41 protein-coding genes (2 of these 41 running past the window's edge) are annotated in these 57,671 nt (G+C 74.3%); 10 read left to right on the top strand and 31 right to left on the bottom strand.

The window, feature by feature from the left end; translation table 11 throughout:
• The 3 genes from ABZ945_RS15210 to ABZ945_RS15220 all read left to right on the top strand — a co-directional run.
• Positions 1-2,134, top strand: the 3' portion of a protein-coding gene (locus ABZ945_RS15210) for a GAF domain-containing SpoIIE family protein phosphatase (RefSeq protein ID WP_361268704.1). Its footprint begins 74 nt before the window's first position; 2,134 of the gene's 2,208 nt are visible here — the last part of the coding sequence; the start codon falls outside the window, past its left edge; its stop codon occupies positions 2,132-2,134.
• A gap of 91 nt (positions 2,135-2,225) precedes the next feature.
• Complete coding sequence (locus ABZ945_RS15215) at positions 2,226-3,737, top strand: DUF4246 domain-containing protein (RefSeq protein WP_361268707.1); 1,512 nt, start codon at positions 2,226-2,228, stop codon at positions 3,735-3,737.
• A 284-nt stretch (positions 3,738-4,021) separates the two neighbouring features.
• Positions 4,022-5,305 (top strand): serine protease, encoded by a 1,284-nt coding sequence (locus ABZ945_RS15220; RefSeq protein WP_361268710.1) that lies wholly within the window; start codon positions 4,022-4,024, stop codon positions 5,303-5,305.
• Between the two features lie 77 nt (positions 5,306-5,382).
• On the opposite strand, the gene ABZ945_RS15225 is transcribed toward ABZ945_RS15220, so the two are convergent.
• The 9 genes from ABZ945_RS15225 to ABZ945_RS15265 all read right to left on the bottom strand — a co-directional run bounded on the left by ABZ945_RS15225 (position 5,383) and on the right by ABZ945_RS15265 (position 24,390).
• Positions 5,383-6,390 carry a LacI family DNA-binding transcriptional regulator gene (locus ABZ945_RS15225; RefSeq protein ID WP_361268713.1) on the bottom strand — a complete coding sequence of 336 codons (1,008 nt, stop codon included), beginning with the start codon at positions 6,388-6,390 and terminating at the stop codon, positions 5,383-5,385.
• Positions 6,391-6,514: 124 nt separating this feature from the next.
• Positions 6,515-7,732, bottom strand: coding sequence for a lytic transglycosylase domain-containing protein (locus tag ABZ945_RS15230; protein ID WP_361268943.1), 1,218 nt, complete (start codon positions 7,730-7,732; stop codon positions 6,515-6,517).
• A 205-nt stretch (positions 7,733-7,937) separates the two neighbouring features.
• Positions 7,938-8,996 carry a class I SAM-dependent methyltransferase gene (locus ABZ945_RS15235; RefSeq protein WP_361268716.1) on the bottom strand — a complete coding sequence of 353 codons (1,059 nt, stop codon included), beginning with the start codon at positions 8,994-8,996 and terminating at the stop codon, positions 7,938-7,940.
• The gene (locus ABZ945_RS15240; RefSeq protein ID WP_361268719.1) at positions 8,980-10,281 is read right to left on the bottom strand and encodes a glycosyltransferase; all 1,302 of its coding nucleotides are present in this window, start codon (positions 10,279-10,281) and stop codon (positions 8,980-8,982) included. The genes ABZ945_RS15235 and ABZ945_RS15240 overlap by 17 nt, the downstream gene beginning before the upstream one ends.
• Positions 10,278-11,264 (bottom strand): alpha/beta fold hydrolase, encoded by a 987-nt coding sequence (locus ABZ945_RS15245; RefSeq protein ID WP_361268721.1) that lies wholly within the window; start codon positions 11,262-11,264, stop codon positions 10,278-10,280. Before ABZ945_RS15245 ends, ABZ945_RS15240 begins: the two co-directional genes overlap by 4 nt.
• Before the next feature lie 3 nt (positions 11,265-11,267).
• Entirely contained in the window at positions 11,268-11,615 is a 348-nt protein-coding gene (locus ABZ945_RS15250) for an acyl carrier protein (protein WP_361268724.1), read from the bottom strand.
• Complete coding sequence (locus tag ABZ945_RS15255; RefSeq protein ID WP_361268727.1) at positions 11,612-16,156, bottom strand: beta-ketoacyl synthase N-terminal-like domain-containing protein; 4,545 nt, start codon at positions 16,154-16,156, stop codon at positions 11,612-11,614. Before ABZ945_RS15255 ends, ABZ945_RS15250 begins: the two co-directional genes overlap by 4 nt.
• Position 16,157: 1 nt before the next feature.
• Entirely contained in the window at positions 16,158-22,880 is a 6,723-nt protein-coding gene (locus ABZ945_RS15260) for an SDR family oxidoreductase (RefSeq protein WP_361268729.1), read from the bottom strand.
• Positions 22,881-23,130: 250 nt separating this feature from the next.
• Entirely contained in the window at positions 23,131-24,390 is a 1,260-nt protein-coding gene (locus ABZ945_RS15265) for a lipase family protein (protein WP_361268732.1), read from the bottom strand.
• A 566-nt stretch (positions 24,391-24,956) separates the two neighbouring features.
• On the opposite strand from ABZ945_RS15265, the gene ABZ945_RS15270 reads away from it, so the two are divergent.
• Positions 24,957-26,114 carry a DUF6801 domain-containing protein gene (locus tag ABZ945_RS15270; RefSeq protein WP_361268735.1) on the top strand — a complete coding sequence of 386 codons (1,158 nt, stop codon included), beginning with the start codon at positions 24,957-24,959 and terminating at the stop codon, positions 26,112-26,114.
• A gap of 99 nt (positions 26,115-26,213) precedes the next feature.
• Positions 26,214-27,218, top strand: a complete 1,005-nt coding sequence (locus ABZ945_RS15275; protein WP_361268737.1) for a DUF916 domain-containing protein — start codon at positions 26,214-26,216, stop codon at positions 27,216-27,218.
• Between the two features lie 173 nt (positions 27,219-27,391).
• Here ABZ945_RS15275 and ABZ945_RS15280 read toward each other — a convergent pair whose 3' ends face one another.
• Both ABZ945_RS15280 and ABZ945_RS15285 read right to left on the bottom strand, forming a co-directional pair.
• Positions 27,392-28,525 carry an adenylate cyclase regulatory domain-containing protein gene (locus tag ABZ945_RS15280; protein ID WP_361268740.1) on the bottom strand — a complete coding sequence of 378 codons (1,134 nt, stop codon included), beginning with the start codon at positions 28,523-28,525 and terminating at the stop codon, positions 27,392-27,394.
• The gene (locus ABZ945_RS15285) at positions 28,522-28,971 is read right to left on the bottom strand and encodes a universal stress protein (protein WP_361268743.1); all 450 of its coding nucleotides are present in this window, start codon (positions 28,969-28,971) and stop codon (positions 28,522-28,524) included. Before ABZ945_RS15285 ends, ABZ945_RS15280 begins: the two co-directional genes overlap by 4 nt.
• A gap of 349 nt (positions 28,972-29,320) precedes the next feature.
• On the opposite strand from ABZ945_RS15285, the gene ABZ945_RS15290 reads away from it, so the two are divergent.
• Together ABZ945_RS15290 and ABZ945_RS15295 are read left to right on the top strand one after the other, a co-directional pair.
• On the top strand, positions 29,321-30,691 hold the full coding sequence (locus tag ABZ945_RS15290) for a DUF6801 domain-containing protein (RefSeq protein WP_361268746.1): 1,371 nt from the start codon (positions 29,321-29,323) through the stop codon (positions 30,689-30,691).
• Between the two features lie 104 nt (positions 30,692-30,795).
• Positions 30,796-31,956: a DUF6801 domain-containing protein gene (locus tag ABZ945_RS15295; protein ID WP_361268749.1), complete on the top strand. Its 1,161-nt coding sequence runs from the start codon at positions 30,796-30,798 to the stop codon at positions 31,954-31,956.
• 74 nt (positions 31,957-32,030) lie between these two features.
• On the opposite strand, the gene ABZ945_RS15300 is transcribed toward ABZ945_RS15295, so the two are convergent.
• From ABZ945_RS15300 to ABZ945_RS15380, 17 genes are all read right to left on the bottom strand, one after another.
• Positions 32,031-33,188 carry an HTTM domain-containing protein gene (locus ABZ945_RS15300; RefSeq protein WP_361268752.1) on the bottom strand — a complete coding sequence of 386 codons (1,158 nt, stop codon included), beginning with the start codon at positions 33,186-33,188 and terminating at the stop codon, positions 32,031-32,033.
• The gene (locus ABZ945_RS15305; RefSeq protein ID WP_361268755.1) at positions 33,185-33,934 is read right to left on the bottom strand and encodes a DUF5819 family protein; all 750 of its coding nucleotides are present in this window, start codon (positions 33,932-33,934) and stop codon (positions 33,185-33,187) included. Before ABZ945_RS15305 ends, ABZ945_RS15300 begins: the two co-directional genes overlap by 4 nt.
• Positions 33,935-33,960: 26 nt before the next feature.
• A complete protein-coding gene (locus tag ABZ945_RS15310) occupies positions 33,961-34,572 on the bottom strand; it encodes a hypothetical protein (protein WP_361268758.1) in 612 nt (203 codons plus the stop codon).
• 6 nt (positions 34,573-34,578) lie between these two features.
• Positions 34,579-35,250 carry a hypothetical protein gene (locus ABZ945_RS15315; protein ID WP_361268761.1) on the bottom strand — a complete coding sequence of 224 codons (672 nt, stop codon included), beginning with the start codon at positions 35,248-35,250 and terminating at the stop codon, positions 34,579-34,581.
• Complete coding sequence (locus tag ABZ945_RS15320; protein WP_361268764.1) at positions 35,250-35,834, bottom strand: hypothetical protein; 585 nt, start codon at positions 35,832-35,834, stop codon at positions 35,250-35,252. The genes ABZ945_RS15315 and ABZ945_RS15320 overlap by 1 nt, the downstream gene beginning before the upstream one ends.
• Positions 35,835-35,846: 12 nt before the next feature.
• Entirely contained in the window at positions 35,847-36,368 is a 522-nt protein-coding gene (locus ABZ945_RS15325; protein ID WP_361268767.1) for a hypothetical protein, read from the bottom strand.
• On the bottom strand, positions 36,362-36,877 hold the full coding sequence (locus ABZ945_RS15330) for a hypothetical protein (protein ID WP_361268769.1): 516 nt from the start codon (positions 36,875-36,877) through the stop codon (positions 36,362-36,364). Before ABZ945_RS15330 ends, ABZ945_RS15325 begins: the two co-directional genes overlap by 7 nt.
• The gene (locus ABZ945_RS15335) at positions 36,874-38,028 is read right to left on the bottom strand and encodes an MlaD family protein (protein ID WP_361268771.1); all 1,155 of its coding nucleotides are present in this window, start codon (positions 38,026-38,028) and stop codon (positions 36,874-36,876) included. Before ABZ945_RS15335 ends, ABZ945_RS15330 begins: the two co-directional genes overlap by 4 nt.
• Positions 38,025-39,167: an MlaD family protein gene (locus tag ABZ945_RS15340; protein WP_361268774.1), complete on the bottom strand. Its 1,143-nt coding sequence runs from the start codon at positions 39,165-39,167 to the stop codon at positions 38,025-38,027. Before ABZ945_RS15340 ends, ABZ945_RS15335 begins: the two co-directional genes overlap by 4 nt.
• The gene (locus ABZ945_RS15345) at positions 39,164-40,201 is read right to left on the bottom strand and encodes an MCE family protein (protein ID WP_361268777.1); all 1,038 of its coding nucleotides are present in this window, start codon (positions 40,199-40,201) and stop codon (positions 39,164-39,166) included. The genes ABZ945_RS15340 and ABZ945_RS15345 overlap by 4 nt, the downstream gene beginning before the upstream one ends.
• A 45-nt stretch (positions 40,202-40,246) precedes the next feature.
• Positions 40,247-41,311 carry an MCE family protein gene (locus tag ABZ945_RS15350; protein ID WP_361268780.1) on the bottom strand — a complete coding sequence of 355 codons (1,065 nt, stop codon included), beginning with the start codon at positions 41,309-41,311 and terminating at the stop codon, positions 40,247-40,249.
• Positions 41,308-42,339, bottom strand: a complete 1,032-nt coding sequence (locus ABZ945_RS15355; RefSeq protein WP_361268782.1) for an MCE family protein — start codon at positions 42,337-42,339, stop codon at positions 41,308-41,310. The genes ABZ945_RS15350 and ABZ945_RS15355 overlap by 4 nt, the downstream gene beginning before the upstream one ends.
• Positions 42,336-43,661: an MCE family protein gene (locus ABZ945_RS15360; RefSeq protein WP_361268784.1), complete on the bottom strand. Its 1,326-nt coding sequence runs from the start codon at positions 43,659-43,661 to the stop codon at positions 42,336-42,338. The genes ABZ945_RS15355 and ABZ945_RS15360 overlap by 4 nt, the downstream gene beginning before the upstream one ends.
• A complete protein-coding gene (locus ABZ945_RS15365; protein WP_361268786.1) occupies positions 43,658-44,488 on the bottom strand; it encodes an ABC transporter permease in 831 nt (276 codons plus the stop codon). The genes ABZ945_RS15360 and ABZ945_RS15365 overlap by 4 nt, the downstream gene beginning before the upstream one ends.
• 3 nt (positions 44,489-44,491) lie before the next feature.
• Positions 44,492-45,316: an ABC transporter permease gene (locus ABZ945_RS15370; protein WP_361268789.1), complete on the bottom strand. Its 825-nt coding sequence runs from the start codon at positions 45,314-45,316 to the stop codon at positions 44,492-44,494.
• On the bottom strand, positions 45,313-46,389 hold the full coding sequence (locus tag ABZ945_RS15375) for an ATP-binding cassette domain-containing protein (RefSeq protein WP_361268791.1): 1,077 nt from the start codon (positions 46,387-46,389) through the stop codon (positions 45,313-45,315). Before ABZ945_RS15375 ends, ABZ945_RS15370 begins: the two co-directional genes overlap by 4 nt.
• Positions 46,390-46,455: 66 nt before the next feature.
• The gene (locus tag ABZ945_RS15380) at positions 46,456-47,934 is read right to left on the bottom strand and encodes a DUF6801 domain-containing protein (protein WP_361268795.1); all 1,479 of its coding nucleotides are present in this window, start codon (positions 47,932-47,934) and stop codon (positions 46,456-46,458) included.
• A 657-nt stretch (positions 47,935-48,591) separates the two neighbouring features.
• Here ABZ945_RS15380 and ABZ945_RS15385 point away from each other — a divergent pair.
• Positions 48,592-49,914 (top strand): helix-turn-helix domain-containing protein, encoded by a 1,323-nt coding sequence (locus ABZ945_RS15385; protein WP_361268797.1) that lies wholly within the window; start codon positions 48,592-48,594, stop codon positions 49,912-49,914.
• On the opposite strand, the gene ABZ945_RS15390 is transcribed toward ABZ945_RS15385, so the two are convergent.
• A complete protein-coding gene (locus tag ABZ945_RS15390; protein ID WP_361268800.1) occupies positions 49,844-52,645 on the bottom strand; it encodes a LuxR family transcriptional regulator in 2,802 nt (933 codons plus the stop codon). The genes ABZ945_RS15385 and ABZ945_RS15390 overlap by 71 nt on opposite strands.
• An 847-nt stretch (positions 52,646-53,492) precedes the next feature.
• Here ABZ945_RS15390 and ABZ945_RS15395 point away from each other — a divergent pair.
• Together ABZ945_RS15395 and ABZ945_RS15400 are read left to right on the top strand one after the other, a co-directional pair.
• The gene (locus tag ABZ945_RS15395; RefSeq protein WP_361268803.1) at positions 53,493-54,710 is read left to right on the top strand and encodes a S1 family peptidase; all 1,218 of its coding nucleotides are present in this window, start codon (positions 53,493-53,495) and stop codon (positions 54,708-54,710) included.
• A gap of 330 nt (positions 54,711-55,040) precedes the next feature.
• Positions 55,041-56,183, top strand: a complete 1,143-nt coding sequence (locus ABZ945_RS15400; protein WP_361268806.1) for a helix-turn-helix domain-containing protein — start codon at positions 55,041-55,043, stop codon at positions 56,181-56,183.
• Positions 56,184-56,288: 105 nt separating this feature from the next.
• Here the strand turns inward: ABZ945_RS15400 and ABZ945_RS15405 are convergent, their stop codons facing one another.
• Both ABZ945_RS15405 and ABZ945_RS15410 read right to left on the bottom strand, forming a co-directional pair.
• Complete coding sequence (locus ABZ945_RS15405) at positions 56,289-57,512, bottom strand: beta-ketoacyl-[acyl-carrier-protein] synthase family protein (RefSeq protein ID WP_361268809.1); 1,224 nt, start codon at positions 57,510-57,512, stop codon at positions 56,289-56,291.
• Positions 57,509-57,671 carry the 3' portion of an acyl carrier protein gene (locus tag ABZ945_RS15410; RefSeq protein WP_361268812.1) on the bottom strand. It continues 98 nt past the right edge of the window, so only the last 163 of its 261 coding nucleotides appear in the window; its start codon lies beyond the right edge, outside the window — the gene reads right to left on this strand; the stop codon is at positions 57,509-57,511. Before ABZ945_RS15410 ends, ABZ945_RS15405 begins: the two co-directional genes overlap by 4 nt.

The following is a 57,671-nucleotide window of genomic DNA, read 5'->3' on the forward strand; positions in this document are numbered from 1 at the left end:
GGACGATCTGCGGGCGCTGTTCGGGCAGTCGACGGCCGTGTTCGCCTCGCTGGCCGGTCCGGCGCACATGCTGGAGACGGCCAACGACGCGTTCTTCGCCGCGATCGGCGGCAGCGAGCGCACCCGTACCGGCGTGCCGCTGGGGCAGTTGATGCCCGAACTGGCCGAGCAGGGGTTCACCGCGCTGCTGGACCGGGTCTACCGCACGGGCAAGCCCTTCACCGGACGCGATGCCCGGGTGGTGCTGGGGCAGGGGGACGCGGCGCGAGAGGCGTTCTTCGACTTCACCTACGAGCCCCGGCTGGACGTCGGCGGCAATGTCGTGGGCGTACGGGTCATCGGGGTGGAGACCACCCAGGTCAAGCACGCCCAGCGGCTGACCGCGGAGCACCGGGTGCTGCTGGAGCAGATCGCCCGCCAGGCTCCGCTGCCCGAGGTGCTGGAGGGGATGGCCCGGGCCATCGAGGAGCTGGCCCCGGAGGAGGTGCTGGTCTCGGTGCTGCTGGCCGACGCCGACGGCCGGCATCTGCGGCACGGCGCGGCACCCAGCCTGCCCGACTTCTACAACCAGGCCATCGACGGCATCGCCACCGGCGAGGGCGTGGGCTCCTGCGGCACCGCGGCCCACCGCCGCCGCCCGGTGATCGTCACCGACATCGCCACCGACCCGTTCTGGGACGACTTCCGCGAACTGGCCGGCCGGGCCGGGGTGGCCGCCTGCTGGTCCACCCCGATCCTGGCCCGGGACGGCTCGCTGCTGGGCACCTTCGCGATGTACCACCGCGTCCCGCGGGCGCCGCGCGCGGCCGACCTCGCCCTGGCCCGGGTCTTCGCCGACACCGCCGCCCTGGCCGTCGAACGCCACCGCGACGAACGGGCGCGGCGGGCGGCCGAGGACCGGGAGAAGGCCGCCCGCGACGACCTCGCCTTCCTGCTGGAGGCCAGCACCACCCTGTCCTCCGATCTGGACGCCGACCAGACCCTCCGGCGGCTGGCCGCCTCCTGCGTACCGAGGCTGGCGCCCCTGTGCGCGGTCGACGTGATCGAGGGCGGGCGGGTGCGCCGTATCGCCACCGCCGCCCCCACTCAGGGCCGGCGGGAGCTGCTGGCCTCCCATATCCCGGTCTACGACGCCGCCGACGACGCCGTGGCCCGGGTGCTGGCCTCCGGTATCAGCGAGGTCGCCCGCCGCACCCCCACCGGCCCGGGCCCCTGGCACGACCTGGGCGTCACCGGCTACCTCTGCGTCCCGCTCACCGACCGGGGCGCCACCTTCGGCACGGTGACCCTGCTGTCCACCGGTGAGCACACCTTCGACGGCCACGCGGTCGCCCTGGCCGAGGAGCTGGCCCGCCGCGCCGCCTCCGCCGCCCGCAACGCCCGCCAGTACACCCACCGCGTCACCCTCGCCCGCGACCTCCAGGCCGGGCTGCTCCTCCCCGAGCTGCCCGAGGTGCCGGGCGCCGACGTCGCCACCTCCTACCACCCGGCCGGCGAAGGGCTCGACATCGGCGGCGACTTCTACGACATCTTCCCCCTCGACGACGGCAGCTGGGCGTTCCTGCTGGGCGATGTATGCGGACGCGGCGCCATCGCGGCCACCACTACCGCGCTGGTCCGGCACACCGCCCGGGCCGTCGCGCCGCTGCTGCCCGGCCCGCAGGACGTCGTCCGGGCCGTCAACCGGGCCCTGACCAACCGGCCCGACAGCCATGGCACCGGCTTCGTCACCCTGGTCCACGGCCGGCTCACCCCCACCCCGGACGGCCTGGACATCGAACTCGTCCGCGCCGGCCACACCCTCCCGCTCCACCTCGACGCCCGGCACACCGCGCACCCCATCGACTCCCCCGGCACGCTGCTCGGCATCTCCGCCGACCCGCGGGTGACCTCCCACCGGCTGCGGCTGCGCCGGTACGAGAGCCTGCTGCTCTACACCGACGGCCTCACCGAGGCCCGGGACGCCCACGGCGAGCAGTTCGGCGACCAGCGCCTCGCCGACGCCCTGACCGCCGCCCCGCACCGCCCCACCGCCCAGCAGGTCATCGACACCCTCACCGGCGCGGTGCACACCTTCACCGGTGGCCGCGACATAGACGACGACCAGGCCGTCCTGGTGCTCACCGCCACCTGAGCGGGGGCGCCCGGAGCCGGGCAGCCGGCGGCAGTGTCAGTGCGCTGACGTAGTCTTCCCGCCGTCACATCGACCGGGAGGATCAAGAGAGTTGACCGGCTTGTCCGCATTTCCGCTGCCCTTTCACGCTTCGCGTTCCCTGGCGTTCGCGGCACCCCGCACGCTGCGGGAACTCCAGATGATGCGGTGCAGCGCCGCCATCCGGGAGAAGCCGGGGTGGTTCGAGAAGACGCACGACGCCGGGATCGTCGCCCGGTGGACTCAGGAGGCGGTCGCCCAGGGCCTCACCGAGGCGCAGGTGCGCTATGTCATCGCCGAACTCGCGCACTACGCGGCGATGCGGGACGAGCGAACCGGCATCGAGGTGTCGGCCGTGGACGGGGTGTGGCAGTCGGACACCCTGATGGACGACGGGCTGAGGTCCCGGCTGCGTGAGGCGGTCCGGGCGCTGGAAGAGGTCCCCGAAGCGGAACGGGACTGGCACCCCGGATCCGGCGGCCAGGTACTGGACCTGGTGCATCCCTCACTGTTCTGCCTGGTGAGAGGGGTGAGCGGGGCGCCCGAGCGGGCCTGGCGGAACCCGACGGACCACTACTCGGCGTACGAGTTCTCGGAGAAGTTCCAGTGGCTGCCCACGGACGTCGAGGTCGCCGCCGACGGTGAGGTCGCCTTCCGTTCGTATGTGAACAACGTCCACCCCGAGACCCACCGCGAACTCGCCGCCGTCCTGCCCGACCTGTTCGCGCGGCTGCGCCCGCTGCTGGAGAACGTACTCACCGATCTGCGCCATCCGCGCCCGCTGCGGATCGAGGCCGACCCCTACGGGTGGTACGACGCGGAGCCGGTGCGGCCGGAGAAGTCCTCCTACGGCGAGGACACGGCGGCCTACTGGGCGGCCCTGAGCGCCTGGAAGGCGGCCCAGAGCGACTGGTGGGAGAACCGCCGCCCCATCGTCCCGGACGCCCCGGCCTTCACCCCGCCCGAGCCGCCCGACGCGGCCGCCCGGGTCGATCTGCGCGGCCGCCGCCTCCAGGTCATCGTCAAGCTCGCCACCATCCACCTCACCCCGGAGCAGCCCGAGTACGCGGGCGGTTCCTGGCATGTCGAGGGGATGCTGAACGAGCGGATCGTCTCGACCGGCATCTACTACTGGGACAGCGAGAACATCACCGAGAGCCGGCTGGGCTTCCGGGCGGCACTCGACGACCCGGCCTATGAGCAGAACGACGAGAACGGTCTGCGCGAGGTCTACGGGCTGGAGGACGAGGACGCGCTGAACCAGCCGCTGGGCTCGGCATCGACCCCGGCCGGCCGCTGCCTGGCCTTCCCGAACGTCCTGCAGCACCGCGTCGGCTCCTTCCGCCTCGCCGACCCCACCCGCCCGGGACACCGCAAGATCCTGGTGTTCTTCCTGGTCGACCCGTCGGAGACCATCGTCTCGACCTCCGATGTGCCACCGCAGCAGCCCTGGTCCGACACGTCCACCATGACGCTGGAGCAGGCCCAGGACTTCCGCGAACAGCTGATGCGGGAGCGCACGTTCTTCGTGGACGAGCACAACGAGCAGCTCTACGAACGGGAGTTCTCGCTCTGCGAGCACTGAGCCATGTCGGCTGCGGAGGGGGGACGGTACGGGGCGGGTGGACCGGTCACGTGGACAAGACGGGTCCACTTCCGGTGGGGCGGGGCGCGAAGGGCCATGTCGGGCCGGGTGCCGCGGTGGACAGGGCGGACAAGTCCCGGTGCGGCCGTTGACCCCGGTTCGGTGCGGTCCCTAGGTTCTGCGTCAGCGCCGGGCCCGCGCGCCGCGCCCCGAGCGGGACACCTTCCGCCGTGCCGTTCGGGGCCCCGCCCTGTCCCCCCACGGCTGAAAGGCACGGCACTCGCATGAAGCGTCTCATACCCGACCTCCCCATCTTCCGCTCCCGCAGACGGCGTTCACGGTGTGCGGGCACCGCCCTCGGCGCGGCGGCGGCCGTGCTGGCGCTCGGGGCGGGGGCCCAGCCCTCAGCCCTGGCGGACACCTCCGGGGGTCCCACTCCCCGTACCGCCGCGCCCGCGGCGCCCGCCGCCTCCGAGGCGCCCGGTCCGGAAGCCGCGGGTACAGAGCGGGCGTTGGAGCGCAGGATCGCCTACGGCGCCTCGGGGCGCTCCTGGCGTACCGAGATCCGGTCCCCCGGCTCCTCGTATGTGAAGGTGCACTTCGCCTCGTTGAAGCTGGCCGGCGACGACTATGTCAGCGTCTCCTCCCCCGACGGGCGGGAGAAGCACACCTACTACGCGGACCCCCGGCGCGGCTCGGACCGCACCGAGCACGGCCACCGGGGCTTCGCCGCCCTGTCCATCGACGGGGACACCGCGGTCGTCACTCTGCACGCCACCGGCGCCCGCCAGGCCCAGCGGCTGGGCCGGGCGGGGTACGGGGTGGCCGTCGACCGGATCTACCGGGGCTTCGACGCCGCGGAGCAGCAGGCGCAGGACCGCAAGGCCAGGAGTGTGTGCGGTCGGGACGCCCGCCGCGACGTGGTGTGCTATCGCGGCAGCCACCCCACCGAGTACGCCCGGGGCGGCGCCGTCGCCCGGCAGCTGCTCAACGGCCGCGGCCACTGCACCGCCTGGCGGGTCGGCACCACCAACCGCATGGTGACCAACAACCACTGCCTGGGCAGCGCCGCCGATCTGCGCGCCAGTGAGTTCCAGTTCGACTACCAGTGCGCCACCTGCGGCGGGAACGACCCCAGGCCGGGCACCAAGGTGAGCGGCGCCGACTTCATCAGGACCAGCTCGTCGCTGGACTACACGCTGTTCAGCGTGAACAGCTTCGACAGCATCCGCTCGTTCGGCACCCTCTACCTCGACGCCCGCACCCCGCAGGCCGGTGAGCGCATCTACATCCCCGGCCACGGTGACGCCAAGGCGAAGCGCCTGTCCATCTACGAGGAGAACGACGGCGGCGCCACCTGCAAGATCGACGTCGCGGTGCGGGGCGAGGACACCGGCTACCGCTGCGACACCTCGGGCGGCAACTCGGGCTCGCCGGTGCTGGCGGCCTCCTCGCACAAGGTGATCGCCCTGCACTGGGGCGGGGGCTGCCCCAGCGGCACCAATATCGGCACCCGCATCCAGCTGGTCTACGACCAGATCAGGGGGGACATCGACAACAACGGCTGAGGCCGGCGAGCGTGGGGCGGGTACGGGCGCATGCTGCCCGTACCCGCCTCGCGCGTCAAACGGTGCGGTCCGGCGGCTCAGCCCTCGGAGTTCCGCGGTCGCTCCTGGTCGGCCTCGGGCCGGCGGCGGCTGGAGGCGCGCACGATCAGCCGGGTCGGGAGGACGAAGGTCTGCGGAGGCGTCCGGTCGCCGCGCAGTCGGGAGAACAGCTGCTGGGCCGCCTTCTGGCCGAGCGCCGCCGGGTCCTGGTGGACGACCGTCATGGACGGTTCGATCAGGTCGGCCAGCTCGATGTCGTCGTAGCCGACGAGGGAGAGCGGGCTGGTGAGGCCTCGCACTGCGTACAGCGCGAGCAGGGTGACCCGGTTGTCGCCCGCGATGACGGCGGTGACGGTGGCGGAAGCGGTGGGGCGGCTCCAGGTCCGGAGGGCGTGCAGCAGCGAGTCGCGGGTGTGCGGACCCATGGACACACGCGGGGTGCCGGGTAAGCCCAGGGCCTGGTGGGTGTGGACGAAGGCGTCACGGCGCTGCCGGGCCGTCCACCGGTGCGGGGCGCCGCCGAGGAACCCGATGTGCCGGTGGCCGTGCGCGACCAGGTGCTCGACCGCACCGCGTACCCCGCCCTGGTTGTCGCTGAGGACCGCGTCCACCGCGCCCCGGGCCGGGCGGCCCAGGTAGACGAGGGGGATACCACTCCCCGCCACCTGGGACTCCGTACGGGCCGCCTCGCCGGCCGGGACGACGATCAGTCCGTCGACGCAGCGGGAGGCCAGGTCGTGCAGCAGCCGGCGGTCCGGAGCGGTCGACCTCTCGGCGGAGACGGTGATCAGGTTGTACCCGTGCAATCGGGTCTCCCGTTCCACCGCGGCGGCGATCTGCGCGGAGAAGGGGCCGGCCAGGGTCTCGACCACCAGGCCGACGGTGTGGACCCGGCTGCGCGCGTCGGGGCCCGTGGCGCGGAACCCGAGCCGTTCGATGGCGGCCCGGACGCGGTCGGCGGTGTCCGGGCGCACCCCGGGGCCGCGGTTCACCACCCGGGACACCGTCTTGATGGAGACATGCGCCTCCGCCGCCACGTCGGCCATGGTCGGCCGGTGTAGGGGCCGGCGTACGGCTCGGAAGCCGGAGAGCGCTGTCATGTCCCGATCAGAACAGAAGCCGGGGGCGGGCACAACTCCCGTCCCGGGCATGGTCGTTCACCGTACCGGCTCACGGTGTTCCGCTCGGGTCGCTGCTCGGGGTGGCGTCGGCTGTCGGAGAGGGGGTGGGCGACGGAGAGAGGGTGGAGGTGGGAAGGGGGGTGCTCGGGGGTGTGGCGGTGGGGGTGCCCGGGTCCGGGGACGGGGTGGTGGAGTCGGTGGGGGACGGGGTGGGGGTGGGTGTGGGAGAGGGGGAGGACGGGGTGGGGGTGGGGGTGCCGGGGGTGGTCGGGGAGCCAGTGGGGCGGGGAGTGGGTGAGGGGGTGGGGCGGGGACTGGTGGTGGGGCGGGGGCTGGGAGCGGGGGTGGGGGTGGGGGAAGGTGCGGGGCGGGGGCCGGGGGGTGGGCCGATGATGATGTCCGGGTCGGTGGGGCGGGTGGCCGGGGTGGTGCCGCCGGCGCCGGGGCTGTGCGGGAGGGTGCCGCTGCCGTCGGGCACACCGTGGGCTCCGGTGCGGTAGAACGCCAGCCAGTAGCGGACGGTCCTGAGGTACGCGGTGGAGTGGTTGTAGCTGAGCACCGCCCGGTCCAGACCGGCCGGGAGGGCCAGGTCCCGGTCGCCGGCGCAGAGGTAGCGGCCGGCCGCGAGGGCGGCGTCGAAGACGTTGTCCGGGTCCGCGCGCCCGTCGCCGCTGCCGTCCGCGCCCCACCTGGCCCAGGTGGAGGGGATGAACTGCATCGGGCCGACGGCGCGGTCGTACTGCGGATGGCCGTCGTACGCCCCATGGTCGGTGTCCGCGATGACGGCGAAGCCGTTGCCGTTCAGGACCGGGCCGAGGATACGGCCCCGGGTGGTGCCGTCGGCCGCCACGGCCCCGCCGCGTGCGTGCCCGGACTCCACCTTGCCGATGGCGGCGAGCAGTTGCCAGGGCAGCCGGCAGCCGGGGTCGCCGCGGCGCACGGACTCCTCGGCCGCGCGGTAGGCGGCGAGCACCGTGGCGGGGATCCCGGACTCGGCCCGTACCAGCGCGGCGGCGGGCGGGGTGAGCGGGCCGGTGACGGCGGCCAGGGGCGGGAGTTCGGTGTGGTACGAGCCGTCGGTCTGGCCCGGGAGGAGGGGGCCGGGGACCGGCAACCCTCCGGGGGCCGCGATGCCCGGGGTGCCGTTGCCACCCGGGGCGGCGAGGGCGGTGGCCTGGTCCCCGCCGCCCTGGGCGCCCTCCTGGACCGGCGCCTGGGAGGCCGTGAGCACGGTGACGGCGGCGGCCGCCAGAGCGGCGCGGCGGATCCGGCGGCACGCCCTGCGGCGGAGCCTGAAGCGCCGGGGCGGGGCCGCGTGCCGGGGCGACCTGCGGGGCGGGGGCGCGGCGGCCGGGTCGGGGTGCGGGTCGTGGGTGGGGGTCACGGTGGCTCCTCGGGTCGGCCCCGGGGGGTGGGGAGCACGGGGCCGACGGTGGGGGTCGGGGGTCGATGGGAGGGCGGGGTACGGGGGGTCAGTCGCGGCGGGCGATGACGCGGTAGGCGTTGGAGAAGCGGCTGCGGCGCAGCAGAGGGCTGAGCAGCAGGTCGATGCCGTACGCGGCGAGCAGGAAGGGGGCCGCCGCCCAGACCAGGGCCCAGCGGGCGGCGTGGGCCGCCGGGGTAGGGCGGGTCGCCGCCCAGGGCACATCGTCGGGCGGCAGCACGCGGCCGAGCAGGAACCACACGGCGCAGACCAGGTCGACCGGGATATGGGCGTCGGTACGTTCGGCGGCCACCACGGTGAAGCCCAGGCCGGTGAGCCGGTCGCAGAGGTTGGCGAGCGGGATGAAGTTGAGGTGCTGAGGCTGGAACCAGGGCATCCAGAGGTCGCCCAGCAGCCGGCCGGTGCGGGACTCGGGGTCCGGCACCTCGATGAGGAGGTGGCCTCCGTGGTCCAACACGGTGCGAGCGGCGGCAAGTTCGGAGTGCGGGTCGAGGGTGTGCTCCAGGTAGTGGAACATGCTGACCGCGTCGTAGCGGCCCGCCATCCCTTCGGCCAGGTCGGTGAGTTGGCCCTGGTGGGCCTCGGCGATACGGCCCTGCCGCTGGGCGAGCAGCACGCTCTCGCCCATGTCCAGCCCGTCGAAGCGGGTGCGGGGCAGCAGCTTTCCAGCGCTGGCGGGGAAGTGGCCGTGCGCGGTGCCGACGTCGAGCCAGCGGCCGGGGCGGGTGTACCGCAGCAGGGCGCGCACACTGCGCTGGAACCGCTTCTCGCTGCCCCTGCCCTCGAACATCCGGGCGGTGGTCTCCGCGCCGAGGCCGTCGTAGAAGTCGCGGTAGTAGAAGTCCAGGCCCTCCTGGCTGAGCCGCGGGTTCTGGAAGATGTGGCCGCAGGAGAGGCACTCGTCCAGCACGAACCGGCCGGGCTTGCGCTGCACATGGTCGACGGTGCGCAGCTTGACCCTCAGATCGGGTCCCAGGCACCAGGGGCAGCCGGTGCGGCGGGGCAGGAAGAAGCGGTCGGTGCCGCCGGCCAGTTCGGCCTGGTAGGCGGTGCGGAGCTTGGCGATCTGCTCAGTAGTGGCTGCCATGGGGAGTTCCTTCCTCCTGGGCGGGTGGGGCCTGGCCCGGTGGGGCCGGGGCTGGTGCGGCCTGGCCGGGTGGGGCCTGGGCTGGTGAGGTGGCCTGGGCCGGGGGGTGCCGGGTGGGGTTCCGGGCGAGCTCTTCGAGGTGTTCGGCGGCGGCGCCGGCTCCTCCGGCGCGGTGGAAGGACGCCCTCAGCCGGCGGGCGGCCCCGTGGTGGCGCGGCTCGGTGAGGACGGTGTCGAGCGCGGCGCCGATCTGGGCCCGGCCGGCGCGGCCGAAGCGCAGCCGTACCCCAGCGCCCGCGTCCACGACCTGCCGGGCGACCACCGGCTGGTCGTCCCGGATGGGTGCGACGACCAGCGGGACCCCGTGCCACAGCGTCTCGGCGACGGTGTTGTGCCCGGCGTGGCAGATCACCGCGGAGACATGGCCGAGCAGGGCGCGCTGCGGGACGAAGGGGCGTACGAGGACGGTGGGGCCGGTGTCGGCGGCCGCCAGGGCGCCGCCCGGGTCGGCGACCACGGCCCGCAGCCGGTCGGAGCGTTCCCGCAGGGCGGCGGCTGTCTCGGTGAGGAAGCGGGCCCCGGCGTCCTGGTTGACGGTGCCGAGGGTCACCAGGACGAGGGCGGCATCGGGCTGCCGGTTCAGCCACTCCCAGGGGAAGTCACCGTAGCCGGGGCGGCCCGGCAGTGCGGGGCCCACGAACCGGAGGCCCTGGCGCGGCTGGTGCGCGGCGCCGAGGAACTCGGGGGTGGTGAAGGCCAGGGTGAGGTACGGGGAGAAGCGCGGGTCACCGGTGGCGGCGGGGTCGCCGAGCCGGGCGCGGGCACCGGCCAGCAGCTCGCTGAGCCAGGCGGCCACCGAGGGCATCTGGCCGAGGGTGTCGGTGAGTTCGGCGGAGGTGGTGGCCGAGGTGGCGTACGGGACGCCGAGCCGTTCGGCGACCAGGGCGCCGGCCAGGGCCTGCTGGTCGCTGACGACCACATCGGGGCGGAAGTGGTCGACGGCGGCGGTGACGCCCTCCGCCATGGCGTCGGCGAGCGGGACGAAGAAGTCCCGCCAGAGGAACTGGAGGGCGGCGACCCCGCGCAGCTCCGGGGGCCGCCCGTGCAGTCCGTCCGGGCCCGCGCAGACATAGACCTCCGCCTCCTCGCCGACCAGGCGGCCGATGATGCCGGGGCGGCCCGCCCAGGCCACGGTGTGGCCCCGGGCGGTGAGTTCGGCGGCGACCTCGGCGGCGGGGTTGATATGGCCGCTGAGCGGCGGCACCACGAAGAGGTAGCGGCTCACCGGGCGGTTCCCGTCACCGGGTGGACCGCGTCCGGGACGGTCGGCGCCGGGCGGGCCGCGTCCGGGGCGGTCGCCAGCGGGCGGGCCGCGTCCAGGGCGGTCACCGCCGGGTGGACCGCGTCCGGGGCGGTCGGCGCCGGGCGGGCACGGGTGTGCTCGTCCAGCCAGGCCAGGGTCAGGCCGGTGACCTCGGTCGGCGCCTCGACCAGTACGGAGTGCTTGTGGCCGGGGACGATGACCCGGCGGCAGCGCGGCAGTACGGCGGTGAGGTGCGCCGACTCGGTGGCCACCAACCCGTGTTCGCCGTTGACCAGCAGCACCGGGCAGCGCAGGGCGGCCAGTTGGTCGGGGGCGGGGCGGCGGCTGTGCGGGATGTCCCGGGTGATGGTGGTCGCCCGGATGAGCCGGCCGGCGTTCCGGCCCAGGCGGGCGATCCGGGCGTCATGGACCGGGTCGCCGGTGCGGGTGGAGGACACGGTGCCGTACTGCTCGGTGAACCAGGCCAGCGCCTGGTCCTCGGGAAGGGTCTCGGTGGCGCGGTGCAGCGCCCCGGCCATGGCCTCGGCCCAGCCGGAGCCGGCCGGGCAGCCCTCCACGGCCGTGAGGCTGGCCACCCGGTCCGGGTGGTGCAGGGCGAAGTCGAAGGCCAGGGTGGCGCCGAAGGAGTTGCCCACCAGATGGACGGGTTCGGTGAGGCCGAGGGCATCCAGCAGGGCGTCCAGGTCGGCGGTGAAGTCCTCCACGCGGTAGCCGGTGGGCGGGCGCTCACTGCGGCCGTGGCCGCGCAGGTCGTACATCACGGTGTCCCAGCCGTGCGCCGCGAACGCCGGGGCGAGGGTGAAGTAGAAGCTGGCCAGGGTGTCGATGAAGGCGCCGTGCAGGAAGACGGCGACGGGCGGGGCCCCGGAGGTGTCCTCGGAGGGGTCCTCGGGACCGAGGCGGGCCACATGGTGCAGCAGGCCGCCGGCGCGGACCATCACCATCGCTCACTCCCCCGCGGCGGGGGCGAGCCGGGCCACGATGTGGTCCACCAGGTCGCCCACGGTCAGGGCGATGATCGCGTCCGGGTCCAGCCCGGCCACGAACCGGGCCAGGTGGACGCTCTCGCCATACCACTCGGTGAGCAGCCCGGAGAGGGTGACCAGGTCGATGCTCTCCAGCTCCAGGTCGTCGCCGAGGCGGGTGTCCCAGGTGATCTCGGGCAGCCCGTCGGCGTACTCGTGCAGGATCAGCTCGATCATCGAGGCGACCTCGGCCAGGACGGCCTCCGGGGGCGGCGGGTAGGCCGCGTCCTTCCTGGCGGAATAGACGCGTACCGGGTCGGTGCTGGTCACAGGGGGTTCTCCTCGGGGGGTGTCACCGTCCAGGCCACGACATGGGCCCGGTCGGAGTCGGTGATGAGGGTGCAGCGCACCAGATGGCGTCGGCCGCCGACCATGACGGTGAGGGCTTCGGCGGCCGCTTCGGTCACCTCGAAGTCCCGGGGTCTGCCGCCGAGCCCGGTCCCCTCGGCCTTGGCGGCGGCCTCCTTGGCCGCCCAGAAGCGGGTGAACCACAGCGAGGGACCGCCCGCGCCGGCGCATCCGGCGAGCAGGGCCACCTCCCGTGCCCCCAGGGCCGCCCGCACGGTGGACAGGGAGCGGTCGGCGACCTCCTCGATGTCGATGCCGACAGCGGCGGCGCTCTCGGCGGGCCGCACCAGGGCGACGGCGGCACGGCCCCGGTGGGCCAGCGAGAGCCGTAGCGGCGGCAGTTCGCGGCCGTACACCCCCTCGGCCCGCGGCCGGCCCTGCTCGTCGTTGCGGATGCGCAGCTCGGCGGGGTAGACATCGCCCGCGCCCTGCCGCCACAGCCAGTGGCGGACCGCGTCCTTGGCGGCGATGCGCCCGAGCAGCCAGGGGCCTCGGGCGCGCGGGGAGCGGCGCTCATAGGCGGCCCGTTCGTCCTGGCCCAGATGGGTGCGCATGACCAGGTCGCGGGAGGCGAGGTCGGGCCAGGTGTCCCGCAGCAGGGTCCAGCCCTCGTCGGACTCCTCGGAGAGGGCGCGGCGCTCCGGGTAGCCGTGCTCGCGGCGGGTGTCGGGGGCGGCGAAGCGGCGGTCCCGCCAGCCGGTAATGTCGGCCCATACCGTGCCGTCGTCCAGGGTGAGTCGGGCGTCGCAGACGACGGTGTCCTCGGTGACGGCGGTGACCGAGATCCGGCAGTGGACCCGGGTGCCGGGTACGGGGTCGGGGCCGTACAGCCGCAGCTCGCGCAGGGCGACCGGGAAGAGCACGGTACGGGTGCGGTGGGTGGCCATCAGCCAGTAGCCGAGCAGCTGCCCCACGTTGTCCAGGAGCGCGCCGGGGGCGGTGGGCACGGTGATCGTGCCGCGCGCACTGACCGGGCCGAGCGCGGTCAGCTCGGTGATGCCCTGGAAGGCCGGGCCGTGGAACATCCAGCGGTCCGCGTACAGCCGGTGCGCGGGCAGGGTGCAGGGTTCCTCGGCGGCGGCTCCCTTGCTCGCCCAGGGGGGCGGTGGGGCCGGGAAGGCGGGGGCCGTCTCCACGACCGCGCGGGCGTACGGGCCGAAGGCGGTGTCGTACCGCCCGTCGGGGCGGAGCCGCGCGGTGAGGGCCACGTCCGCCGGGGGCAGGGCGGTCACCCACTTCTCCAGGCGCAGATCGCGTACGGCGACGGCGTGCCGCCCCGGTGCGGCACGCCGTGCGGCGGCGGTGAGGTGGTGCAGCACCGTGGTGGCGGGCACCACCGGGTGGCGGTCGGCGGGCTCGGGCCAGCCGGGACGCTGCGGGAAGAAGCAGTGGTCGAGGAGGTACGGCATGGTCTCGACGGAGACCCGGAGGAGGGTGCCGCCGACGGGCTCGGGGGGTGGAGTGGGGTCGCCGGGCCCGAGGGGCAGGGCGGAGGTGGCTCGCTTGGCCGGTGCGGCGGTGGCCGGGCTCCTCCCGGGTGCGGTTAGAGCGCCCGGTGCGGTGGCGGTCGGGCTCTTCCCGGGTGTCGGGCTCTTCCCGGGTGTGGCGACAGTGCCCGGTGCGGCGTGCAGGACGGCGGCTACGGCGTGGGCGGTGTCGCCGAGGAGGGCGTCGACCTCGGCCGCCAGCGGGTGGCTGCCGTGGAAGCGGGCGAGCGGGGCGGCGGTGACCGGTGGTGGGGCGGTGACGGCGGCCAGTTCGGCGCGGAGGGCGTCACGCCGGTCCGGGTCCAGGTCGAGCAGGGCGCCGCCCAGGTCGAGCCGGACCGACGCGTCACGGGTGGTGGCGCGGCGGCTCATCTCGTATCCCTCCACCCACAACGCGGCGCGCACCCGCAGCAGTTGGGCGAGCCCGCCGTGCCGGGGGCTGTCCGCGGCGATGGAGAGGTGGTCGCGGTCGCGCAGGGTGTCGCCGACCAGGGAGGTCAGCCCGCCCGCGCCGACCTGGACGAAGGCGCGGAACCCGGCCCCGTACAGCGACTCCGTCAGCTGCCGGAACCGTACGGGCTCCAGCAGATGCCGCAGGAACAGGGCGCGGACCTCGGCGGGCCCGGTCGGGAAGGGTGCGGCGGTGGTGCCCGACCAGACGGGGATACGGGCGGGGTGGACGGCGGTCGCCTGGACGCCCTCGGCCAGGGGGGCCAGATAGGGCGCCAGCATCGGGGTGTGGAAGCCCGAACGGAACGGCAGCACCTGGCAGATGACCCCGGCACCGCGCAGTTCGGCGAGCAGGGCGCGGACGTCCTCCTCGGGGCCGCAGACCATCGACTGACCGGGCGAGTTGTCGTGGGACAGGACGAGGCCGGGGTACGGGGCGATGGCCTGGCGGGCGCGTTCGGCGGAGGCGCCGAGCGCGGCGAAGACCACTCCGGGCACCCGGAAGGTGTCGGGGTCGAAGTCGGCCAGTACGGCGTCCGCCGCGTCGGCGGCGAAGATCCCGCCGGAGATCATGGCCGCCCACTCGCCGACGCTGTGCCCGGCCAGCCCCTCGGGGTGGACGCCCTCGGCCCGCAGGGCGGTGTCCAGTACCCGCCCGGTGCGGAGCACCGCCAGCCCGTGCCGGGCGACATCGCCGGTGCCGGAGTCCGCGCGGCCGGGCGGGCGCAGCCCGTAGTGGGCGGCGACCTCGTCGGCGCCGGAGGCCGTCTCGGCGTCGAGCCCGGGGAAGAGAAAGGCCAGCCGGCCGCCGCCGACCCGGCCGAGGAGCGGGCTCGGGGTGAACCACAGATCGCTCCGTCCGCGCCAGGGGCGCCCCTGGGGGACGATACGGCGGGCCAGCGCGAGGCGCCGCGCGTCGGGCGCGACGATCGCGAGCCGCACCGGACCCGCCTCCTTGGGGTCCCGTGCGTCGAGCGCCGCGGTGAGGAGGGTGCTGTCGTCGCTGTCGAGCAGCCTGGCCAGGGCGGCCGGGGTGGCGGCGGAGAGACGCAGGACCCGCTCCGGCTCGCGTACGGCCGCCGGGTGCGTGGTGAAATGGACCGGGCGGGGTGACGGTGCCTCTTCGAGGACCACATGGGCGTTGATGCCGCCGAAGCCGAAGGCGTTCACGGCGGCGCGGCGCAGTGGGGCGTCCCAGGGCGCGGACGCGGCGAGCGGGCCGAAGCGGGTGCGCTCCAGGGCGGGGTGCGGGGCGTCGCAGTGCAGGGTGGGCAGCAGGGTGGCGTGGTAGGTGGCCAGGGCCGCCTTGACCAGGGAGGCGATCCCGGCGGCGGGCATACAGTGGCCGATCATCGACTTGACGCTGCCGATGGCGGCACGGGCGGCGCTGTCTGACGGTGACCCGAACACCTCGGCCAGGGTGGCGAGTTCGGCCGTGTCACCAGCGGGGGTGGCGGTGCCATGGGCCTCCAGGAGGCCCAGCGAGCCGGGGGCACGCGGGTCGAGTCCGGCGGCCTGCCAGGCCTGGCGGACGGCGCGGGCCTGGCCGCCGGAGTCGGGGTGCATCAGCCCGGAGGAGCGGCCGTCGCTGGCGACACCGGTGCCCCGGATCACCGCGTACACCCTGTCCCCGTCGCGTTGGGCGTCCACGAGCCGTTTGAGGACCACCACACCGGTGCCCTCGCCGATGAGCAGCCCGTCGGCGCCCGCGTGGAAGGGGCGGATGCGGTCGGTGGGCGAGAGGGCGCGCAGCTGGGTGAAGACCGACCAGAGGGTGATGTCATGGCAGTGGTGCACTCCCCCGGCCAGCATCAGGTCGCAGCCGCCCCGGGCGAGTTGGGCCACCGCCTGGTCGACCGCGACCAGCGAGGAGGCGCAGGCGGCGTCCACGGTGTAGGCGGGGCCGCGCAGATCGAGCCGGTTGGCGATCCGGGAGGCGGCCAGGTTGGGGACCAGGCCGATGGCCGCCTCCGGCCGCTCGGGACCGAGCGTCGCGGTGAACGCCTCGCGGACCCGTGCCAGTTGCTCGGCGCCGAGGCCGGGCAGGATCTCCCCCAGGGTCCGGGTGAGCTGGTGCGCGGTGCGTACCCGCTGGTCGAGCCGGACCAGTCCGGGGGTGAGGTAGCCGCCCCGGCCCAGGACGACGCCGATCCGCTCGCGGGGCGGCAGCCGGTCCTCGCCGCCCGCGTCGGCCAGGGCGCGGGCGGCGGTGGTGAGGGAGATCAGCTGGTCCGGTTCGGTGTCCGGGACGGCCGCCGGCATGATGCCGAGACCGGCGGCGTCCACCTCGGCGAAGCCGTCCACGAACCCGCCGCGGCGGCAGTAGAGCCGGTCGGCGCCCGCCTCCTGTGGGGGCGGCCGGTAGTAGGACGCGTCCAGACGGCCCGGGGGGATCTCGGTGACGGCGTCCACGCCGTCCCGGAGATTGGTCCAGTAGGTGGCCAGGTCGGGGGCGCCGGGCAGCAGCACCGCCATCCCGGTGATGGCCACCGGAACCGCCGAAACGGTTGAGGGAGAGGCGGTCATCTCACCACTCCGAGGCGGTGAGGACGACGGTGGCGGCGTCCGGAGCGCCGTGGGCGATCTCGCCGAGCAGGGCCCGGGTGCCGCTCGCCCGGTCGATGAGGGCGATCCCGCGCCGGGCGTACTCCCGGGCGAGTTCCGGGGTGACCATGCCATGGTGGGCGCCCGAAGGCGCCCAGGGGCCCCAGTGGACCGTGAGCGCGCGCCGCCCGGTGCCGCCGCGCGCCCATCGCTCCCCCAGGGTGGCGAGGGCGTCGTTGGCGGCGGCGTAGTCGCCCTGGCCCTGGTTGCCGAGTACGGCGGCGATGCTGCCGAACAGCACGGCGAGGCGGGGTGCGGCCGGCAGTTGGGCGAGGGCGTCCAGCAGTGCGCGGGCGCCCTCCACCTTGGTGTCGTACACCCGGCGGAAGGACTCGGCGTCCTTCTCGGCGAGCCGCCGGTCCTCGATGACCCCGGCCGCGTGGAACACCGCGTCGATCCGGCCGTGTTCGGACTGGATCTCCTTGACGGCGCGGTTGACGGCGGTGGAGTCGCGCAGATCGAGGGAACGGTAGCCGACCCGGCTGCCGAGGCGCGTCAACTCCTGGATGGTGGCGTTGACTTCGCGTTCCGCCAGGATCGCCCTGGCCTCGGGGTCCACCTGGGCCAGCGGGGTGCCCCGCCGGGCGAGTACGGCCCGCAGTGCGGCCAGGTCTCCCGCGGCGGCGAGGTCGGCGGGTTCGGGGGCGGTGGACGGCCGGGTGCGGCCCAGCAGCTCGAACCGGCACCGGGTGGCGGCCGCGAGCGCCGTCGCGATATCGGCGGTGATCCCGCGCGCCCCGCCCGCCAGGACGACCACGGAGGCCTGGTCCAGCCCCAGGTCGGTGGGGTCGATGGCGAGCGCCCGGGTGTCGGTGCCGAGAGCGGCCTCGCTCAGCTCCAGCCCGTGCCGCCCGGCCGGACCGCGCAGCACCACCGGTACGCGGTCTCCGGCGCAGGCCTCCTCCAGCAGCGCGTCGGCCTGCTCCGCCACCGGCGCCGAGGGGTCGAGCTCGACCACCCGGGCGTCCAGGCCCGGGTACTCGCGGGCGATGGAGCGGAACAGCCCGCCCAGTCCGGCCCCGGGGTCCTCGGCGTTCCCGGGGGTGTGCTTGGCGCACAGCAGCCGGGCGGGGGCGAGGGCGAGCGCGGCCCGCAGCACCTCGAAGGCGGCCGGCAGCACGGGTATCCCGTCGGGGGCCAGCGCGCCGAGGTGGACCACCCCGTGGAACGGGCCGTCATCGGCCGCCAGCCGCCGCGCGGGGTCGAACACCACCGCCTCGGCGCCCGCCGCCATCAGCCGGTCGGCGAGCAGCGCGCCCACCTCGTGCGAGCCGAGCAGCGCGAACCGCCTGCCGCGCAGGGCACCGGGTCCGGGCCGCTCCACGGCGTCCAGCGGCTGCCGGCGCAGGACGAAGCGGCGGGGGGCGACGGCGGGGATGAGGTCGGGATCGGGGTCGTTCACCGGTACGGGGACGGGGGCCGGCTCCGGGTCATCCGCGGACTGGCCGCCGGTGAGCCAGGCGGTGATGCCGGCGACCGTGCGGGCCCGGGACAGCTGCTCCATCCAGTCGTCGTCCGCGGTCCGCTCGGCGGCCAGCCGGCGCGCCAGTTCACCGGCGATCTCGGTGCGCTTGATGGAGTCGATGCCGAGGTCGGCCTCCAGCTCCAGATCGGCGCCGATCATCTCGGCGGGGTAGCCGGTGCGCTCGCTGATCACGGTCAGGACGGTGTCCCGGATATCGGGGACGGTGTCCGTCGGCGGTACCGCGGTGGCTGCGGAGGCGCTGGCTTCGGGCTCCAGGGGCAGCGGCGGCGCGGCGGGGGTGGGGCTCGGCGGCGGGGCGGGGAGCGGCCCCGGCACCCCGCCGCCGAGGTAGGTGAGCAGGATGTCGCGCTGGGCGGCGACCAGTTCCCGGGTGGTCCGCAGGAACTCCCTGATCAGTTCATCATCGCGACCGGTGGACCGGCCCGGGTCGTCGACGGTGGGGAGCGCTGTCATGGCGGGGGCCTCCAGGCGGATACGTCGGGCGGGGCTGAGACCGCCGGGCAGGGGGTCGCCCGCGGCGGTGCGCACATGGCGGCCGTCCACCCGCCAGCCGGGTACAGCCTGGGGAGCGTTCGGAGTGTCGGGGACGCGGCCGTCGAAGAGCCGTCCGACCCGTACCGGGACGCCCGCGACGGCGAGCCGGGCCAGGGTCTCCAGAAAGCCGCGCAGCCCCTCGTCCGGGCGGGGCTCGCAGGCGACCGCCAGATGGGGGCGGTCGCCGAGGACGCGGCCGACCAGGGTGGTGAGCACCGTGCCGGGGCCGGCCTCCACAAAGACCCGCGCGCCCGCCTCGTACATCGCCTCGATCTGCTCGGCGAACCGCACCGGGGCCGCGAGCTGGGCGGCGAGTTCACCGCGCACGGTGTCCGGGTCGGGGGCGTGGACGGCGGCGGTGCGGTTGCTCCAGACGTCGAACTCGGGCGCCCGGAGCGCGTGGTGGGCGAGGGCGTCGGCGAAGCGGGGGGCAGCGTCGGCGACCACCGGGCTGTGGAAGGCGCAGGCGACCGGAAGGCTCTTGGCGGGGTGACCGCCCTCGGCCAGCCGGTCGACCGCCCGGGCGACCGGGGCGCTGGGCCCCGAGATCACCGACTGGCGGGGCGCGTTGTGGTTGGCGATGACCACCTGGCCGTCCAGTCCGGCCGCCGCGAGCACCGCCTCCACCTCCTCGGGGGCGGCGGTGACGGCGGCCATGGCACCGGGGTCCTCCCCGGTCACCGCGAGGATCGCCGCGGCCCGTTCGGCGCTGAGGTCGAGCAGGGTACGGGCGTCCAGGGCGCCCGCGGCGGCGAACGCCGCCAGCTCGCCGTAGGAGTGCCCGGCCGCCAGATCGGGCCGCACGCCGAACCGCTCCAGCAGCTGGGCGGAGGTCAACGCGGTGATGCCGAGCGCGGGTTGGGCGATCCGGGTGTCGGTGAGCGCGGCCCGCTGCCGGGCGGCCCCGGCCTGGTCGAAGGCGGCCGGCGGGTGGAGCAGGTGGGCGTAGGTGTGTCCGGTGGTGAGGGGGCCGTGTTCGGAGGGGAAGGCCGTCATCAGCGGGGCGAGCATCCCGGGGCGCTGGCTGCCCTGGCCGGGGAAGAGGAAGGCGGTCCGGCCGGGGGAAGAGAGGTCCGCCCCGGGCCGGGTGGCGAACACGCCCTGTGCGGGGGCGGATCCGCCCTCCAGCGCTCGCCGTAGCTGTGCGGGGAGGCTCCCGGGGTCTGTCGCCACCACGGCGACCCGGATGGGGGTACGCCGGTTCCCGGCCCGTCGCCAGACTGCGGCGGCCGTCTCGCGGAGGCTGGCCCCGGGGTCGGCCTCCAGCTCGTCGAGCAGCCGGCGGATCTCGCGGTGGGCCGCCTCCTCGTCCTCGCCGCGGAAGGCGAGCAGCTCGGCGGGCCAGTGCGGCAGGGCATGCTCGGGCGGTGCCCCGTTCTGGTAACCGCTGAGCACCACATGGAAGTTGGTGCCCCCGAAGCCGAAGGCGCTGACCCCGGCGATCCGCCGGTCCGCCGGGGCGGGCCAGGGGCAGGACTCGACACGGAAGGCGAACGGGCTGGTCCGCTCGTCCCATCCCGGGTGGGGGGTGCGCAGATGCAGGGTGGGCGGCAGGACGCCGGTGTGCAGGGCCATGGTCGCCTTGATCAGTCCGGCCAGGCCCGCGGCACACTTGGTGTGGCCGATCTGTGACTTCACCGAACCCAGCACGCAGCGCCCCGGCTCGGCGCCCGCCTCGGTGAACAACTCGGTGAGCACGCCCAGTTCGGTGCGGTCGCCGACGACCGTGCCGGTGCCGTGCGCCTCCACCAGGCCGACCTCGGCGGGCGAGATCCCGGCCGCGGCGTAGGCGCGGTCCAGGGCGGAGCGCTGGCCCTCGGCCCGGGGCGCGGTCAGGCCCAGGGAGCGGCCGTCGCTGGCACTGCCGACGCCCTTGACCACGCCGTAGATCCGGTCGCCGTCGCGCTCGGCGTCGGCGAGACGCTTGAGGACGACACAGGCGACGCCCTCGCCGAGCACGGTGCCGTCGGCATCCGCGTCGAAGGAGCGGGAGCGGCCGGTCGGGGAGAGCGCCCGCACGGAGGAGAAGAGCAGATAGTCGTTGATGTCGTTGTGCAGGTCCGCTCCGCCGCAGAGCATCATGTCGGCAGAGCCTGAGGTGAGTTCCTTGCAGGCGGTGTCCAGGGCGGCGAGCGAGGAGGCGCAGGCGGCGTCCACGGTGTAGTTGGCGCCGCCGAGGTCCAGGCGGTTGGCGATGCGCCCGGAGACGACATTGGCGAGCATGCCGGGGAAGGAGTCCTCGGTGAGCCGGGGCAGTTGCTCGGTGAGGGCGTCCGGAACGGTGTCCAGATAGGACGGCAGGGTGGTGCGGAGGGTGGTGGCATGGGCCAGGTCGCTGCCGGACTCCGCGCCGAAGACCACACCGGTGCGCGTCCGTGGGAAGTCCCGCCGGTCGTATCCGGCATCGGCGAGGGCCCGGGCGGCCGTCTCCAGGGCGAGGAGCTGTACGGGTTCGATGGCGGCGAGCGAGGCGGGCGGGATGCCGTAGGCCAGCGGGTCGAAGGGGATCTCGGGCAGGAAGCCGCCCCAGCGGGAGGGGGTGGTGCCCGGGCGCTCACCGGTCGGGTCGTGGTAGGTGGCCTGGTCCCAGCGCTCGGCGGGGACTTCGGTGACGGCGTCCACCCCGGTGACCAGGTGGGACCAGTAGGTGGGGAGGTCGGGGGCCTGGGGGAACATACAGGCCATGCCGACGATGGCGATGTCCAGCGGGGCGGCGGGGCGGCGGGCGTCCTCGGCCGGGGCGCCCCGGGTGGCCCGGAGTTCGGCGGCGCGGCGGCCGGTGTGCTCGGCCGCTCCCGCGGTGACCGCGCGGTGGAGTGCGGCGATGGTGGTGGTGCGGGTGCGCAGTGCGGCGACCTCGCCGGCCATGAACATCCCGGCCTCGTGCTGCCGCCGCTCGTCCACGGGGCGCAGCCGCCCGTCCTGCCGTTCCAGGCCTTTGCTGGCGAGGCGCAGCCGTCCGAGGTTGAGGCGTTCCAGGCGGTCCCAGGCCTCCCGGTCGGGTACGCCCTCGGCGGCCAGCCGGGCGCGCTCGGCCGCGTACTCCTCGGTGTAGGGGCTGGGGACGCAGCGGGTGGTGTGCCCGGGGGCGCTCTCCAGCAGGACGGTGCCGGTGGCGTCCAGGACCTGCCGCTGGAAGCCCTCGCCCACGGCACCACTGGCCACGGCCTCGGCGGTGGTGAGGTAGGCGGTGCCCATGAGCACACCGACGGCGGCGCCGCGCGCGGCCAGCGGGCCGGCGAGCGCGGCGGCCATGGCGGCGGAGCACTCGTCATGGATGCCGCCGGCCAGCAGGACCTGGAACTCGGCCGCCGACGGGTGCTGTTCGAGGACGGCGAGCTGGGCCTCCCAGAGCGGGAAGCTGTTGCGCGGGCCGATATGGCCTCCGCATTCGGCGCCCTCGAAGACGAACTTGCGCGCACCGGCGTCGACGTACTGGCGGAGCAGGGCCGGTGAGGGGACATGGAGGAAGGTACTGATGCCGGCCGCCTCCAGTTCGGCGGCCTGGCCGGGGCGGCCGCCGGCGATGATGGCGTGGCTGGGGCGGGCGGCGCGCACGGCGGCGAGCTGGGCGGCGCGCAGGGCGCTGTCGGCGAAGCCGAGGATGCCCACGCCCCAGGGCCGCTCGCCCAGCGCGGCCCGCGTGCGGACGAGGAGCTCACCGGTGGCCTCGCCGTCCAGCAGGGCCAGCGCGAGAAAGGGCAGGCCGCCGTCGGCGGCGACGGCCGCGGCGAACGCGGGCTGGTCGCTGACCCGGGTCATCGGCCCCTGGGCGATGGGCAGCCGGGTGCCGAGGGTGCCGCTCATCGGGGAGCCGGGGAGGAGGGCGGCGGCGTCACCCGCGCCGCGGAGCGCGGCCGCCCGGACGGCGGCGACGGCGCGGGGCACGGTCCCGTACTCCTCGGCGAACCGGGCGGCGAGATAGGCGTCCTGCCCGGCCGGCAGTCCCGCTCCGGGGCGGCCGGGGCGCAGCGACCGTACGCCGTCGATGACGGAGGTGTCGGTGCCGTCCGCCGAGCGCAGGGCGGCGGCAGCCTCCTCGGGCAGCCGGGACTCGGCGAGCAGGGCCAATTGGACGTCCAGGACCACTCCGGCCGCGCCGCCGGCCACCGCGGCGGCGGCGGTGCGCGGGCCGATGCCGCCGCAGGCCCAGACCGGGTGCTCGGCCAGTTCGGGGTCGGCCAGCAGCGCCTGGAGGAGGACGAAGGTGCTCAACGCCCCCGCTCGCCCCCCGCACTCACTGCCCCGGGCGAGGAAGCCGTCCACGCCTTCGGCGGCCAGCCGCCGCGCCTCGTCGGGGTGGCCCGGCTCGGCCAGCACCAGGCAGTGGGCGGGCAGCCGGGAAGGCTCCCAGGCGGAGTCGGCGGCCAGCACCACCACGGCGGGGAACGGGCCGTCCAGGTCCTCCGGGGTCAGTGCGCAGTGCGGTCCGACCCGGATGCCGTAGGTGCCCGGGGCGGCCAGGTCCCGCAGTCGCGCCAGGGCGGCCCGGGCCGTCCGGTCGCCGTCGCCGAGGTCGAGCACTCCGAGCCCGCCGCAGCGGCTGACGGCGGCGGCGAGCCCGGCGTCGGGCAGGCCGAACGGGCTGATTCCGATGACGAGTTCGCTCGACACGGGACGGGTCATGACACCTCGAATCCGACGTGGGGGTGGAGGGAGGCCGGGTCCGCCCGGCCGCCTCGGGGGTGGGGCGCGATGTGGGCGCCGTACCCGGGGGCCGGGGAGAGCGGGGCACGCGGGATGGGCGCGCCGGGGCCGGGAGGGGGTGGGGGGAGAAGGGAGCGGGGCCAGGGGGCGGGGGCCGGGGGAAGGCCCCGGGGGGAGCGGGGACGGGGGCCGGGGGAAGGCCCGGGGGGAAACGGGGACGGGGGTGCGGTCAGCAGTTGGGGGTGGCGGGCTGGTCCGCGAGGCGGTCGGCGAGGAACGCCGCCGCTTCGGCGTTGCCGGCCTGGATGGGCCACATATGGTCCTTGACCGGGGCGAGGCCGTCGGTGTCGTACGCCTTCCAGGTCACGTTGGCACCGAGTCGGCACAGGGCGGCGCGCAGCCGGGCGCCCTGGCCGGCGTCGACCAGGCTGTCCTTGGTGGCGTGGTAGAGGTACACCGGCACCTTCAACCGGGTGGAGCCGCCGAGGGTGTTCTCGGTGTAGCGCTTCTGCCAGGCCGGGTCGGCCAGCGGGCTGCGGGTGGTGAGGTCGGAGAGCGACCTGCCGCCGTAGGTGGTGAGCAGGTCCAGCGCGCAGGCGTTCCTCTCCAGTTCGGCCACGGCCGCGCGACCGGCGTCGTTGAGGGCGTCGTCCAGCCTCAGTTCGGGGTAGGCGTGGTCCAGGCCGATGAGCGCGTCGAGCAGGAAGCCGGAGCCGGGGCCGCCGTTGAGGGGCAGCGCCACGTCCACCAGGCTGGCGGGGACGCCGCCGGCGACGACACCGCGGACGTTCAGCTCGGGCGCGTAGCCGGGCTGGGTCTCCCCCGCCCATAGTGCGGCGCCGCCGCCCTGCGAGTAGCCGCGGAAGACCACCTTGGCGTCCGGGGAGAGTCCGGTGGCGGGCAGCCGCTGCGCGGCCCGTACGGCGTCGATGAGCGCGGGTCCCATGGACGTGCCGACCACATAGGTGGTCCTGGGGTCCGGCCGGTAGCCCTCGTAGTCGGTGACGGCGACCGCGTAGCCCCGGGCCAGCATGTCGTTGACGACCCACTGCTCGTACAGCGCTCCCCTGGCCATCATCCGGGAGGCGGCGCAGCGGAAGGCGGGGCCCTGGGTGCCGGGGCCCCAGCCGATGACGGGGAGGGTGGCGGGGTTGCGGCCCTTGGGGACCAGCACGGTGCCGGTCACCGCGTCGGGGCGGCCGAGGGCGTCCGTCGAGAGGTACATCACCTGCCAGGTGTCGGCCAGCCGGTTGGGGGTGGGCTGGGGCAGTTCGACCTTGCGGGAGCGGATGACATCACCGGGCCGGCCGGTCGGCAGCGGGTTGGGCGGTACGTAGAAGTCGTCGCTGGGGAGGGCCGTGGCCGTCATGGGAGTCGCCGGGGCGGCCTGGGCGGACGGCGGGGTGAGCGCGCCGGCGAGGCCGAGCGCCCCGGCGAGGGGCAGTGCGAGGACGGTCCGGACGCGGCGGCGCCTGGGGGGAGCGGACATGGAGCGGCCTCCTGGGATGGGGCGAGATGCGGTGGCGGCGGCACGGTGGGGGGACGGCGGCTCGCGGACCGGTGCGCCCCTCGCCGGCGGATGTCGGAACGGACCGGCCGTCGGCATACGCACCGACAGAGCAGTCGACAGTGCGGTCGACGGGCAGTCGACCGGGCAGGGAAAAGCAAGGGGCAACCGGATACCGGCCTGAAAAGCTACTCCGCCGTACAGCGCAGGGTCAATGAACGGATAGCGGGAACAGGCCTTTTGCGAACGGAGTGAGCAGTCGGCGCGGGCCTTTTGTCACCGGGGCACAACCTCCGCCACTGGCCATCCGCGGGTGAGGAATACGCGAACCCTTTTACTCACTCCCCTGACAGTGCCACAGAAATAGCCGTATAACCGGGGCCCATTATTTCCCCTCCCCTTGACCCTCCTACTTACCCGCCAGTACGTTACGCAGCCGAAACACGGACTTCTCCGCGTTTCCCATCCTTCACCCGCTCCTGCCTCCCCGGGCGTTCCACGGCCTTTTGCGGGAAGCCGGCGGCGGAGTGACTCACGAGAGGCATCTCATGAGTACTCACCGAAAGCGCGCGGCGAGGCCCGTCCTCGCCGCGCTCGCCACCGGAGGACTGTTCGCGGGCATGCTGGGCCTCGCCACCGCGAGCCCGGCCTCCGCGGACCCCGTCAAGCTGGTGCAGAAGTACGACTGCGTCTTCCCGCTGATCAACAACGACCCGATCACGGCGACCATCACGGCCGATATTCCGACCTCCATCGAGGCCGGAAAGCCCTCGCCCGCGTTCGAGGTCACCACGGACACCGTGGTGAGCGCGCGGGCCGCGCAGGGCATGGGCCTGGTCGGCGGCAAGAGCATCGAGGGCCAGGCCACCGCCGATGTCACCGTCTTCACCCCGGACGGGCCGCTCACCGGTGTCAAGGTCGAGAACGCGGTGGCGAAGACCGCGGTGCCGAGCCCGCCCGCCGAGTTCCATGTGCCGGCCAAGGGCAAGGCGCCGTCCCTCACCTTCAACACCCCGGGCAGCGGCCGTATCGAGGTCAACTCGATCCGGCTGCACCATATGACCGTGCGGGACGCCAACGGCAAGCCCATCCAGCTGGTCAGCGGGCAGGACTCGTTCGACGTGGAGTGCAAGCTGACCTCGTCGGACAAGGTCCTCGCCGCGTTCACCGTCACCAAGGGCGGGAACACCACCAACCCGGTCAACCCCGACCCGGTGAACCCCAAGCCCCCCACGGGCTCCTCCGCCGACCAGAACCTCACCGCCACGGTCAAGCCGGGCAGCGGCACCGGCAGCCTGTCGATGTCGCAGGCCGGTCAGGACGTGGCGCTGTCCGCGGTGGAGCAGGGCAAGGGCGGCACTTCCTCCGGCAAGCTCCAGACGGTGACCGTCAGCGACCAGCGGGGCGGCACCAAGGGCTGGTCCCTGACCGGCAAGGTCACCGACTTCACCGCCACCGGGGGCGGCAAGATCGCCGCTTCCAAGCTCAGCTGGAAGCCGTCCTGCACCCCGGCTCCGGGCTCCGCGAGCAACTGCGCCCCGGGTACGGCGGGACCGGTCGGCACCACCGGCGCCACCCTCGCCAGCGCCCCGGACGGGGCGGCCACCGGCGGGAAGTTCACCGTCGACGGCGGTCTGGACCTGAGCGTCCCGGCCGACGCGGCGGCGGGCGACTACAAGGCCGTGCTCACCCTCACCCTGACCTGAGCCGCGCCGTCCCGGAACCACCCGGGACACCCCTCGGGCCGGCCGCCCCGTGCGGCCGGCCCCTTCCCGTCCCCTCCCCCTTCCGAGAGGTCAACCGCCGTGCGCTTCCCGTCCGCTCCACCCCATCCCCGGTGGCGCCGGCCGGCGTCCGCCGCCCTCGCCCTGCTCGCCCTGGTGTGCGCGGCCGCCCTGCCGATGCTCGCCGCGCCCGCGGCGCAGGCCGCCGACAACGGCCAGTGGTCCGTCTTCCCGGCCGGGCCTCCCGGGCAGCGCGCCTACTTCCGGCTGGACGCCGACCCCGGCCAGACCCTCCATGACAAGGTGACCGTGCGCAATCTGCGGGACACCCCGGTCACCTTCCGCCTCTACGCGGCCGACGGCTACAACACCCCGCGCGACGGCGGGTTCGCGGTACGCGACCGGGGCGAGCGGATGTCGGGGGTGGGCGCCTGGACCCGGCTGGACCGCTCCACGGTACGGGTCGCCGGGCGCTCCACGGCTACCGTGCCGCTGACCCTGCGGGTGCCGCGAGACGCCCAGCCGGGCGACCACCCGGGGGCGGTCGTCGCCGTCGACCAGCGGCTCTCGCCGAGCGCCCGGCAGGGGGTGGCGGTTCGCCAGGCGGTCGGCGCGCGCCTCTATCTGCGGGTCGGCGGGAAGCGGCAGCCGGCGCTGGAGGTGCGCGACGCGCGCTTCTCGTACGAGGCGCCGTGGTTCCCGGGCGGCGAGCGGACGGCCGTCATCTCGTACGAGCTGGTCAACAGCGGCAATGTGATGCTCTCGCCCCGGGTGGGCCTGCGGGCCAGCGGGCTGTTCGGGCGGACCGCGTTCACGCCTGAGCCGCGCCGGCTGCCCGCCGAGCTGCTGCCGGGGCAGCGGGTCCATGTCTCGGAGCGGTGGAGCGGGCCTCCGCTGGTCGACTGGGGCAGCGTCGAGGTGACCGCGAGCGACACCGGCGGGCTGCTCGCGCAGAGCACCAGCGTCGGCTATCGGACGGTCAGCTGGGGGGTGCTGCTGCTGATCGCCGCGGTGCTGGTGGCGGCCGCGGCGATCTGGCTGATACGGCGCCGGGGCACCCGGCGGGGCGCGGTGGCGACCCCGTAGGCACCGGGCGGCAGCGGGCGCGGGTGGTCGGGGCGGGCCGAGGCCCGTGGCCGGCGGCTCCTGCCCCTACGGCCGGGTCCGGCGGGGCCGGGCGTGGTGGCGACCCCGTAGGCACCGGGTGGCAGCGGGCGCGGGCGCCACCGCCTAAGGGCCGCGCCCGGCGGCTTGCGCCGCTATGGCCGGGGGCGGCGGGGCGGGGCCGGGGTCGCGCGGCGGAGCAGGACCGGGCGGAGCCGGCTGTAGCCGCGTACCGGGACCGGGCGGAGCGCCCGGAGGTCGTACGCCGTCCCGCCGGCCAGCTCTCCCGCGAACGCGGTGTCGACCAGCACGGTGTCCGGCCGGGCCAGCGCGGTCAGCCGGGCCGCGATGTTGACCGCCGCCCCGAACAGGTCACCGAAGCGGCTGAGGACCGGCCCGTGGGCGAGCCCGGTCCGCAGCTGCGGCAGCCCCTGCTCCCGCTCGGCCCGCGCGGTGATCTCCAGCGCGATGTCGGCGGCGTCGGACGCCGTGTCGCAGACGAAGAAGACCTCGTCACCGATGGTCTTCACCACCCGGCCCCGCCCGTCGGCGACCACTCCCCCGGTCAGGCTCTCGAACCAGTCGATGACCCGGCCGAGTTCGGCGCCGTCGAGCCCCCGGCTCATCCGGGTGTAGCCGACCATGTCGGTGAAGCCCACGGCCCGGTCGCGGACCCCGCCCCACTCCTGGGTCCCGTTCACCGGCGCGGAGCCCCGGTCGGTCGCCTCCTCGCCGCCGGGGTCGTACGCGGCGGCGGGCGGGGCCTGGTGCCCCGTACCCCCGCCGAAGGCCCCGGCCGTCTCGGTGAGCGCGCGTCCCGCGTAGGCCGCGAGATGCCGGCGCCAGACGTGCTGCTGCATCAGCTCCATCTCGGGCAGCAGCCCGGCGGCCCGGTCGATCAGCCCCGCCCCGTCCGGCGCGGCGGCGCCCATGTCGCGCCGCAGCCAGGCCCAGAGGGTGTCCACCTGCCATTCGGCGAGCCGGGACAGATGGTGGCCCAGCGCACGGGCCATCATCGTCTCGCTCTCCTCGGTGATCAGCCCGGCCTCGATCAGCCGCTCCCCCGCACGCAGCGCCTCCACATCGGCGTCGGTGAACACCCGTTCGCCGTCCTCGGCCTCCGGGAAGCCGAGCGCGCGCCAGATCTGTACGGTCCGGTCGGCGGCCACCCCGGACCGCTCGGCGATCTCCGCCCGCGTCCAGGCGCGTCCGCCGCCCAGCAGCAGCTCCTCCACGGCCCGGCGCAGCGCGTCCGCGTCCAGCGGGCCCACCGCCTCGTCCGCGCTCATGTGGTGTGCACGATCAGCACATCGAGACCGGCCCGGCGGGCCACGTCCGACGGTACGGAGCCGAGGATCCGCCCGGCGAGGGAGCGCAGCCCCCGGTTGCCGACCACCAGGAGGTCGGCCGAGCAGTCCCGCGCGGTGCGCACCAGGGCGGCGACCGGCTCGCCCGGCACCGCCACCGTGCGCACCCTCATCGCACCCTGGGCGCGGGCCCGGTCCCGGGCGGTGCGCAGGGTGTCCTCGGCCGGTGCCGACCCCACCACCTGGTGGGCCTCCTCGCCCAGTTGGTCCCGCGCCCGGTCCAGCTCGGTCCCGCGCATCGGCAGATACGCGCAGGCGACGACGAGGTCGGCGGCGAAGGCGGCGGCGAGCCGGGCCGCCCCCTCGACCGCGGTGTACGACGAGTCGGAGCCGTCCGTGCCGACCATGACCGTCCGATACAGGGCCATCTCAACTTCCTCGATTCCCGAAAGTCACGTCCCGCGTTTTCGGGAACGTACGCATCCGCTGGGGAGAGGGTCAAGGCGCTCCGGGTCCACGTGCGGTATCACACGCACCCGTACGGCCGGACACGAATGTGGGTGACAAACACATGGCGCGCTTTCATCATCGGCCGCCAATGATGAATTTCCGGGCGTCCGGCTGTGTCATTTCCCTTGCCCGGACCCCTACCCCTCAGTAGTTTCCCTTCGGGTAACACCCCCGAAGCACTCCGGAAGCACTCCCCCCAGCACTTTCCCCTCACTTCCCCCTGCGGAAATCCCGGCTCCCCACCGGCGATTTCACGAGAGGCAGATCATGAGCGCAAGCAGTACACGGAGTCGCCGCACGGTCTCCGCCCTCGCCCTCACCAGCGCCACCGGCGTGGTGGCCGCGATGGTGACGCTGTCCGTGGCGAGCCCGGCCGCGGCCGACCCGGTCCAGCTCAAGCAGGACTACACCTGCACCTTTCCGCTGATCAACGAGGACCCGATCAAGGTCACCATCAAGGCGGACATCCCCTCCTCCATCGGTGTGGGCCAGCCGGTGCCGTCGTTCCAGATCGAGTCGCCCACCGAGGTCAGCGCGCGGGCGGCCCAGGGTCTCGGCCTGGTGGGGGCCAAGACCCTGGAGGGCGCGGCCACCGCCGATGTCACGGTGAACACCCCGTCGGGCCCGCTCACCGGGATCAAGGTGGAGAACACCTTCGGCAAGACCGCCATCCCGAGCCCGGCCGCCCCGTTCACGGTCAACGCCTCGGGCCGGTCCCCCTCCCTGACCTTCGACAAGGCCGGTGACGGCGACATCCAGGTCAACGGCATCGACCTGCACAACCTCGTCGCCCGGGACGCCGCCGGCAAGCCGGTCCAACTGGTCACCGGACAGGACTCGTTCGACGCCAAGTGCGTTCTGACGTCGGCCAACAAGGTGCTCGCCAAGTTCAAGGTGACGGACGGCGGTTCGACCACCAACCCGACCGGCTCCACCACCAACCCGACCGGCTCCACCACCAACCCGACGGGGTCCACCACGAACCCCACCGGGTCGACCACGAACCCGACCGGTTCCACGACCAACCCCACCGGGTCCACCACCAACCCCACCGGCTCGACCACCAACCCGACGGGCTCGACCACCAACCCCACCGGGTCCACCACCAACCCCACCGGTCCGGGCGCCCCCGTGCATCTGAGCTACGGCCTCACCGGCAGCTCCTTCATCAAGGCGCCCAACGGCACCGTGCCGCTGTCCGGCGGGATCGAGGCGGACTATGACATCGACAAGGGCTCGTACATCGCGGACCTGACGCTCAAGCCCACCACTGGCAACTTCACCGTGCTGGGCTTCCTGCCGGCGAGCGCCAGCGTCGCCTTCGAGCAGGTGGGCAAGACCACCGGAACCCTGAACACCGCGGGTGACCTCACCACCAAGTCCCAGATGTATGTGAAGCTGCCGAGCGTCGCCGTGTTCGGGCTGCCCATCGGCGGCGGTGACAGCTGCAAGACCGGCACCCCGGCCGATGTGGACCTCACGTCGGACGGCCCCTTCAAGCCGCTGGAGGGCGGCAAGTTGAAGGGTGTCTACACCCTGCCCGCGCTCCAGGGCTGTGGTGGGCTGAACGACATGATCAGCGCCTTCACCGCGGGCCCCGGCAACACCATCGACCTCACGCTCGCCAAGAAGAACTGACCCGAGCCGAGCCGAACCGCCCGCGCACCTGATCCACCCACGACGGCCCCCGGCCCACCGCGCCGGGGGCCGTCCCCGTACCCCCACATCCCTGAGAGGCAGTCATGCCCATGCACAAGACGGCGGCCGGACGCGATGCCCTGAGCGGGCTCGCGGCAGCCGGCGCCCTGGCCGGCCTCATCACCTTCATCGCGCCTGCCACGGCGGGCGCGGTGCCGGTGCACCTCAAGCAGACGTACAGCTGTGTCTTCCCCCTCCTCGAAGCCGACCCCGTGACGGTCGAGATCTCCACCGACATGCCCGCCGAGATCCCGGTGGGCACCTCCACCGGCGCGCTGAAGATCCACTCGGTCTCCACGGTGAGCGGGCGGGCCGCCGAGGGGCTGGCCACGGTCGGCGGGGTCACCGTGGAGGGCACCGCGTCCGCGGCCGTCACCGTGCGCACCCCTGACGGACCGCTCAGCCTCACCGTGGACAACACCCTGCGCAAGACCCGCATCCCCGACACCCCCGCGCCGTTCACCGTGGAGGCGGACGGCCAGGCCCCGCCGCTCTCCTTCGGCTCGCCGGGTTCGGTGGCCTTCGAGGTGACGGGGCTCCAGCTGAGGCTGACCCCGCGCGACGCCCAGGGGAACAAGACCGCCATCGACACCTTCGAGTCGGTCTGCACCCTGGACCCGCCGAACCAGAACACCACCCTGCACACCATCAGGGTCGTGCCCGCGACACCACCGACGTCCCCCACCTCCCCGACTCCGGGGCCGACCACCCGTGCCTACACCGCCTCGGGTTCCACCGGGATCAAGGCGACGGGCGGCAGCGCGCCGGTGCAGGGCAGCTACACCGCCACGTACACCCCGCAGAGCGGCAAGGAGGGCAGTACCCGGGGCGAGTTGCACCTCACCTCCCCCGGTGGGCCGCTCCCCCTGTTCGGCTTCCTGCCGGCCACCGCCTCCTACCGCTTCACCCCGCAGGGCCAGTCCTCCGGCACCTACTCGGACACCAGGGGCGAGACCCTGCGCCAGCCGACCGTCCTGACGGTGCCGCAGGTGACGCTCTTCGGGCTGCCCGTCGGGGGCGGTGAGAGCTGCCGCACCACCGGCCCCGCCGATCTCTCCCTCGCGGCGACGGCCGCCGAACCCGGCCGCTTCAAGGGCACTTACACCCTGCCGCCGCTGACCGGCTGCGGTTTCTTCAACGACGCCATCAGCGCGGCGATCGGCGGGCCGGACAACACCCTGGAGCTGACCATGAAGCAGGGGTGACGCGCTACGGGAGAAACGTGGGGGCGGGCCCTGCCGCATGGCAAGGGCCCGCCCCCACGGCTGTGCCGGGTGCCTCAGGTGACCGCCCGGGCCGGTGCCTCGGGCCGTGAGCGGCGGGGCACCTTCGGCGGCCGGGGGACCTTCGGCGGCCGGGGGTCGCGGCGTACCGCCCGCCGGCCGTACTCCTCGGTGCCCCGCAGAAAGCCGGTGGGCAGGAAGACCAGGTCGGCCACGATCATCGACAGCGAGAAGGAGAACAACCCCATCAGGACCCCGATGCCGATGTGCTCGGCGATCATCAGGGCCAGCATGACGTTCTTCAGGCGCCGGTTGAACACCGCGAAAGGGAAGGCCACTTGGAGGATGACGGTGCCATAGGAGAGCGCCAGGACGAGCAGGGCATGGGCGGTGATGAGCTGGGTGAGGGCGGGAAAAGGCGTCAGCCAGTCCAGTCCGAGCCCCCAGTACACCCCCGACCCGTCCTGCCACTGGCGGCCCTGGATCTTGTACCAGCCCGCGGTGGCGTAGACGACGCACACCTGGACCATCAGCATGACCACGGCGGCGTTGTGGACGATGTCGCCGACCAGGTCGAGTGTGCCGCGCACCCCCTCGTGCCGTGACCCGATCGCGCGTACCGCGTGCGCCAGCCAGTACAGCCACAGCAGCAGCGCCCAGCCGCCCGTGACCATCGCGGCCAGGGTGGCGTACGTCAGCAGCAGGCCGCCGAGGGTCCACAGCACCGGGCCGGTCCGGTCGGGGCGGGCCGGGCGCCCCGCGCGCCGGGCGTCCAGGGACCACACCCGGCCGGGCCGCATCAGCACCAGATAGCACGCGGTGAGCCGGAAGACGGTGTCGCCCGCGTTGAGCACCCACTCGTTGCGGTGGCTGAGGGAGAGGACGCAGATCAGGAAGAGGAAGGACATGGTGCGGGTGCGCCAGCCCAGCAGCAGTGCCACGGCAACGGCCACGGCCAGGCCGTAGAACACCTCGAACCACAGCCCGCCGCGCCACCAGAGCAGCACACTGAAGGCCCCCGACTCGGCCAGCTGGCGCTGGGCCAGCTCCCAGCTCCAGGCGGCGTCCGGGCCCCAGATCCGCCCGCGCCGGGGGAACTCGTGCAGCAGCAGGATCAGCCAGGTCAGCGCCATGCCGATGCGCACGGCCGCGGTCTGGTACCGCCAGCGGTAGGGATCGCAGGCCCAGTTGAGGGCTCGGCGGACGGCGCTCATGCCCGGTGCCCTTCCGCGAGGTCGGCCTGCTCCACCGGCCACCAGGGGGTGGTGCGCACCGAGGGGTCCGGGGTGGTCTGCCCGGTCTGCCAGGGCGGCGCGGGCACCGTGGTGACGATGTCGCGGAACTGCACGCCCACCGTGCGGGAGCCGGGCGGCGGGGCGGGGGTCCGGGTGAGGGCCAGCCGTTTGAGGTACCGCTCGCTGTCCAGACCGCGTTGGCCCAGCGGGCGCTGCTCGGCGTCATGGCTGCTGCCGAGCGCGCTCCAGGCGTTGTTGAGCTGGAGGCGCAGGCGGCTGGGCACCAGATTGCCCCGCAGCTCGGCCAGGTCCACGGCGGTGAGGTCGGTCCAGCCGGTGGTGCTGACCGAGCCGTCCGCGGCGCGCAGCCGGCTGCGCACGTACACATGGTCCATGGTGCGGGTGATGTCCGGCGAGAACAGCTGCCAGTTCTGCTTGAACTCGGGGCCCATATAGGCGCGGATGCGGTCGCCGTGGCTGTTGGTCACCGCGTTCGCCGGGGACACGGTGAAGAAGGTCGCGGCGGTGTGCAGGACCAGCGCGAGAGCCACCAGCACGGTCGCCGTACCGGCGGCGAACCGCTGGACGCGGGTGAAGCCGGCCAGATGGTCCCGGGGCACCTCGGGCTGCGGAGTGTCGGGCGGCGGGACATCGGAACGGTCGAGCGGCTCGTGTTCGTACGAAGGTTCGCGTTCCGCGGTCGCGGTGGGGCTTCTTTCACGCATGGCCCGTGGTCTCCTTCCCGGCCTGCTCAGTCGCCCTGGGGGACGGTCCCGTCGGATCCGACGCAGTCGGGGTTGCCCTCGAACGCCTTCTTCAGCTCGGGGACCTGCGTCTTCAGGTCGTGCGCCGGGCCCTGGTAGCCGCCGAGAGTCTCCAGCGGCGCCCCGGCCTCCCGCATCGCGCGCCGCAGCGAGGCCTGGTCGGTGACCTCGGCCTTCGCCAGGTCGGCGGTGGCGGCGGCGAGCCGGGTGCGGACGCCGTCCAGATTGGCCATGGCCTTCTCGAACGCGGCCCGCCCACCGCTGACGGGCGGGGCGCCGTCCCGCTTCATGGCGCTCTCCACGGAGCCGAGCCGCTGGTCCACGGTGGTCAGAAAGGTCACCAGCTGCTGCCGTGCGGTGTCCGGCCGCTTCTTGTCCAGCTCCGGAACGGACAGCTCGGCGCCGCCGGTGTCCAGATGGCGGCAGACCCCGGCGGCCCACTCCACCTGAGGCTTGGGCGCGGGTGCGTGCGCGGGTGCGTGGGCCTGTTCCCGCTGCTGCTCGGGCGGGGAGCCGCCGCACCCGGCGGTGGCGAGGAGTACGGCCAGCAGGGTGGTCAGCCCGCCGGCGCGTGCGAGGGATCGGTTCGTGTTCGTCATGGGGGCTTACTCCTTGGTCGGGAAGGTGTCGATACGGGCGATCCGCCAGCTGCCGGCCTGCCGTACGGCGTCCACCGCGAACATGGCCGCCGCCACGGTGTCGCCTCCGTCCTTGCCGGTACGGGTGCTGACCTGGTCGGCGAAGACCAGGAGCCGCGCCCGGTCCCCGTCCAGGACCTGGACCCCGCTGTCGGTGACCGTGGTGGTGAGCACCAGCTTCTGCGCGGGCCCCTGGGCGCGGATCTGCTTCATCAGCGCGACGTGCTGACCCACCGCCGCCCCGGTGAGGCGGTCCTCGGCGGCGGCCCGACCTCGATCCGGGTCGGTGTAGCGGTACGAGAAGAGGTCCCGCACCGCGGCGTCGACCACGCCCTTGACCTGGCTGGTGGCGGCGGTGTCGGTGAGCGCGGTGTTGTGGCGGACCGGCCGTTCGTCGAGGGCGCGGGTGCGGACGGCCGCGTAGCCGCCCAGGCAGAGCAGGAGCACCAGCGCGGCGAGCAGAGCGGAGGTCCACCACTCGCCCCGGCTGAGAAGCCCGGGCGTACGGGAAGCGGGGGGAGAGGACTTGGGCGTACGGGAGCGGGGCTTGCGGGACGCGGTGGGCGCGGCCTCGGCGGGGCGGCCGTCGAGCCGGTCGATGCGGCGCCTGCGGTTGACCAGATGGCGGGTGGTGGCCATCAGCGGCTCCCCGCTTCCTGGTCCGGGGCCTTGCCACCGGCGCTGCCCGGGTCGCCGACGGGTGCCTGGCCCAGGGCGCTCAGCTTCCAGCCGCCGCCCGTCCGGGTCAGCTCGGTGAGCATCCGGCTGTCCTTGACGGCGGACTTCCGGTCGGGGGTGCGGACCGTGATGCGCACGGCGACCATCGCCCTGGCCCGGCCCGCCCGGTCGTCCAGTTCGGTGAGCGCGCCGGAGAGCACCCGGGCACTGGTCGCGGTCCGTGCCGAGCGGACCTGCCGGGTGAACTCCACCCTGCTGCCCTTGAGTTCCTTCAGCAGCTCGCCGGTGGCCGACTTCTCCCACAGTGCCAGGCCCTGCTCCAGCTCCGCGTGGTCCAGGGTGTTGAGGTTGCGCACGCCCTGCTCCGCCGCGTCCAGGGCGGCGTCCCGCTGGCGGCTGTAGGCGACCCGCTCGTCATGGGCGGCCGCGTACCAGTCGGCGGATGACCAGGCGGCGAAGCCGGCGGCCAGGAGCAGCGCCGCGAGCAGCGCGAGCCGGGTGGGTGGAGGTTTCCGCTCTCTCGTCGGCCGGTTGGGGCGTGTCATGCGGTGCACCGCCTATCGTGTCGTGATCCGGGTGATCCGCCAGTGGCCGCCGCCGTCCAGCCGGGCGGTCACCGACAGCTGGGCGGCCACCACGGTGGGCTGCTCGCCGGGGCGGGAGCCGCGCTGGTCGAGCAGGACCAGCACCTCCGCCGTACCGTCCGAGACCCGCCGCACACCGCTGCGGACCACCCGGGTGGTGAGCGTCAGCCGCTGGTCGGCGGCGCGCCGGTCGACCTGGGCGAACAGCGCCTCGTACTGCCGGGCGGCCTCCCCGTCCAGCAGCCCGCGGGCCGCGTCCCGGGTGGCGGCGAGCGTGGCCGGGGTGTAGCTGAACACCCGGGTGAGGGTGGTCTCCACGGTGTCCCGCACCTGTCCGGTGGCGGTGGCGTCGGTCAGCGCGGTGTTGGCGCGGGCCCCGGCCCCGTACCGCTGGGCGGTGAGCAGCAGCCCGGCGGAGGCGGCGAGCAGCAGCGCGGCGAGGACCGGCGCCCACCACCGCCGTACGCCCGACTCGGCGACCGTGGCCGTCACCATGCGTCCTCCGGTCGGCCCACCGGGACGGCGGAGAGCGAGGTGAGCTTCCAGCCGTCACCGGTCCGGGCCAGGACGGCTTCGAAGCGTCCCCGGTCCGTGGTGCGCTCGTCGCCAGGCGCGGCGGCCTCGATCCGGACGGTGGCGATCATGCGGGCGGTGCCCGCGCGCTCGTCCAGTGAGGTGAGTGCCGCGTCGGTGACCCGGGCGGTGGTCGCGGTGCCGGACTCGGCCGGGGTGGCGGCCCGCTGGTCGCGCAGTCGGCGGTACTCGTGGTGGAGCGGGCCGGTGGTGGCGGCCAGCCAGGCATCGAGATCGGCGCCGCCCTGGGCGGGGTCGGCGGAGTTGAGGCGGGCGATCCGGCTCCGCCCGTCGGCCAGCGCGCTGTCCCGGGCCCGGGCGGCCGCCGTGCCGGGGTCGGTCAGGGCCTGGTGCAGGCGCCAGCCCGAGAAGCCGCAGACGGCGAGGGCCAGGGGAAGGATCACGATCCGGAGGAGCGGGCCGCGGGTCACCGGGGGCTCCCTTCACCGGGTCTGGGCCGGGCGGGGGTGGGGACGCCGCCGCGCGGGGCGTGGGCCGAGCCGCGGACGTTCTGCCCGTTACCGGGTGGGGCGGTGCAGGCGGCGGAGGTGTTGACGGGCCCGGTGGAGGTGTCCAGTCCGTTGCGGTGGGGCGTGCCCCCGTAGCCCGTGGTGCAGGGCAGCGGCTGGAAGAAGGTGGTGACCAGGCCCAGCTTCACCCCCGCCCCGGTGATCGCGGTGGCGCCCTTGGCGGCCACCCGGGGCAGCCGGACCATCAGTTCGCGGACGCCGTTCTGCCGGGTGACGAACAGCTCGGAGGTGGTGGTCAGATTGGCGAGCAGCACGCTCAGCCCGGGGTCGGTGTCCTTCAGGAGGGCGGTGACCTGCTCGGCGGCGGCGGGGGCGTCGCCGATGAGTCGGCGCAGATCGGCGTCGGAGGTCTTGAGCGTACGGGCGAGTCGCTGGGCGCCGTCGGCGAACTCGGCGAGCGCCCGGGAGCTCTCCGCCTGGGTGCGGAGCACCGTCCGGGAGTCGATGAGCAGCCGGCGGGTGTCGGGGAAGGCGGTGTCGGCGGAGTGCAGGAAACGGCTGCCGCTGTCCAGCAGGACCTGGAGGTTCTGGCCCTGGTGGGAGAAGGCCTTGCCGAGTTCGTCCACCGCGGTGCGCAGCTCGGCGGCGGGGACGGAGCCGGACAGTGTGGTGACGCTGGTGAGCAGGTCGGTGATGGGGGCCGGGGTGGTGGTGCGGCTGCGCGGCACCCGGGAGCCGTCGCGCAGATAGGGGCCCCCGTCGGTGCGCGGGGCGAGGTCGAGGTAGTCCTCGCCGACGGCGGAGAGGTCGGCGACCTTGGCGGTGAGGTCGGCGGGGATACGGGGGGTGGCGCTGTCGATGGCCAGTTCCGCTTCCACGCCCTGGTCGGTGAGCCGGATGGTGCGGACCCGGCCGACGTCCACGCCCCGGTAGGTGACATTGGAACCGTCGAACAGGCCGCCGGTCTGGTCGAGTTCGACCAGCACGGTGTAGGTGCCGGAGGCTCCGACATGGCGGCCGAGGTCGGCGTAGTGGACGCCGATATAGGCGAGGACCAGGGCGCCGAGGAGGAGGAAGGCGAGATTCTTGAGGTGGGTCAGCCGGGTGATCACGGGGTGCCGCCTCCCTGCGCGGGTACGGAGGGCAGCGGAACGGTGCCGGGGGTAGCGGCGGTGTCGTGGGCCGGGAGGATCGTGGTGCCGGGCGGGGCGGTGGAGCGCAGATAGACATTGAGGTAGTCGCCCTTGACGCCGGTGAGCACCTCGTCGGTGAACGGATAGGTGACCAGCACCTGCAGCGCGTCGGGCAGGGCCTGTCCGGCGTCGGCGAGGCGTTGCAGGGTCGGGGCGAGGGCGCGGAGGTCGGCCACCAGGTCGGCCTGGGTGCGGTCGATGGTGGTGACGGCCGTGGCGGACAGGGTGTCCAGCGCCTTGAGCATGGTGACCAGTCCGCCGCGCTGCTCCTTCAGCACCTTCAGTCCGGGGCTGAGCCGGGTGAGGACGGCGCCGACCTTCTGGTCCCGGGCGGAGACGGTGGCGGAGAGGGTGTTGAGGTGGTCGAGCGCGCGGGTGATGTCGCCCTTGTGGGCGTCCAGGTTCTTGGCGAGGACGGAGATCTGCCGGAGCGCGGAGCGGGCGGTGTCCTGGTTGCCGTCCAGCGCCTGGCCGAGTTCCCGGCTGATGGTGTTGAGCTGGCCGATACCGCCGCCGTTGAGCAGCATCGACAGGGCGCCGAAGACCTCCTCCACCTCCGCGTTGCGGTTGGTGCGGGCCACCGGGATGGTGTCGCCGTCGGTGAGTCGGCCGGTGGCCGCTTCTCGGGTGTCGGCGGCCTGGCGGATGTCCAGGTCGGGGCGGGGGGCGAGGCCGCCGGGGCCGGACAGCTCGATGTACTTCTCGCCGAGCAGGCTGGACTGCTCCAGGGTGGCGTAGGCGTTCCCGGGCAGCCGCACCTCGCCGTTGATCCGCAGGGTGACCCGGGCGTGCCAGTCCTCGGGGTCGACGGTGATCTCCTGGACGCGGCCCACCGGGACGTCGTTGACCTTGACGGCGGACTGCGGGAAGAGGCTGGTGACGTCCCGGAAGACGGCGGTCACGGTGTAGGGGTGCGCCCCGAGGTCGGCGCCGCCGGGCAGTGGGAGGGTGCCGATGCCGGGGAGGCCGGGCAGTCCGGCGCGGGCGGTGAGCACCAGGCCGGTGGCGAGGGCGGCGGCCCCTGCCGCGAGGGAGATCCGGGCGGTACGGGGTGTCATGGGCGCCCCTCGGTCCGGGCCGGGCCATAGGTCTCGGCGGCGGGCAGCGGCAGTGCGCTGACCTCGCGGATATCGGCGCGGCCGTCGATGGTGCGGGTGGCCGGGTTGTAGGCGTTCTCGACGTTGCCGGCCGCCAGGGGCAGGGTGTCCAGGGCCTCGGCGAGGGAGACCCGCTGGTCGACCAGGGACTGGGTCAGCGTGGCCAGCCGGCCCACGTCCTTGGTGAGGCGGGACCGGTTCTCGTGCAGGAAGCCGGAGACGGTGCCGAGGGCGGAGCCCAGTTCCCGCAGAGCGGCGGCCAGTTCGGCCTTCTCGCCCGCCAGGAAGCCGGTGACATCGGCGAGTTGCCGCTCCACGGTGCGTACGTCGGTGTCGTGTTCCTTCAGCACCGAGACGACTCCGGCGAGTTGGTGCACGGTCTGGGCCAGGTCGGCGCCGGAGTCGCCGAGGACCTTGGAGGCGCCGCCGAGCTGCTGGATGCTGGTGCCGAGATCGGCTCCGTTGCCCTTCAGGTTCCTGGCGCCGGTGGCGACCAGCTCGGCCAGGGCGCCGTCCTTGTTGGCCCCCTTCGGGCCGAGCGCGTCAGACAACTCGGTGAGGCTCTTGGCGAGTTCGTCCACCTCCAGGGGCGAGGAGGTGCGCGCGACCGGGATCACGGTGCGGTCGTCGGCGGTGGGACCGGTGCCGCTGTAGGCGGGGGCGAGCTGGACGAACCGGCCGGACACCACGCTCGGCGCGACCACCACGGCCCGTACCGTCCGGGGGATGCGTACCCCTTCGTCCACCTCCAGAGTGACCTTCACCCGTCGGGCCTCGGGGCGTACGGAGGTGACGCTGCCGACCCGTACGCCGAGGACGCGGACGTCGGAGCCGGGGTGGACGCCGACGGTCCGCTCGAAGTAGGCGGTGATCCGGGTGGTGTCCTCGCCGAGGGTCCGCACCGCGGTGAGCACCGAGGCGGTGAGGACGACGGCGAGTCCGGCGATCAGCAGCGCGAGCGGGCGGGGACGGGCGGTCCAGGGCGGTTTCTTCATCGGCCTCGCTCCCTTCAGGACGTGAGCGGCTCAGGCGTGGACGGCTCAGGACGTGGACGGCGGCGGCATACAGCCGCGGCGGGGCGGGGTGCCCTCGGGCAGATAGGACGTCGGGACGAGGCCGCAGAGATAGCTGTCCATCCAGCGGCCGTTGCCGAGGGCGTTGCCGACGAGGCGGTAGTACGGCCCGGCCTTGGCGAGGATCCGGTCCAGCCCCTTCTTGTTTTCGACCAGGACGCCGGTGACCCGGTCCAGCGCGTCCAGGGCGGGCCCGAGAGTGGCGTTGTTGTCGCCCACCAGTCCGGTCAGCTCGGTGCCGAGCTCGGTGGCGCCCTGGAGCAGGCTCGCGATGGCCGTGCGCCGGTCGTGGACCTCGGCGAGCAGCAGCCGCCCGTTGCCGAGCAGGGAGGCCAGCCGGTCCTTCTTGCCGTCGAGGGTGCGGGTGACCGCGTTGCCGTTCCTCAGCAGCTCGCCGATCTGGGCGTCGCGGCTGCCGATGGTCATCGACAGCTCGGCCAGTCCCTTGACCGCTCGGCCGACATGCGGCGGGGTGTCCCGGAAGGCACCGGAGACGGCGGTGAAGCTCTCGGCCAGCCGCGCGCTGTCGATTTCGCCGACCGTGGAGCCCAGGCCGTCCAGGGCGTCCAGCACGTCATACGGGGAGGTGGTGCGGGTGATCGGGATGCGCCGGTCCGGGTCCTGCGCCCGGGCGCCTCGGGGGTCCACGGCCAGGTACTTGGAGCCCAGCAGGGTCTTGATGCCGATGGCGACGGTGCTGTCCTCGCCGACCCAGGCGCCCTTGACGGTGAAGGCGACCTTCACCTTGGGCCCGTCGAGCGCGACCGTGTCCACCTGGCCGACCTTGACGCCCGCGATGCGTACGTCGTCGCCGGGGTTGAGGCCGGAGGACTCGCCGAAGTCGGCGGTGTAGGCGGTGCCGCCGCCGGTGAGCGGCAGGGCGTCCGCGTGGTAGACGCCGAACCCGAGCAGGGCCATCGCGGTGAGGCCGGCCACGGCGATGGCCGCCGGGTGGCGTTCGACCAGCGGCCGGTTGCCCTGCCGCCGCTTCCGCCAGCCCGTGGGACGCTTTCCGCCCCGGGGCGCGCTCATCGCCGGCACCTCTGGTCCGTGAGGGCGATGCCGGTCGGCGGCGGGCTGCCGTCGTCGGTGGCCACCCCGCTGACCCGGGCCTCGCAGAGATAGAGGTTGAGCCACGAGCCGTAGGAGGTGAGGCGGGTGAGAGCGTCCATCTTGCCGGGGGTGCGCTGGAGGAAGCGCTCGATGACCGGGGCGTTGTCGGCGAGGTTGGTGGAGAGCCGGCCGAGCTGGTCGATGCTCTGCTTCAGCGGTGCCCGGCCCTCGTGGAGCAGGGACGCGGTGCTGGTGGTCAGCGCGGCCATACCGCTGACGGCCTCCCCGATGGGCGCACGGTCCTCGGCGAGCCCGGCGACCAGCTGGTCCAGGGTGTCGATGAGGTCGGTGAAGCCGGACTCATGGGTGGTGACGGTGGCAAGGACGGCGTTGAGGTTGTCGATGACCTCGCCGATCACGGTGTCCTTGGCGGCCAGGGTGCCGGTGAGGGAGCCGATGGTGCTCACCAGGCTGCTGACGGTGGGGCCCTCGCCCTGGAGCACCTGAACGAGGGAGGCGGCGAGCCGGTTGGTGTCGGCCGGGGACAGGCCCCGGAACAGCGGCTGGAAGCCGTTGAACAGCTGGGTGATGTCCACGGCCGGCTGGGTGCGCCGCAGCGGGATGGTGGCGCCGGGGCTGAGCGCCGGGCCGGGGGCGCCGGCCCCGCGGTCCAGGGCGATATACCGCTGCCCCACCATGCTGAGGTACTTGATGGCGGCGGTGGTGGTGCCCGGCAGGGCGCGGCCCTGCTCGATATGGAACGCGACCTGGGCGTAGCGCTGCTGGACGACCTGGATCGAGTCCACCTGACCGACGGTGACCCCGGCGATGCGCACCGAGTCGCCGGGGACGAGTCCGGTGGCGTCGGTGAACCAGGCCTTGTAGGTGGGGCCCGGTCCGGTGCCGGAGTTGCTGACGCTGACGGCGAGGGTGCCGGTGGCCAGGATGGTGACAAGGACGAAGATCGCCGACTTGACGAGCGGCCCGGTGAGCCGTGCCCGGTTCATTTCAGCCTCACCTCGGTGCCGCGCAGCACGGGCCCGGCGAGCAGGCTGGACCAGTCGGGCAGGGCGGTGGCGCCGGAGGGGGAGCCGGCCTGGAGGATCTCGTTCACCAGGGTGTTCTCCTGCGGGGAGTTGGGGATGCCGAGGCCGCCCTGGGGGGTGGTGACGGTCGCCGGGCTGCTCGGGGAGGCGGGGGCCGGGCCGCCGTACGGGACCGGGTAGCAGGCCGGGCCGCCCGTGGCGTCGTAGCGGGGGCGGTCGGTGCCGGGCCGGTAGGCGCCCCGGCCGGGCAGGACCGTCACCTCCACCTGGAGCCCGGGCCGGGCGGTGCCCTTGCCCAGCGCCCGGTCCATGGCCGGGACGAAGTCGGCCAGGGTCTTCAGGGTGCAGGGGAAGGCCGGGGCGTAGCGGCTGAGCAGTTCCAGGGTGGGCCGGCCGGTGGCGGTGAGCCGGATCAGATGGGCCCGGTTGCGCCGCAGCCAGGTGTCCAGGGTCACCGAGGAGGCGGTCACCGAGGTGGTGAGGGCGGCCAGTTGCGGGCGCTGGTCGGCGAGGGTGGCGCTGGTGGTGGTCGCGTCGTAGAGGGCGTCGACGATGCCCGGCAGGGACTCCTCGTACGACTTGCTGACCTCCACGAACTCCCGGATGTCGGCGTTGAGATGCGGCAGCTCGGGGTTGAGCTTGCGGAGGTAGCCGTCGAGCCGGGTGAGGGTGGCGCCCAGTTGGGTGCCCCGGCCGTCGAGGGCCTGGGAGACGGCGGTGAGGGTGGCGGAGAGCCGGTCGGGCCGGACGGCGGTCAGCAGGGGCAGCAGGTTGTTCAGGGCCTGCTGGAGCTCCACGGCGTTGCGGCTGCGGTCGGGTGGGATGACCGCGCCGGGCCGCAGTGGGCGGGAAGAGGGGCGGGCGGGTGGCACCAGGGCCACATACCGCTGTCCGAACAGGGTGGTGGGGAGGAGTTGCGCGGTGACATCGGCGGGGACCCGCCGCAGCACACCCGGCTCCAGTGCCAGGGTGAGGCGGGCCCCGGAGCCCCGGGTGTCGATCCGCTCCACGCGCCCCACCACGACCCCGCGGAGTTTGACGTCGGCCTGGGGGTGCATCTCGTTGCCGGCGGTGCCGCTCTCGACGGTGACGCGGTCGCTGGTCTCGAAGTCGCGGTGGTAGACGGCGAGCGAGAGCCAGATCAGGGCGAGCGGGAGGAGGAGGTAGAGCGCGCCGGCCAGTCGGCGGCGCAGCCGGACGGCGGCCTCCGAGGGCCGAACGCGCGGGACGGGCGGGGCGGTGGGCACGGGGCGCGGCGGGGTCGCTACGGGCGGCGGGTTCATCCGGCCACCTTCACCGTGGTGGTGGCGCCCCACAGGGCCAGGCTGAGGAAGAAGTCGGTCACGCTGATCAGCACGATCGCGGTGCGCACCGAGCGGCCGACGGCGAGCCCCACCCCGGCGGGCCCGCCGGCCGCGCGGAAGCCGTAGTAGCAGTGGGCCAGGATCACCAGCACCGAGAAGACGATGACCTTGAGGAAGGAGAGCAGTACGTCGGTGGGGACCAGGAAGAGCGCGAAGTAGTGGTCGTAGGTGCCGGTGGACTGGTCGTTGAAGGCGACGGTCACCAGCCGGGAGGCCAGATAGGAGCCGAGCAGCCCGATCCCGTACAGCGGCACGATCGCCAGGGTGGCGGCGACGATCCGGGTGGAGACCAGATACGGGATGGCGCGGATGCCCATGGACTCCAGGGCGTCGACCTCCTCGTTGACCCGCATCGCGCCGAGCTGCGCGGTGAAGCCGGCGCCGACCGTGGTGGAGAGGGAGAGCGCGGCCACCAGGGGGGCGATCTCCCGGGTGTTGAAGTAGGCGGAGACGAAGCCGGTGAAGGCGTCGGTGCCGATCTGGCTGAGGGCCGCGTAGCCCTGGAGGCCGACGACGGTACCGGTGAAGACGGTGATGCCGACCATCACGCCCACGGTGCCGCCGATGACGGTCAGCCCGCCGGAGCCGAGGGCGACCTCGGACAGCAGCCGCTGGATCTCCTTGGGGTAGCGACGCACGGCCCGGGGCACCGACAGCAGGGCGGTCAGATAGAAGGTGACCTCGTCACCGGCGCGGTCCAGCCAGCGGAACAGGCGGCCGGGGACGAGGCGTTCGCTCAGGGCCATGGCTCACAGCCCCTTCGCCGGCACGAGGCGCAGATACAGGGCGGTCAGCACCATGTTGACGAAGAACAGCAGAAGGAAGGTGAAGACCACGGACTGGTTGACCGCGTCGCCCACGCCCTTGGGTCCTCCCCTGGGGTTGAGGCCGCGGTGGGCGGCGACCACCCCGGCGATGAAGCCGAAGACCAGGGCCTTGATCTCGCTGATGACCAGGTCGGGGATCTGGGCGAGCGCGGAGAAGCTGGCGACATGGGCGCCCGGGGTGCCGTTCTGCATGATCACGTTGAAGAAGTAGCCGCCGGCCGTGCCGACCACCGAGACCAGCCCGTTGAGCAGCACGCCGACCAGGGTGACGGCGAGCACCCGGGGCACCACCAGCCGGTGCACGGGGGAGACGCCCATGATCTCCATGGCCTGGAGTTCCTCGCGGATGGTGCGGGCGCCGAGGTCCGCGCAGATCGCGGAGCCCGCGACACCGGAGATCAGCAGCGAGACGATCAGCGGGCTGGCCTGCTGGATGATGACCAGCACGCTGGCGCCGCCGGTGAACGACTGGGCGCCGAACTGCTGGAGCAGCGAGCCGACTTGGAGCGCGATGACCGCCCCGAAGGGGATCGTCACCAGCATCGCGGGCAGAATCGTGACGCTGGCGATGAACCAGAACTGCTCCACGAACTCCCGCAGATGGTACGGGCGTCGGAACATCAGCCGCAGCACCTGGGCTCCGAGGGCGAACAACCGGCCGGTCTCGCGCAGCGGTTCCAGCACCTTCAGCGGCGGCCGGGGCGGCGGCGCTCCGGGCGCGGGGCGCGGGGTGGTGGGGGCGCTCATGGCCGCCGCCTTCCGAACCGGGGCAGCAGGGCGGTACGGGCCGTGGGCGAGGCGCCCCCGCCGTCCACCGGAGCGTCCGGTACGGCGTACACCGCCGTGGCCCGGTCCTCGGACCGTAGGTCGGCCTCCACGGCGGCGCGGGCCGCCGGGGGCAGGGTGTGCAGCAGGCCCCGTACCCGTTCGCGCCGGCGCCGTACCGCCTGGCGCTCGGGCAGTCCCGCGCTGGGCCGCATCTGCGGGACGACCTCGCGGGCCCCGGTGCGCTCGGGGACCGGTCCGGCCAGCGCCTCCCGGTCCAGGGCGGCCTGGTCCTTCTCCTCGGACATGCCGATCGGCCCGGCCATCCGCCCGCCGAGGAACTGCTCCACCACCGGTTCGTCGCTGGTGAGCAGCACCTCGCGAGGTCCGAAGGTGACCAGCCGGCGGAGGAAGAGCATGCCCATGTTGTCGGGCACGGTCCGGGCGATCTCCAGGTTGTGGGTGACGATCAGGATGGTGGCGTCGAGTTCGGCGTTGAGGTCCACCAGCAGCTGGGAGAGGAAGGTGGTGCGCACCGGGTCCAGCCCGGAGTCCGGCTCGTCGCAGAGGATGATCTGCGGGTCGAGCACCAGCGCGCGGGCCAGTCCGGCGCGTTTGCGCATCCCGCCGGAGATCTCCCCGGGCAGCTTGCCCTCCGCGCCGACCAGTCCGACCAGTTCGATGCGCTCCATCACGATGCGCCGGATCTCCGACTCCTTCTTCTTGGTGTGCTCGCGCAGCGGGAAGGCGATGTTGTCGAAGAGGCTCATCGAGCCGAAGAGCGCGCCGTCCTGGAAGAGCAGCCCGAACAGCTTGCGGGCCTCGAAGATGTCCCGTTCCGGGCTGTTGGCCATGTCGACGCCGTTCACCAGGACCCGGCCGCGGTCGGGGCGGAGCAGACCGACGATGGCCTTGAGGAAGACGGTCTTGCCGGTGCCGGACGGTCCGAGCATGACGCTGATCTCGCCGGGCGGCAGGTTCAGCGTCACGTCCTGCCAGATCGTCTGCCGGCCGAAGGACTTGGTCAGCCCCTCGACCTCCACTGCGATTCCCATCTGCTCTCCTGGTTCGGCTCTGTTCACGGCTCTCCCGTCGGCGGCGCCCTCGGCACCGGCCTTCGGTCAGCGACTGGGCAGGGGCGGCACGGGGGGTGAGGCGCCTCCTCCCGTGAGGCCGCCCTGCTGGATCCGCAGGGTGTTGCCGGGGCCCGAGATGGCGGCGGTGAACAGCCGCGACAGGTCCTCGCCCGAGGGCGTCCGGCAGCCGGTGAACGGAGGGATGGTGATGCTGCCGGTCAGCAGCCCGCCGGTGAGGAAGGGGTACTCGCCCGAGAGGGAGGTGTCGATCTTGCGCACGGTGCGGCAGCGCGGGCCGACGTCCAGCGGGACGCCGCTCAGCCGGACCTGGTGGATGCGCAGATGCTGCCAGTAGCCCACGGTGGTGGTCTGCCGGCCGCCGCGCAGGACGTTGACGATGGTCACCGGGTCCGGCTCGAAGGTGACCCTGGCGGACACCGGCTGGAAGCCGAAGGTGAGGAAGGTGGAGTCGGCGTCGGGCAGATGCAGGACGCCCAGGGAGTCCGACTCGGTGTACGAGCCGTCGGCGGAGGACACCGTCCGCTTGCCGAGGCTGAGGTGCATCAACCCCGGCTTCTTGCCCGGGTCGTTGACGATCATCGCGGCGTGCTGCTTGCGCACGGTGGCGTAGCCCACCGGGACGGTGCAGAGCGAGCCGCCGATGCCGGGGCCCTCGATCGCCCCCGGTGGCGGCTTGGGCAGCCGTGCCGGGTCGAGTTCGCCTTGGGGCGGCTCCACCGGGCAGAGGGGGGCCTTGCCCGGGGCCCGCGCGGCGCGGACCGGCGGTTCGGCGGCGGGGGCGCCTGATGCGGCGGGTTCCGGGGCTCCCGGAGCGGGGGAGGCTTCGCCGGGAGTGGGCGGCCGGGGTGGTGCCGTCGTCGCCGGTGCGGTGACCTCCCAGGAGGCCAGGCGGGGCCCCGGGGTACGCAGCGGGGCGCACCGCAGCTCGACCGGGGCGGCGGCCAGGGGCCCCGTATCCGCCTCCGGTCCGGGTGCCTCGACCGCCAGCGTCAGCGTCAACTCCCGTGCGGTGACCGTGAGCTGCCCGGCTCGGGTGGCGGTCAGCTCCGGCAGCGCGCCGGTGAAGGAGGGGGCCGCACCGCCCTCGGCATCAAGGGGGGTACGCGGGGCGACCAGCCCGGACCAGTCGGCCCGGGTGCTCCCGCGGCCGTCGAGTGCGAGCTCCGCCGTAAGCCGCGCCGTACCGGACACGGCGGTGGCGCCGGCCGGTAGCAGGGCGCGCACGGCCTCGCCGGTCAGTTCCGCTCGTACGGTGAACTCCCCTACCCGCACCGCCGTTCCCGCCCGCCCCCGGTCCGGGAACCGACCGTCGAAGACGACCCGGACGGCTTGCCGACCACCCTCTCCACCCGTCCCGGCGGCGGCACAGGAGTAGTCCGCCGCGACCGCCGGGGCCCGCCCCTTCCCGGCCGAGGCCGACACCGGCGACAGGGACGCGGCGAGTACGAGCACACCGAGTGCGACGCCCTTTGCCGCGGCGCGCGAATCGGCTGAAGCCCTCATTGCCCCACTCCTGACGCATTTCGGAATCGGCCGTTCACCTGACGGCGCTCGAACGGCCGCGACATTACGTGCGAGTAGCCAGGCGCCGCAATACACCGCACACACAGAACCGGCCATCCAAAACACCGGCGCAAAAGTCTGTCAGCGGCCTTACAGAACGGCCTTCACGATTTGTCACTTAGCGCGCCCCCGCCCCGCCAATCCACCCTGACCTCCAGGTATGGACCAGTCGCCGCACCGTTCGGATCTGACCCCCTCCTGCGACAATCCTCCGGGAGGGGAACAGCCAAGCGAATGCCGACCGCACGGCGCCCGCATCACACACACATTGGCCGGGGGCGACAAAAACCCCCGCCCGTATTCATAAGAAATTGAGCCCGAGCCGCCCCCGGCGCTCACCGGTCTCACAGAATTACCGGCAGAAACAGTGTTTCCGGGAGCGCGGCTGGTCTATCTTGCCTCTACTGTCCGTCGATACCCGTCCACGGACCGGTCAGCGTGCGTGCCACCCCCACCACCGCGGTCATGCGCAAGGCGTCAGGGCTCCCCCCACCTCCACGGGCGGGGGATCTCCCCACCCTCGAAGGCGCCGGGCAGACCGATAGAGTCCGCGTCTTCCGGCGGTCCCCCACGTCGCCGGCCAGAAAGGGACAGCCCATGCGCGATTCCTCGCCCAGCCCGGCGGCCTCCGATCCGCTGGAGCCCGTGCCCAGGGAGTTCGCCGCGATCATGCGGCCGGAGCTGCCCAGCCTGCTCCAGGAGATCAAGGACGAAGTCACGCGCACCTACCCGGAGTTCGTACCGGCCTTCACCGGTCCGCAGGCCCCGTATGTGCACGCGGCGATCGAGCAGAGCCTGACCATCTTCGTGGACCAGGTGGCCCACCCCTCGCTGCCCTCACCGCTGCGCGACGAGATGTTCCGCACCCTCGGCCGGACGGCCGCCGGGGACGGCTACTCACTCGACGCGCTGCGCGGAACCTGCCGGATCGGAGCCCGGCTGGCGCTGCGCCGCGCCAGGAAGGTCAGCAGGCACTACGACCTCTCCCCGCTGTTCATGCTCTCCTTCGCCGACACCCTCTTCCAGTACATGAACCAGCTGGAAGGGCTGGCGATCGAGGGCTATATGGAAGGCAACGTTGCCATCCAGGACGACCAGGACGGACTGCGCCGCCGCATCCTGCGGCTGCTCGCCTCGGGCAACACCGCGTACGCCCTGATCGGGGAGCTCGCCGAGCGTGCAGGCTGGCAACTGCCCGAGGAGGTCAGCATGGTGGCGCTCTCCCCCGACGCGCGCCCGGCGCGCACCTCGCTGGCCCCCGACGTCCTGGTCGACCTCACCGATCCGCAGCCCGCCCTGCTGCTGCCCGGCCCGCTGGACGACGCGCGCCGGGAGTCGCTCGGGCACGCCCTGTCCGGCACCCTGGCCGCCGTCGGCCCGACCGTCGCGCTGGCGGCCGCGACCGACTCGATGCGCTGGGCCCGCCAGTGCCTGGCCCTGGCCGAGTCCGGGATCGTCCGGGACGGGCCCGTCGTCTACTGCGAGAACCACCTGGTCACGCTCTGGCTGGAGAGCGATCCGGCCCTGGTCCAGCAGTTGGCCCGGCGTGAACTCGCCCCGCTGGACGGCCAGCCGGCCACCCGCCGCGCCCGCCTGATAGAGACCCTGCGGGTCTGGCTCGCCACCCGCGGCACCGCCGCACAGATCGGCGAAGTCCTCCATATCCACCCGCAGACCGTCCGCTACCGCATGCGCAACCTCGACGCCACCTTCGGCCCCCAACTCACCGACCCCGACCACTGCTTCGCCACCGAAGCCGCCCTGCGCGCGCTGCATCTGCGCCAGAGTGCCGCCGCCCCGGCCCGGCGCCCGGACGACCCCGCGCGTCCACCGGTGACCGGCGGGGGCGTCACCGCGGGGCGTCGTGGTCGTGCCCGGACGGGCCGCCCTGGTCAAGCAGCGGCGCCAGAGTGGAGGTGAGCTGGGTGCGGTTGCGCACATGGAGCTTGCGGTAGATACGGCTGAGGGTGGCCTCCACCGTCTTGGGTGAGACGAACATCCGCTGTGCGGCCTCCTTGTTGGTGGCTCCGGCGCAGATCAGCGCGGCCAGGCGCAGTTCGTTCCCGGTGAGCCGGTCGGTCCGGTGCTCCTCAGTGGCGACGCTGGCGGGGCGGCCCGCGAGGTGGGCGAGATGGTGCTCGGTCAGGGTGATCCACGGCCGGGCCCGGGCGGTCGTGAAGGCGGCTCGGGCGGCCTGCCACGCGGCACGGGCCGCGGCGGCCCTCCGGCGGCGGCGTTCGATACGGCCCTGGAGCAACCGGGTGCGGCCCTCCTCCACCACCCGCCCGAGCGCGGCGAAGTCCCGGGCGGCCTGGTCGAGGAGTACCACGGCCCGCTCGGGATCGCCGTCCTGGTCGGCGCAGGCCGCCCGGGCCCGGGTGAGGGCGGCGCGCAGCGCGGTGTGGTCCACGGTGTCGTCCAGCTGCCGGTGCGCCTGGTCCAGCAGGGCGTACGCGGTGGTGGTGCGGCCGGTGGCGGCGAAGGCCTCCGCGGCGTCGGGCTGCCAGCGCAGCACCGAGGGGTCGGCCGCCCCGTGGCGCCCTTCCAGCGCGGCGACCTCGGCCAGCGCGGCGGCGGCGAGGTCGGCGTGGCCGAGGTGGAGGTGGACGGCGCCCAGGACCCACAGGCTGCGGGTGGTGTGCAGGGTGTCGTTCTCCTCGCGGGAGGCCCGCAGGCCCTGGTCGGCGTGGCGCAGGGCCTGGGCGAAGGAGCCGCCGTGGCTCTGGGCCAGGGCGGCCGTGTAGTGGGCGGGCCCGGGGGAGATCCCGGCGGACGCGGTGAGGGCGAGGGCGTCGGAGGCCCAGTCCACCGCGCGGGCGCAGGAGCCGAGCCCGGCGTCCACCTCGGCGAGGCTGCGCCAGAGGTCGACCAGGTCCTCCGGCTCCCCGGCGGCGCGGGCCGCAGGGAGCAGGTCCAGCAGTCGGCGGCGGGCCTCGTCGAGCCGTCCGTCGAAGACGGCGTGGCGGGCGGAGACGTACTCGGGGCTGTTGCGGATCCCGATCCGGGCGGGTGGCACGGCGAGCGCCAGGGCGGCTGACAGCGTTGTCGGAGCGGCCTTCGCCTGACCAAGGACGCGTTGCATCCGGGCCGTCATGGCCAGGGCGGCCGCCTGGAGGGCGGTGTCGCCGCCCTGGTGGGCGAGCGCGGCCGCGTCGCCGGCGTGGTGCAGGGCCCGGGCGGTGTCGCCGCCGGTGACATTGGCCTGGACGGCGGCGCGCAGTTCGGTGGCGGCCAGCAGCGCGGGCTCTCCGGCGGCGGCGGTACGGGCGGCGGAGAGCAGCGGCTCGGCGTCCGAGAGGTCCTGGCCCTGGGCGTCGATGATGGCGAGCAGGCTCTGCACCCGCTGGGCGTTGCTGCCCCGTTCCTCGGCGATCAGGGTGGCGGCGTGCCGGGTGAGGTCCGCGCGGCCCCCGGCGGCGGCCTCCCGGGCGGCCTGGGTGAGGCGTTCCAGCCGGGGCGCGGGCCGGTCGGCGGGGGTGAGCCGGGCGGCCAGCAGCAGCAGTTCGGCGGCCAGCCCGCGTTCGCCCGCCTCGCGTGCGGTGGCGGCGGCCTCGGCGGTGTCCTCCGCCACCGCCTGGTCGGTGCCGTCCTGGGCGAGCGCCCGGTGCCGGGCGCGTTGCAGGGGGTCCCGTACGGCGCGGGCGAACGCGGCGTGCGCGCGGCGCTGTTCGGCGGCCGGAGCCGTCCGCGCCGCGGCCAGCGAGAGGGCCCGGGCGGTGAAGCGTACGGGGACGGGCAGGGTGCCGGCCTGGTGCTCCGCCGCCCCGGCCGGGGCCAGCACGCCCGCCCGGACGGCGTGGTCGAGATGGTCGTCCGCCCCGGTGTGCCCGGCCTGGCGCAGCAGATCGGCGTCCGGGCGGTGGGCGAGGGCGGCGGCCCGTACGGTGGCGCGGACCTCGGCGGGCAGGGTGTCCAGCCACTGCGCTGCGGCCTCGGAGACCTCGCGCGGGACGTCGGGCAGATGGCGCCCGGCGGTGGCATGCCCCTCCCCTGCCGCGGCCAGCGCCCGGCAGCAGACGGCGAGCAGCGCGCGGTGGCCGCCGCACAGCCGGTGCACCGGCTCGGCCCAGCGCAGCGGCAGCCCCCGCCGGTGCAGCAGCCGCGCCGTCTCCGCCGCGTCGGCGGGCGGCACCGGCAGCACGTCCGGGTGCCCGCCGAGCAGCCGGCTCGCCGTACGGGGGTACGCGGCGGTGCGCTCGGCCGCCACCACGCCCAGCCGGCCGGGTGGCAGCCCGCGGACGCAGGAGGCGAGAACGTCGGCGCTGGCGGCGTCCATCCACTGGACGTCATCGATCAGCAGCAGGGCCGGGCCACCGTGCGCCAGCAGCCGGGCCGTGGCACGTCGGGCGGTCAGCCGGCTGACAGGTTCGGTGGTGGCCTCCGCGCCGTCCAGCAGCCGGGCGAGCGCCGCGTACGGGAGGTGCCGGTCGCCGTCCTGGGCGTACACCCGCAGGCAGCGCACCTCCGCCGTCCCGGCCAGCTCATCGAGCAGGGTGCTCTTGCCCGAGCCCCACGGCCCGTGCAGCGCCACCCGCCCCCGCTCGGCGAGCAGTGCGTGCACGCCGCGGACCAGTGCGGGCCAGCCCTCGTGACCGTCCTCCGCCTCGGACGGGGCGAGTTCGGGGCACCTGTGCTGCCGAGGTCCGTTCACACCGCGCACGGTAGGGCGGCGCGCGGGGCACGCCAAGGCCGAGGCACCAACTCGCCGGCAACGCAAGGGATCTCCCGGATGCCCGGGCGCCCGCGGCAGACACAACACACGAGCACCCCGGCCGCGTACCGGCCAGCGGCGCGGGTGGCGGGGCGGGAGTGGTGGACGACCAGTCCAGCCGCGTATCGGCCGACGGGACGGCGCAGCGAGGGACCGCCCAGGCCACATTCCCGCCGTCGGCGGGGCGGACGTGGTGGGCGACCACCCCGGCCGCGTACCGGCCAGCGGCGGGGCGTAGCGCGCGACCAGCCCAGCCGCGTACCGGCCGACGGAACGGCGCGGCGAGCGACCGCCCAGGCCACATTCCCGCCGTCGGCGCGGCCGGCGAGGCGGACATGGTGGGCGACCACCCCGGCCGCGTACCCGCCATCGGCGGCGCGGCGCAACGCACGACCACCCCGGCCGCGTACCCGCCATCGGCGGGGCGGGTGGGGTGCGGGCCGGGCCGTCCGGGCCGCTTGTCGGCCGACGGTCACGGGCCCCGGCGCATCGGGGCCCCGCCCCGCGAGCGGGTCCCGCCGCACCGGCGGGACCCCGGCCTCGCGACCGGATCCGCCACCGGTCCGGCGGCCGACGCCCCGGCGGCCGACGCAAGGGATCCACCGGATACCGCGAGGGCGCCCGGCCCGAGACGCTGGCGTCCTTCCCCCTCGCACCCCGTCCGGCACACCCGGTGAGCCCCGGGCCGGGCGTCCCCACGAGGGGAAGCGTGCGCATCCGCCGGTGACGCCCGTCACCGCGCTCGGTCGACCCCGATCGGCCGATCCCCCCTCTGAGAGGACCCCCCATGTCCCCCGCGACAGCACGCCCGTTCACCGCCGCTCTGCTGGCCGCCGCCTCGGTGGCCGCGCTGACCGCCGTCTCCGCCCACGCCGCCCCGCCGCCCGCGCCGCGGGACCCGGCCCCGTCGGTGCCCGCCGATGTGCGGGCGGCCATGGCCCGCGACCTCGGCCTCACCGCCGACGGCGTCCGCGAGCGCATCGCGGCCGAGCAGCGGGCCGAACGCGCCGCCGAGGCCGTCCGCGCCGCCGTCGGCGACCGGGTCACCGCGCTGTGGTTCGACGCCGCCGACGGCCGGTTGCACGCCGCCGTACGCGGGGCGGCCGACGCCGCCGCCGTCGAGCGGTCCGGGGCCGTGGCCCACCCGGCGCGACTCAGCGCGGACCGGCTCGACGCCGCGACGGCCGCCGTCGGCCGGCAGGCCCGCGGGGTGCCCGGGGTCACCTCCTGGGGGCCGGCCGCCTCCGGTGACCGCGTCGAGCTGACCGTCGATCCGGCCCGGGCAACCGCCGCGACCGCCGCCCTGCGTCAGCGGCTCGCCGCCGAACTGGGCGAGCGGATACGGGTGGTGGAGGTCCCGGGCACCCCGCGCCAGCAGGGCGGCGATGTGGTCGGCGGGCAGAAGTGGGTGCCCAGCGGGGAGGGCGCCTGCTCGATCGGCTTCCCGGTCACCCGCTCCGGCGGCGGCCGGGCCTTCCTGACCGCCGGGCACTGCACCAACAACGTCAACCAGGCCGCCTACGGCAAGGACGGCAGCCGCCTCGGCACGTCCAACCGCGGCGGCACCGGCAGCGTCAACTCCGGTGAGGGGGACTTCGGGATCGTGGAGGTCGACCAGTCCGCCTGGCGGCTGGTGCCGACGGTGGCCGGCTGGGGCCAGGGTGACATCGCGGTGACCGGCTCGGCCGAGGCCGTGGTCGGCACCTCGATCTGCCGCTCCGGGCAGACCACCGGCCTGCGCTGCGGCCAGGTGACCAGGGTCAACCAGACCGTGGACTACGGCTCCGTGGTCATCGGCGGGCTCTCCTACTCCAGCGCCTGCTCCGCGGGCGGCGACTCCGGCGGCAGCTATGTCACCGCCTCCGGTGGCAAGGCGGTGGGCCTGCACTCCGGCGGCGGCAGCGCCACCTGCTCCGGCGGCAGCGGCCAGAAGTACACCATCTTCCAGCCGGTCAACGAGGCCCTGCGCAAGTTCGGCACCAGCCTGGTGACCTCGCCGCGCTGACCTCGCCCGGCGGAGAGGTCCACCATCACCGTACGGACGTGGGGACGTACGGGCCCCCTTCCCGGCCGCGTTGGTTAAAGACCGGGCAAAGCGGCGGGACGGGGACGGGCGGCCGGACTCCCCCACTCCGCCATGACGCGCCGGACCCGGCGGAGCCACCGCACTCCGTGCCTCCCGGTGCGTCCCCGCCGCCGGTCAGAGAGGGACCGCCCCGTGTCCGACTCCACCCCCCACTCAGCCACTCCCCGCTCAGCCCCTTCCCGTTCGGCCACCTCCCGTTCGGCCGTCCCCGAGCAACCGCCGCCGCTCTCACCGAGGTTCGCCGCTGCCATGCGGCGGGAGATCCCCGGCCTCCGCCAGGAGATCAGGGACGAAGTCCTCAGCACCTACCCGGAGTTCACGCCCGTCTTCACCGGTCCGCAGGGCTCGCACATCGATGTGGCCATCGAGCAGAGCCTGACCGCCTTCGTCGACCAGGTGGCCCGCCCCTCGCCCTCCTCACCGCTGCGCGACGAGATGTTCCGCGCCCTGGGCCGGACGGCCGCCGCACAGGGGTACTCCCTCAACGCCCTGCGCGGGACCTGCCGGATCGGGACCCGGCTGGCCCTGCACCGCGCCAAGAAGGTCAGCAGGCACTGCGACCTCTCGCCGCTGTTCATGCTCTCCTTCGCCGACACCCTCTTCGGCTATGTCAACCAGCTCGAAGGGCTGGCGATCGAGGGCTATATGGACGGCAGCACCGCCGTCCAGGACGACCAGGACGGATCGCGCCGCCGCCTGCTGCAGCTCATCGCCTCGGGCAACACCGCGCACACCTCGCTCGGCGAACTCGCCGAGCGCACCGGCTGGCACCTCCCCGACCAGGTCGCCTTCGTCGCCCTCTCCCCCGGCGCCCGCCCGGCGCGCACCGCGCTGGCCCCCGACGTCCTGGTCGACCTCACCGACCCGCAGCCCGCCCTGCTGCTACCCGGCCCACTGGACGCGGTACGCCGTGCGTCCCTGGAGCACGCCCTGTCCGGCACCCTGGCCGCGGTCGGCCCCGCCGTCCCCCTGGCCTCCGCCACCGACTCGGCACGCTGGGCCCGCCAGTGCCTGGCCCTGGCCGAGTCCGGGATCATCCCAGGCGGCCCCGTCGTCCACTGCGAGAACCACCTCCTCACCCTGCTGCTGGCCACCGACCCGGCCCTCCTCGAACAGCTCGCCCGGCGCGAACTCGCCCCCCTGGACGGCCAGCCCGCCACCCGCCGCGCCCGCCTCACCGAAACCCTCCGGGTCTGGCTCGCCACCCGCGGCACCGCCGCCCAGATCGGCGAAGTCCTCCATATCCACCCCCAGACCGTCCGCTACCGCATGCGCAACCTCGACGCCACCTTCGGCGACCGACTCACCGACCCCGACCACTGCTTCGCCACCGAAGCCGCCTTACGCGCCCTCCATCTGCGCCGGAGCGCCGCTCCCCCCACCAGCGGATGAACCACCGGTCCGGCACGCCACGGCGCCGACACCCGGCCGCGGCGGGCCCTCCTACGTCTTCCTCCCAGCGCTCGCCCCATGGACACCGTGGAGCGCGCGCATCCGTCACGCGCTGGTGAGGACCAGGACGGCGTTCTGGCCGCCGAAGCCGAAGGAGTTGCTGAGGGCGGCGGCGTGCTCGTGGTGCCGAGGTGATCCGGCGACCACGTCCAGGGCGAGGCACGGGTCCGGCGTCTCGTGGTTGGCGGTCGGGGGGATGGTCCGGTGCTGGAGCGCGAGAGCCGTGACCGCGGCCTCGATGGCCCCGGCGGCGCCGATGGTGTGCCCGATCGCGCCCTTGTTGGAGGTCACCGGCGGAGGTGCGGTGAACACCGAGCACAACGCGCGGGCTTCGGCGGCGTCGTTGAGGGAGGTGCTGGTGCCATGGGCGTTGACATGACCGATGGCGGCGGCGTCCAGGCCGGCGTCCCGCAGCGCGGCACGCATGGCCTGCACCGCGCCGCGCCCGTCGGACGGCGGGGCGGTGGGGTGGTGGGCGTCGCAACTGGCGCCGTAGCCGCTCAGCAGGGCTCGTACCGGGGCGTTGCGGGCGCGGGCGTCGGCGGGTCGTTCCAGTACGAGCAGTGCGGCCCCCTCGGAGAGCACGAAGCCGTCGCGGTCGGCGTCGAACGGACGGGACGCGGCGGCGGGGTCGGCGGTGCGCCTGGACAGCGCGCTGAGCTGGGAGAAGCCGACACAGGAGACCCGGTTGCGGATGGACTCGGCGCCTCCGGCGACGGCGATGTCGCACAGTCCGCCACGGAGCATGAGCAGGGCCGTGCCCAGGGCGGTGGCCCCGGAGGCGCAGGCGGTGCTGACGGCGAAGGTCGGGCCGTGGGCGCCGAGGTCGAGCGCCACCTCCCCGGCCGCCATGTTGGGGATGGAGCGGGGGATCATCAGCGGCGAGACCGCGTTGGCGCGGTTCGCCGCGACCTTGAGGACTTCCGGTTCCAGGCGGTCGAAGCTCGCGGTGCCGACCCCGATCACCACGGCCACCCGTGCCTGGTCCCATGCCGTGCGGTCGAGACGGGCGTCATGTACGGCCTCGCGGGCGGCGATGATCGCCATCTGGGTGAAACGGTCCAGTCGCACGGCCAGCCGTGCGGTGAGCCGGCGGACGGCGTCGAGGTCGGTGACCTGGCAGGAGAAGTCGACCGGCAGGTCGGCCAGTTGCGGGTCACCTGCCGCGGTCGAGCGGCCGCTGAGGAAGCCTTCCCAGGTCGGCTGGGTACCCACGCCGAGCGGGGTGACCAGGCCGATGCCGGTGATGGCCGCGGAGGACGGCGTCATGAGGAGCCGCCGACCGGCTCGGCCGGGTCGTCCCGCTGCTGCTCGGAGATGAGAGCCGTCGCCTCGGCGAGGGTCGACTGCGCGGTGAGGCCGTCCGGCTCCTGGCCGGTCTTCTCCTGGTAGATGACGGTCAACTCCAGCAGAGCGAGGGAGTCCAGC

The organism is Streptomyces sp. NPDC046887, from assembly GCF_040644755.1.
Lineage (GTDB): Bacteria > Actinomycetota > Actinomycetes > Streptomycetales > Streptomycetaceae > Streptomyces > Streptomyces lichenis.

Excerpts from the sequence above, each read along its gene's own strand:
- ABZ945_RS15280 (WP_361268740.1), bottom strand. The coding sequence starts at position 28,525 with ATGAGCGCGGACGAGGCGGTGGGCCCGCTGGACGCGGACGCGCTGCGC.
- ABZ945_RS15310 (WP_361268758.1), bottom strand. The coding sequence starts at position 34,572 with ATGACGAACACGAACCGATCCCTCGCACGCGCCGGCGGGCTGACCACC.
- ABZ945_RS15355 (WP_361268782.1), bottom strand. The coding sequence starts at position 42,339 with ATGAACCGGGCACGGCTCACCGGGCCGCTCGTCAAGTCGGCGATCTTC.
- ABZ945_RS15285 (WP_361268743.1), bottom strand. The coding sequence starts at position 28,971 with ATGGCCCTGTATCGGACGGTCATGGTCGGCACGGACGGCTCCGACTCG.
- ABZ945_RS15290 (WP_361268746.1), top strand. The coding sequence starts at position 29,321 with ATGAGCGCAAGCAGTACACGGAGTCGCCGCACGGTCTCCGCCCTCGCC.
- ABZ945_RS15395 (WP_361268803.1), top strand. The coding sequence starts at position 53,493 with ATGTCCCCCGCGACAGCACGCCCGTTCACCGCCGCTCTGCTGGCCGCC.
- ABZ945_RS15270 (WP_361268735.1), top strand. The coding sequence starts at position 24,957 with ATGAGTACTCACCGAAAGCGCGCGGCGAGGCCCGTCCTCGCCGCGCTC.
- ABZ945_RS15235 (WP_361268716.1), bottom strand. The coding sequence starts at position 8,996 with ATGGCAGCCACTACTGAGCAGATCGCCAAGCTCCGCACCGCCTACCAG.
- ABZ945_RS15220 (WP_361268710.1), top strand. The coding sequence starts at position 4,022 with ATGAAGCGTCTCATACCCGACCTCCCCATCTTCCGCTCCCGCAGACGG.
- ABZ945_RS15325 (WP_361268767.1), bottom strand. The coding sequence starts at position 36,368 with ATGGTGACGGCCACGGTCGCCGAGTCGGGCGTACGGCGGTGGTGGGCG.
- ABZ945_RS15405 (WP_361268809.1), bottom strand. The coding sequence starts at position 57,512 with ATGACGCCGTCCTCCGCGGCCATCACCGGCATCGGCCTGGTCACCCCG.
- ABZ945_RS15320 (WP_361268764.1), bottom strand. The coding sequence starts at position 35,834 with ATGACACGCCCCAACCGGCCGACGAGAGAGCGGAAACCTCCACCCACC.
- ABZ945_RS15375 (WP_361268791.1), bottom strand. The coding sequence starts at position 46,389 with ATGGGAATCGCAGTGGAGGTCGAGGGGCTGACCAAGTCCTTCGGCCGG.
- ABZ945_RS15245 (WP_361268721.1), bottom strand. The coding sequence starts at position 11,264 with ATGGTGATGGTCCGCGCCGGCGGCCTGCTGCACCATGTGGCCCGCCTC.
- ABZ945_RS15225 (WP_361268713.1), bottom strand. The coding sequence starts at position 6,390 with ATGGCCGACGTGGCGGCGGAGGCGCATGTCTCCATCAAGACGGTGTCC.
- ABZ945_RS15315 (WP_361268761.1), bottom strand. The coding sequence starts at position 35,250 with ATGGCCACCACCCGCCATCTGGTCAACCGCAGGCGCCGCATCGACCGG.
- ABZ945_RS15360 (WP_361268784.1), bottom strand. The coding sequence starts at position 43,661 with ATGAACCCGCCGCCCGTAGCGACCCCGCCGCGCCCCGTGCCCACCGCC.
- ABZ945_RS15365 (WP_361268786.1), bottom strand. The coding sequence starts at position 44,488 with ATGGCCCTGAGCGAACGCCTCGTCCCCGGCCGCCTGTTCCGCTGGCTG.
- ABZ945_RS15300 (WP_361268752.1), bottom strand. The coding sequence starts at position 33,188 with ATGAGCGCCGTCCGCCGAGCCCTCAACTGGGCCTGCGATCCCTACCGC.
- ABZ945_RS15385 (WP_361268797.1), top strand. The coding sequence starts at position 48,592 with ATGCGCGATTCCTCGCCCAGCCCGGCGGCCTCCGATCCGCTGGAGCCC.
- ABZ945_RS15340 (WP_361268774.1), bottom strand. The coding sequence starts at position 39,167 with ATGACACCCCGTACCGCCCGGATCTCCCTCGCGGCAGGGGCCGCCGCC.
- ABZ945_RS15370 (WP_361268789.1), bottom strand. The coding sequence starts at position 45,316 with ATGAGCGCCCCCACCACCCCGCGCCCCGCGCCCGGAGCGCCGCCGCCC.
- ABZ945_RS15265 (WP_361268732.1), bottom strand. The coding sequence starts at position 24,390 with ATGTCCGCTCCCCCCAGGCGCCGCCGCGTCCGGACCGTCCTCGCACTG.
- ABZ945_RS15350 (WP_361268780.1), bottom strand. The coding sequence starts at position 41,311 with ATGAGCGCGCCCCGGGGCGGAAAGCGTCCCACGGGCTGGCGGAAGCGG.
- ABZ945_RS15400 (WP_361268806.1), top strand. The coding sequence starts at position 55,041 with ATGCGGCGGGAGATCCCCGGCCTCCGCCAGGAGATCAGGGACGAAGTC.
- ABZ945_RS15305 (WP_361268755.1), bottom strand. The coding sequence starts at position 33,934 with ATGCGTGAAAGAAGCCCCACCGCGACCGCGGAACGCGAACCTTCGTAC.
- ABZ945_RS15380 (WP_361268795.1), bottom strand. The coding sequence starts at position 47,934 with ATGAGGGCTTCAGCCGATTCGCGCGCCGCGGCAAAGGGCGTCGCACTC.
- ABZ945_RS15260 (WP_361268729.1), bottom strand. The coding sequence starts at position 22,880 with ATGACCCGTCCCGTGTCGAGCGAACTCGTCATCGGAATCAGCCCGTTC.
- ABZ945_RS15295 (WP_361268749.1), top strand. The coding sequence starts at position 30,796 with ATGCCCATGCACAAGACGGCGGCCGGACGCGATGCCCTGAGCGGGCTC.
- ABZ945_RS15255 (WP_361268727.1), bottom strand. The coding sequence starts at position 16,156 with ATGACCGCCTCTCCCTCAACCGTTTCGGCGGTTCCGGTGGCCATCACC.
- ABZ945_RS15345 (WP_361268777.1), bottom strand. The coding sequence starts at position 40,201 with ATGAAGAAACCGCCCTGGACCGCCCGTCCCCGCCCGCTCGCGCTGCTG.